At 43.9% G+C, this 57671-nt stretch carries 43 protein-coding genes and 1 pseudogene (1 of these 44 running past the window's edge); 26 read left to right on the forward strand and 18 right to left on the reverse strand.

The window, feature by feature from the left end:
- The 4 genes from AC04NP_RS21855 to AC04NP_RS21870 all read right to left on the reverse strand — a co-directional run.
- Nucleotides 1-2118, reverse strand: a 2118-nt coding sequence (locus AC04NP_RS21855; RefSeq protein WP_482862079.1) for a HEAT repeat domain-containing protein, incomplete at its 3' end; no start/stop codon positions are given.
- A complete protein-coding gene (locus AC04NP_RS21860; RefSeq protein ID WP_482862080.1) occupies nucleotides 2054-3568 on the reverse strand; it encodes a DUF6850 family outer membrane beta-barrel protein in 1515 nt (504 codons plus the stop codon). The genes AC04NP_RS21855 and AC04NP_RS21860, both read right to left, overlap by 65 nt.
- 162 nt (nucleotides 3569-3730) lie before the next feature.
- The gene (locus AC04NP_RS21865; protein ID WP_482862081.1) at nucleotides 3731-4942 is read right to left on the reverse strand and encodes a DUF4876 domain-containing protein; all 1212 of its coding nucleotides are present in this window, start codon (nucleotides 4940-4942) and stop codon (nucleotides 3731-3733) included.
- 19 nt (nucleotides 4943-4961) lie between these two features.
- On the reverse strand, nucleotides 4962-7880 hold the full coding sequence (locus AC04NP_RS21870; protein ID WP_482862082.1) for a TonB-dependent receptor: 2919 nt from the start codon (nucleotides 7878-7880) through the stop codon (nucleotides 4962-4964).
- A 1119-nt stretch (nucleotides 7881-8999) separates the two neighbouring features.
- Between AC04NP_RS21870 and AC04NP_RS21875 the strand changes: the two genes are divergently transcribed.
- The 11 genes and pseudogenes from AC04NP_RS21875 to AC04NP_RS21925 all read left to right on the forward strand — a co-directional run bounded on the left by AC04NP_RS21875 (nucleotide 9000) and on the right by AC04NP_RS21925 (nucleotide 18858).
- Nucleotides 9000-9695, forward strand: coding sequence for an ABC transporter ATP-binding protein (locus AC04NP_RS21875; RefSeq protein WP_482862083.1), 696 nt, complete (start codon nucleotides 9000-9002; stop codon nucleotides 9693-9695).
- A 4-nt stretch (nucleotides 9696-9699) separates the two neighbouring features.
- Entirely contained in the window at nucleotides 9700-10269 is a 570-nt protein-coding gene (locus AC04NP_RS21880; protein WP_482862084.1) for a carboxypeptidase regulatory-like domain-containing protein, read from the forward strand.
- Nucleotides 10269-10331 (forward strand): annotated as a pseudogene (locus AC04NP_RS21885) (hypothetical protein); the annotation flags it as partial. The gene AC04NP_RS21880 and the pseudogene AC04NP_RS21885, both read left to right, overlap by 1 nt.
- A 6-nt stretch (nucleotides 10332-10337) precedes the next feature.
- Nucleotides 10338-11828, forward strand: a complete 1491-nt coding sequence (locus tag AC04NP_RS21890; protein WP_482862085.1) for a TonB-dependent siderophore receptor — start codon at nucleotides 10338-10340, stop codon at nucleotides 11826-11828.
- Complete coding sequence (locus tag AC04NP_RS21895) at nucleotides 11753-12181, forward strand: TonB-dependent receptor domain-containing protein (RefSeq protein ID WP_482862086.1); 429 nt, start codon at nucleotides 11753-11755, stop codon at nucleotides 12179-12181. The genes AC04NP_RS21890 and AC04NP_RS21895 overlap by 76 nt, the downstream gene beginning before the upstream one ends.
- Entirely contained in the window at nucleotides 12182-13636 is a 1455-nt protein-coding gene (locus AC04NP_RS21900; protein WP_482862087.1) for an ABC transporter permease, read from the forward strand.
- Nucleotides 13633-14976 (forward strand): DUF3526 domain-containing protein, encoded by a 1344-nt coding sequence (locus AC04NP_RS21905; RefSeq protein WP_482862088.1) that lies wholly within the window; start codon nucleotides 13633-13635, stop codon nucleotides 14974-14976. Before AC04NP_RS21900 ends, AC04NP_RS21905 begins: the two co-directional genes overlap by 4 nt.
- Before the next feature lie 63 nt (nucleotides 14977-15039).
- Complete coding sequence (locus AC04NP_RS21910) at nucleotides 15040-15402, forward strand: hypothetical protein (RefSeq protein WP_482862089.1); 363 nt, start codon at nucleotides 15040-15042, stop codon at nucleotides 15400-15402.
- A gap of 162 nt (nucleotides 15403-15564) precedes the next feature.
- Entirely contained in the window at nucleotides 15565-16161 is a 597-nt protein-coding gene (locus AC04NP_RS21915; protein ID WP_482862090.1) for a DUF6624 domain-containing protein, read from the forward strand.
- Nucleotides 16134-16805, forward strand: a complete 672-nt coding sequence (locus tag AC04NP_RS21920) for a DJ-1/PfpI family protein (RefSeq protein ID WP_482862091.1) — start codon at nucleotides 16134-16136, stop codon at nucleotides 16803-16805. Before AC04NP_RS21915 ends, AC04NP_RS21920 begins: the two co-directional genes overlap by 28 nt.
- A 133-nt stretch (nucleotides 16806-16938) precedes the next feature.
- Nucleotides 16939-18858, forward strand: coding sequence for a T9SS type A sorting domain-containing protein (locus AC04NP_RS21925; RefSeq protein ID WP_482862092.1), 1920 nt, complete (start codon nucleotides 16939-16941; stop codon nucleotides 18856-18858).
- A 123-nt stretch (nucleotides 18859-18981) separates the two neighbouring features.
- Here AC04NP_RS21925 and AC04NP_RS21930 read toward each other — a convergent pair whose 3' ends face one another.
- The 9 genes from AC04NP_RS21930 to AC04NP_RS21970 all read right to left on the reverse strand — a co-directional run bounded on the left by AC04NP_RS21930 (nucleotide 18982) and on the right by AC04NP_RS21970 (nucleotide 38408).
- Nucleotides 18982-19809, reverse strand: a complete 828-nt coding sequence (locus tag AC04NP_RS21930) for a hypothetical protein (protein WP_482862093.1) — start codon at nucleotides 19807-19809, stop codon at nucleotides 18982-18984.
- Between the two features lie 515 nt (nucleotides 19810-20324).
- Nucleotides 20325-24302 (reverse strand): PKD domain-containing protein, encoded by a 3978-nt coding sequence (locus AC04NP_RS21935; RefSeq protein WP_482862094.1) that lies wholly within the window; start codon nucleotides 24300-24302, stop codon nucleotides 20325-20327.
- Nucleotides 24303-24367: 65 nt separating this feature from the next.
- Complete coding sequence (locus AC04NP_RS21940; protein WP_482862095.1) at nucleotides 24368-25450, reverse strand: hypothetical protein; 1083 nt, start codon at nucleotides 25448-25450, stop codon at nucleotides 24368-24370.
- Between the two features lie 10 nt (nucleotides 25451-25460).
- Nucleotides 25461-27437, reverse strand: coding sequence for a hypothetical protein (locus AC04NP_RS21945; RefSeq protein WP_482862096.1), 1977 nt, complete (start codon nucleotides 27435-27437; stop codon nucleotides 25461-25463).
- A gap of 135 nt (nucleotides 27438-27572) precedes the next feature.
- The gene (locus AC04NP_RS21950) at nucleotides 27573-33467 is read right to left on the reverse strand and encodes a hypothetical protein (RefSeq protein WP_482862097.1); all 5895 of its coding nucleotides are present in this window, start codon (nucleotides 33465-33467) and stop codon (nucleotides 27573-27575) included.
- Nucleotides 33468-33474: 7 nt separating this feature from the next.
- Nucleotides 33475-35229, reverse strand: coding sequence for a hypothetical protein (locus AC04NP_RS21955; RefSeq protein ID WP_482862098.1), 1755 nt, complete (start codon nucleotides 35227-35229; stop codon nucleotides 33475-33477).
- Between the two features lie 847 nt (nucleotides 35230-36076).
- On the reverse strand, nucleotides 36077-36760 hold the full coding sequence (locus AC04NP_RS21960) for a DUF4276 family protein (RefSeq protein WP_482862099.1): 684 nt from the start codon (nucleotides 36758-36760) through the stop codon (nucleotides 36077-36079).
- Between the two features lie 6 nt (nucleotides 36761-36766).
- On the reverse strand, nucleotides 36767-37831 hold the full coding sequence (locus AC04NP_RS21965; protein ID WP_482862100.1) for an AAA family ATPase: 1065 nt from the start codon (nucleotides 37829-37831) through the stop codon (nucleotides 36767-36769).
- Nucleotides 37832-38204: 373 nt separating this feature from the next.
- Nucleotides 38205-38408, reverse strand: a complete 204-nt coding sequence (locus tag AC04NP_RS21970) for a hypothetical protein (protein WP_482862101.1) — start codon at nucleotides 38406-38408, stop codon at nucleotides 38205-38207.
- 140 nt (nucleotides 38409-38548) lie between these two features.
- On the opposite strand from AC04NP_RS21970, the gene AC04NP_RS21975 reads away from it, so the two are divergent.
- Nucleotides 38549-38746: a hypothetical protein gene (locus AC04NP_RS21975; protein WP_482862102.1), complete on the forward strand. Its 198-nt coding sequence runs from the start codon at nucleotides 38549-38551 to the stop codon at nucleotides 38744-38746.
- Between the two features lie 56 nt (nucleotides 38747-38802).
- On the opposite strand, the gene AC04NP_RS21980 is transcribed toward AC04NP_RS21975, so the two are convergent.
- Nucleotides 38803-39171, reverse strand: coding sequence for an ATP-binding protein (locus AC04NP_RS21980; RefSeq protein WP_482862103.1), 369 nt, complete (start codon nucleotides 39169-39171; stop codon nucleotides 38803-38805).
- Nucleotides 39172-39327: 156 nt separating this feature from the next.
- On the opposite strand from AC04NP_RS21980, the gene AC04NP_RS21985 reads away from it, so the two are divergent.
- The 13 genes from AC04NP_RS21985 to cas2 all read left to right on the forward strand — a co-directional run bounded on the left by AC04NP_RS21985 (nucleotide 39328) and on the right by cas2 (nucleotide 50419).
- Nucleotides 39328-40089 carry a response regulator gene (locus AC04NP_RS21985; protein ID WP_482862104.1) on the forward strand — a complete coding sequence of 254 codons (762 nt, stop codon included), beginning with the start codon at nucleotides 39328-39330 and terminating at the stop codon, nucleotides 40087-40089.
- 216 nt (nucleotides 40090-40305) lie between these two features.
- Complete coding sequence (locus AC04NP_RS21990; RefSeq protein ID WP_482862105.1) at nucleotides 40306-40797, forward strand: hypothetical protein; 492 nt, start codon at nucleotides 40306-40308, stop codon at nucleotides 40795-40797.
- 31 nt (nucleotides 40798-40828) lie between these two features.
- Nucleotides 40829-41254 (forward strand): hypothetical protein, encoded by a 426-nt coding sequence (locus AC04NP_RS21995; protein ID WP_482862106.1) that lies wholly within the window; start codon nucleotides 40829-40831, stop codon nucleotides 41252-41254.
- Between the two features lie 52 nt (nucleotides 41255-41306).
- Nucleotides 41307-42068, forward strand: coding sequence for a CRISPR-associated endoribonuclease Cas6 (gene cas6, locus AC04NP_RS22000; RefSeq protein WP_482862107.1), 762 nt, complete (start codon nucleotides 41307-41309; stop codon nucleotides 42066-42068).
- Nucleotides 42069-42206: 138 nt separating this feature from the next.
- A complete protein-coding gene (locus tag AC04NP_RS22005) occupies nucleotides 42207-44948 on the forward strand; it encodes a hypothetical protein (protein WP_482862108.1) in 2742 nt (913 codons plus the stop codon).
- 90 nt (nucleotides 44949-45038) lie between these two features.
- A complete protein-coding gene (cas7d, locus tag AC04NP_RS22010) occupies nucleotides 45039-45974 on the forward strand; it encodes a type I-D CRISPR-associated protein Cas7/Csc2 (RefSeq protein WP_482862109.1) in 936 nt (311 codons plus the stop codon).
- Entirely contained in the window at nucleotides 45971-46375 is a 405-nt protein-coding gene (locus AC04NP_RS22015) for a hypothetical protein (protein WP_482862110.1), read from the forward strand. Before cas7d ends, AC04NP_RS22015 begins: the two co-directional genes overlap by 4 nt.
- A gap of 7 nt (nucleotides 46376-46382) precedes the next feature.
- Nucleotides 46383-46649, forward strand: a complete 267-nt coding sequence (locus AC04NP_RS22020) for a hypothetical protein (protein WP_482862111.1) — start codon at nucleotides 46383-46385, stop codon at nucleotides 46647-46649.
- Complete coding sequence (cas3, locus tag AC04NP_RS22025; protein ID WP_482862112.1) at nucleotides 46642-48690, forward strand: type I-D CRISPR-associated helicase Cas3'; 2049 nt, start codon at nucleotides 46642-46644, stop codon at nucleotides 48688-48690. Before AC04NP_RS22020 ends, cas3 begins: the two co-directional genes overlap by 8 nt.
- Nucleotides 48691-48702: 12 nt before the next feature.
- Nucleotides 48703-49212 carry a CRISPR-associated protein Cas4 gene (gene cas4, locus AC04NP_RS22030; RefSeq protein ID WP_482862113.1) on the forward strand — a complete coding sequence of 170 codons (510 nt, stop codon included), beginning with the start codon at nucleotides 48703-48705 and terminating at the stop codon, nucleotides 49210-49212.
- 110 nt (nucleotides 49213-49322) lie between these two features.
- Complete coding sequence (gene cas1, locus AC04NP_RS22035) at nucleotides 49323-49874, forward strand: CRISPR-associated endonuclease Cas1 (protein ID WP_482862114.1); 552 nt, start codon at nucleotides 49323-49325, stop codon at nucleotides 49872-49874.
- Complete coding sequence (cas1, locus tag AC04NP_RS22040; RefSeq protein ID WP_482862115.1) at nucleotides 49867-50157, forward strand: CRISPR-associated endonuclease Cas1; 291 nt, start codon at nucleotides 49867-49869, stop codon at nucleotides 50155-50157. The genes cas1 (AC04NP_RS22035) and cas1 (AC04NP_RS22040) overlap by 8 nt, the downstream gene beginning before the upstream one ends.
- 1 nt (nucleotide 50158) lies before the next feature.
- Nucleotides 50159-50419 carry a CRISPR-associated endonuclease Cas2 gene (gene cas2 / locus AC04NP_RS22045; protein WP_482862116.1) on the forward strand — a complete coding sequence of 87 codons (261 nt, stop codon included), beginning with the start codon at nucleotides 50159-50161 and terminating at the stop codon, nucleotides 50417-50419.
- Nucleotides 50420-50817: 398 nt separating this feature from the next.
- Here the strand turns inward: cas2 and AC04NP_RS22050 are convergent, their stop codons facing one another.
- Genes AC04NP_RS22050 through AC04NP_RS22065 form a run of 4 tightly spaced genes read right to left on the reverse strand, consistent with a single transcriptional unit; the run spans nucleotide 50818 to nucleotide 56746 of the window.
- Nucleotides 50818-51123, reverse strand: a complete 306-nt coding sequence (locus AC04NP_RS22050; RefSeq protein WP_482862117.1) for a hypothetical protein — start codon at nucleotides 51121-51123, stop codon at nucleotides 50818-50820.
- Between the two features lies 1 nt (nucleotide 51124).
- Nucleotides 51125-54331, reverse strand: a complete 3207-nt coding sequence (locus AC04NP_RS22055) for an efflux RND transporter permease subunit (RefSeq protein WP_482862118.1) — start codon at nucleotides 54329-54331, stop codon at nucleotides 51125-51127.
- A 16-nt stretch (nucleotides 54332-54347) separates the two neighbouring features.
- The gene (locus AC04NP_RS22060) at nucleotides 54348-55430 is read right to left on the reverse strand and encodes an efflux RND transporter periplasmic adaptor subunit (protein WP_482862119.1); all 1083 of its coding nucleotides are present in this window, start codon (nucleotides 55428-55430) and stop codon (nucleotides 54348-54350) included.
- Nucleotides 55431-55432: 2 nt separating this feature from the next.
- Entirely contained in the window at nucleotides 55433-56746 is a 1314-nt protein-coding gene (locus AC04NP_RS22065) for a TolC family protein (RefSeq protein ID WP_482862120.1), read from the reverse strand.
- A 280-nt stretch (nucleotides 56747-57026) separates the two neighbouring features.
- Here AC04NP_RS22065 and AC04NP_RS22070 point away from each other — a divergent pair, with 280 nt between their 5' ends.
- A protein-coding gene (locus tag AC04NP_RS22070) for an alkaline phosphatase D family protein (protein ID WP_482862121.1) crosses the window boundary here: on the forward strand, nucleotides 57027-57671 show its 5' portion. 990 nt of this gene lie beyond the right edge of the window; the window shows 645 of its 1635 coding nt (coding positions 1-645); the start codon lies at nucleotides 57027-57029; its stop codon lies beyond the right edge, outside the window.

The raw sequence follows: 57671 nt of genomic DNA on the forward strand, positions 1-57671 counted from the left end.
AGCCTCCACCATGGCTATTTGCAAATCCTCCTTATCACATTCCTTGGCAAACTTACAAAATGCTTCTACGTCAGGATGATAATTGTAATTCCTCAACAAGCGAACCCTGAACATTTTTTTTTTGGCAGTCAAAGTAGTATCTGCCAGTTCGGCTGCATTCTTTTCCCATCTCCCGGTATTGTATTCAAGTGAATGCCTGATGGCATCTTTAACCATGTCAGGTTTGGTAAAATGATTCAAGGAGTCAAACATAGAATCAAAAGTCGCCAGTACTTCATCCTTGGCAAACACACTCAAGGCCTGTTTAACATTGAATTCCAGCCTGGTAGCAGTATTGTTCCTCATGGCTATGGCCAACAGCTTTGGTAAAAGCCTGACCGATCCAACCTGACCGATCAGGTAAATCGCTTGTCTTTGTATAAATTCATTGGAATCAGTACATGCCAATTTCAGGCATTCAATAAAATTCTCATCATTGAAGGTGGACAGAAGCTTTAAGCACTGCATTCGTACTGTTGCATATCGACTATTTTTAAAGGTGAACAGAAGTAGTTCCGAAAGTCCGTCATATTCTAATTCGAAAAGCTTGAAAAGCGCTAAGGACTGAACTTCAGGTAATGGGGATCGAAGTTGATCGATCCAATACGCTGCTTCTCCGGCTTTTTGATGAATGGCCATGTTTAAATCATTTCCGGATTCACTGGCATGAAACCTGAATGTAGGATCGCCGATAATATGCGATTCAAGATAAGAAACATGCTTTGACCAGTTACCTACGCTCATGCCAAGGGCAAGCAATCCGGTCAATTCGTTGGCCCACTTATCCTGCAATACATTTACCGTATTAGCGTGTAAGGCAATGGTATTTCCTTTATGGAAAAGATAAGCGCTTGCAATGCAACTATCCAGATGGAACGAGCCATTGAAGCAGGCATCCAGCATGATAAAACGTGTTTGGGGATTAAAACTTCCGATTTCCTGAATGGCAATATCTAGGTCAGCATTATAAAGCGAGTCTTGTGTTATCTTTTCCTGATCAAAACTGTCTTCAAACCATCCGGCAGGAACCCCGAGCTTATCCATATAATACTTTCTCGCCTCGGATTCTGTTTTCCCACGCCTTTTGGCAGATCGCATTTTTGACCTCAGGTAGTATTTTACGCCATCTATCTGTTTGTTTACGTTATCTACTTTTGGCATGCCGTTGAGATATTGAGTATCATCAGCCCCATGATGGTGCAGGATGGCCATATCGAGATCATCCCGTTGAAGCTCAGATACCAGTCTGTCTTTTACATGTTCATCCATGCTATGATCGATGTACCCGATTGCATTTTGCTGACCCCTTGAATTTGGAAACTGTTCATGAAGCATGACTTTTTCATCCATGCGAGCCAGGAGAGATTCTGAGATATATCCATGACCGCCAAAAAACAGAAGTTTATCAAGAGGGTTTGACCCGGACTTGGCTTTTACTACCTTTTTAAGATATTTTTTGAGATGCAGGTATTTATCTGAATTCTCAAATGGTTTAATTCGACCGGTATATATCTCGGGTTGCAGCCTCTGTGGGGAATCTGCTCTCAGGGAATAATAAAAATAGTTATTATGAATCGAATCCTGCTTTATAAAGTCGAACCGAAGGTCAAAATCATCATAAAAACGATCTGAGGGTACCGAAGAATCTTCCCATGCATATCTCATCTGGTCCATTTTAAAGGCGCTGGTCAGATGCTGTGCATCGCGGATCATCGGTATGGGAATATCACCAATAAAAACAGCCCCTTCTATTGGATGATCACTATCCGCGTACAATTTCATCAGTGTTGCCCTTATCGAATCGGGCTGACCCCATTTATCAATAATAACTACTGTCTTAAGACCATCTGCTTCTATTGCTGCAGCATACCCTTCAACCTCTGCCTGAGCTTCTTTATAACTTTCCTGATCAATAATGATAGCAAATCCCGGTTCAATGGAAGGGCTCGTACAACTGGCAATAAATAGGAAAGCCAAACTGTACACCGCTATGTAGCAGAAAATATGATTCATATTAAAAGTTAAATCCGGCCCGGATCTGTCCAATCGTTCTTTTATCTCCATTTTTATAATTTTCATTGTTGTTTAATACACTTTGATATTCGTAGCCAAGGGATATGAAAGGCAATGCTTTACCACCCCATAAACTGGGAAATCCCACTTTTAAGTCCGTATCAACCGCGATCAGATTTGTTGTAGGATAGTTGTATTCCGGCTGTGCGATGAAGTATTTCAATTCTCCTTCTGAGTAAAAGTCCCCGGAAAGGTTATGTCTGTAAGATGAAACCAATCTCAGCGACAGATTACACCAACCGGCATACCAGTTTTTTTGCCCATCAACTGATACCCGGAGGTTGTCGATGTCTTCATAGTATAGTTCCGGATAGTATCTTGTCCTGGAGCGCTGATATTCGGCCCTGGCGCTTACCCTGATACCGGGTAGGTTATCTTCAATCGTTGTCAGAGCGTATTCGACAGCCGATGTTAAATGCTCTCTGGTGTACTTTATCGAACTGTTGTATGTCACCCAATACCTGGTACCGTCTTCTGCAGTCTCTTCGCGCTGGTCATGCCAAATGCCATCTACTTTTGACAATTGGACTGTAATATTCAGCTCATGGGTCTTATTGTATCTGTTAATCCTGATATAATCATTCAATGCTAAGATCAGGTCTTCATAATCACCTGCCAGGTACCTCGAGTTCGTTGCGCCTTCCTGCGCCCGTTCATAAATGCTGCTGACGCTTAAATCGAGGAGGTTTACAAATGAAGCGGTCCGGTAGGCAGTCTGGAGACTTCCGCCCAGCCGGCGTCCCTGGTAATTGCGGGAGAAGAAGTCATCTGTTGCTCCCTGAAACTGTCCCAGCCCTTTAAATCTGAAATAACGATGGTTGACAAACTGATTGATTACAGTGAAGTCTGTTTCCTCTTTAAAGTATTCTGCCGTCAGGTTAGCGCCAATTTCCCAATTATTCAGCATAGCCGCCACCCCTGGCACAATCGCACTTCTCATTGACTGAATAAGTGGTCGTGGATCGGATTGATTGGTTTTATGTCCAACCTCATACCTTGCTCCGACTCCACATTTCATCCCACTTTCAGTGGTTTTTGAAGAAAGTACCCCTTCCAGTGAATAAATTTCATTTTCATAGTTTCCACCCGAAGAGTCAGCAATGGCAAAAGGATTATTTTCAGAAATAAAGGACACATTGTTCCACTTCAGAGCCAGCTCCTTTCCATACCGGTAGCCCATATTTCCATAAAAAAACAATTTATCGGTTTTGGCATATCCTTCGGTACGGACATTGAAGTAATTGAGATTTTCAGGTTTCGTTGGCCTTCTGTAATTACCTTTTTCTTCTGAATACGTGAAATTTAATTCACCGTAAGGCACAAAAGGTGTCATAGATATGCTTACAGGATTAGAAGTGAACCACCAGACATCATTGGCCACCGGCACTACGGACACATTGTCGAATACAACAGTTGTATCAGCAGGATGGCCGGCCAGACAATCCGGCACAGGCATCCAAAAAAGAAAAATAATACAAAAGTTTGCCCGTAGAAATGCCATGTAGTAATAGAGAAATGATTATTCAATCAATTCAAGAAAGCCGTCACAAACCTTCCGGGCCTGTGAGGATTTTCTTTTTGAGATTGACGGGTAAGCGTACAACTTATTAGCTAATAATTAATTATCTACTACTGTTGGATGTACACCTGGAGTGGGTGTTTGGTCACCCAGGAAATCCTCAGAAGAGTTATTGGTATCTTTATAAATCACTTTTCCATCAATGATTTGCTTTACCTTCCTTCTTACACCTTTACTGATGTAAGTATCAGAAGACCATACTTTGCCGGCATCCAATTCATCATGCAACCTTTTAAACTGCCTTTCTGCTTCAACCCGTACAACCTCAACGGCATCGATCACATAGTCTTTTGGCACCATCAGATATTCCCTGGAAGATGTACTTCCCGGTCTGGTTAATGAATTATCAGGATCGCTTGCCCATGCAACAGGATCGATACCTTCTGGCAAACGAAAGATGATTACCGCTGCGCCAAAAACAGGGTGAAGCCAGTCAACCAAGGTTGTCGAGTTCGCAAACATCAGCGACAGGTTGGGCACGCCGGCTGCATCGGCATCTCTGCCGTCATTTATATCTCCGCAATAGGTTTCCCAGTCAGCATTACCGAGGTTTACCGGTGAGTCGGGGTTGCCGTCGGGATCAGTTTTATGATCGATACCATCCTGGGCGATAATGATACTGGTACGTGGCTCCAACGGATAATCTGTGCCATTTCCGGGTATATACCATACATAGCCATTAAGCGGCAACTCCGGCAAAAAGTTACCCTCGCCATCCACCCATACATTCTCGGAAGAGCTCGATTGCTGCAACACACCGATACCGAGCCCATCGAGATAGATGACCTCATCGGAATTATTATATATTTCATGGAACTGATCGGCAAAGTACCTGCCATCCTCAGGGGTTGTTGAGCCCGTATAGTAAATCTCTTTGAAGACAAGTCCCCCGCCGAGTGTGACAGCCGTGAAGGTGATAGACAGGTTTGTATCTTCAGCTATGCTTTGTCCATCCAATACGCCATTGAAGGCAAATTCTTCGGTTTCGTGAACTACACTAAAATTATATTCCCCGGCTTCGAGATTAAATGTGGCCACACCGGCGTTATCCGTCATGGCTGAGAGCGGATCACCACCGGCTAGCTGCCGGGCTTTTACCTCTACTCCTGCTGCAAGCGTTTCTACATATCCTTCCGGATATTCGACCGTTACATTCACTTCATATTTTACCGCGACTTCCGTATCATCATCATCGCATCCTGCGAACAATACAACAGACAGGACAATGAGAGATTGTATTACCTTTTTCATATGTTTATTATATAGTTTATCAAATTTTCATTCTTAGTTCTGCGCCAAAGTAGAGTGAGAAATTTCGACGGATATATCCACTTGAGCGCCTTGATTTGTGAAATGGCCTCATATTCAAAAAGTTATTGGCCGTAAAAGCTACCTGGAGATTATCGGTAAAATCCTTGGAAAGCCTCATGTTAAACTGAACAGTGGGCGGCAAACTTTCTGTTACAAAATAATGGTCGGGAAAGGTTTGAACCATGCTGTAGTAAGGCTGTGTCAGATACAATTCGGGGTTCCACTCATGGTAATTTCCCGCTCTATCGATGTAACCTATCGGCGCTACGTTTTTAGCCACGCCATCACCCCGGTAGTTGTGTACATCATCTACCTCGATCTTTTCTTTGTCTTTGGTGGCATACACGAGGGTATTACCCTCTTCATCTTCATACAGATATTGTCTCTTTTCCATCCATATGATCTGGCCGGTCAGGGAAAGGACCATCCTGATGGCCGGTATATGTGTGATGGATCGCACACTTGTGGTGAGTCGTTGTCTGATGGTAGTTTCGTCCGGCATCACCATAACGTAAGGAAACGGTCTGCCCTGATATCCGGAATTTACCCGCGAATACTGGTTAGTTGTACTATATGATTTGGTGTACATCCAGGCGCCATCGACAACGAAGCTCGTTTTGATGGCCTTTACCTTGCCCAGGTCAATAATATATTCAATTCCTTGTTTGATCAATACATTTTCATTGATCGGCATCCTGTAAAACTGAAACGATGTATCCATGTTATAGGTGGCCTGGACAGGCTGTCCGTTCTGGTAATAGTAAACACCCTCTCCTTCGACCAGGTAAGGCTGTCTTCCGGTGCCGGTTACTGTGTACGCTCTGTGTTCAAAGAGCACGAGCTCGTTGCTGATGCCAAATCCTCCGGTTTGCCTTTCATAGTAACCCGTTATGTTAGCGGTGATATTGCCGAATGAGAAGTCCAATCCGGCTTCATATTTTCTGTTGATGGCCGGTTTCAGATCAGGGTTTGAAGTGTCATCGACAATTTTTGTGGTCAATACCGCCAGTGATCCGTCTAGGTTTTCCTCGTCTTTGTAGTTGAGGCTGGTTTCGTCAAAGTATGCTTTATCAGGATACAGGTGTATCAGGGTTGGCATTTTGGCGGCGATACCATAGCCAAACCTGATGGCAAAATGTTTTAAGAATTTGTTGCGGGGATTGTCATACAACTGATACAAAAGATTAATGCGGGGTTCCCAGGCGGTTGTGGCATTTGTCGAACTGATGCCCTTTGCCCGGATGCCTGTGAGCCGCAAACCGGCCTGACCTGATAATTGCGTATTTCCAAGTGGAATTATGAACCTGTCCTCGGCAAAAACGGCCATTGTATGAAGTGTGGGAATATCTTTGTAAGACCTTTGCCGGATAGTACTTATCGCATTAATTACCGGCGGATAATTCAGGTCAAAAATTCTACCATCGCCATTATTACCATTGGCACGCCATTCAACCCCATACACAATGTTATTGGTGATCTGTGGTCTGCTGAATGACAGGTTGCCCATGACCTGGGCAAACAGGTTAAACGGTTTCCCGTCGACTGTCAGCTCTGAGTAGTACTCTGCGGGCAGGAACTGTGCTTCGTGTTCCCCTTCAGTGAACGAAGTTGCCAAAGGCATTGTACCGGCGGTAACTGTCTTTAATTTCCTGAGGTAGTCGTGCTGATGGGCATAACTGGCAGAAAAGTTATACGAAAGGTTGGTAATCCATTTGGTATTGAGCAACCACTTACCATTAATAGCAGCTCTGAGGCCATCATTGTTTGCAGTGATCACTTCATTTCTTCTCAACTGAGGATCTGACTTTTCATCATCCACTGTTGTGTGCAATGCAAGTCTCATGTTGAATAACAGGGGCTTTCTTTTCTGAAAAAATGTATTGGAATATCCGAGGTTAGCAGTCACTCGCTGGTAGCCTTCATATTTCTGACGGACATCCGGATAGGCAGAGGTGTAGTCAAAATTGATATTCATAACGCCCTGGTTTTTTACGGCAAACCCTTTGCCAACCGAAAGCAGCTTGGTTTCAGGATCAATGGCCAACCGTACCTCATAGGGTGTTTTACCCGCTTTTGTTTTCACGATAATTGCGCCGGATGTGAGATCTCCGTATTCTACCGAGGGAATCCCCCTGATTACTTCGATAGACTCGATATTGTTGGTGCTAAGTGCTCGCATATCTATGCCGCGGCCAGCTACATTGGGTACTTCAAAAGAAGATCCGAATGACGTGGTTGCACCTGTCGGATCTTGCAGAGACGATCCGGCTCTGGCAGTAGAAAGCACCTGCATGTTTGAATTATTGGATAATGGAGCGCCATCGATGATGACTGCTGCCCCAAGGGCGCTCGTTGGATTTTGAGTGATAACCTGATCATTGAAAATAGACCCGACCTCCCTGATTTTCAACTGTTTTGGTCTTGCCAGATCAGGTTCTTCCGAAAGATGGCCTGGAAGTAGTTGCATTATATCATACATGCTTTTTGGTTGCAGGTGGTTCATCGCCGATTGCTCGATGACAGATACCGAGCCCAATTCCTGTTCTTTGGCGGTAACTATTACCTCCTCAAGACTCAGTGATGTGACCTCTAGTTGGATGACTTGATCCGTAGAATTGCCTGTAATATTTATCGTTTTCTCGAGAGGGGCATACCCCAGACAGCTCACAAGTAAGGTGTATTGCCCTGGTTTTACATGCTCAAATAAAAAATCACCCTGCTCATTGGTTATCTGCCAAATATTCAGCTCTTTGACGGATAGCACGACATTCCCAATACCTTGTCCGTCATTTTTTCCGATTACTTTACCACCAAAAACACCCCTTGTTGCAGCAAATGACATTGGAAAACTTATACCACAGACAAATGCTATAAGCATAAAAAATGTGATTTGTAGTTTCATTCAATTTGAAAGAATCGGGCAGGTGTCTGCCATCCAATTTTAAGACCCTAAATTAGAAGTATCGAATATCTTGATCAATCCTAAAATGTTATGATTCGGGCCGTTGACTAAAAGCCTTATTTGCAGTGTGTTGAGCGATTTTTAGTCTGCAAATTGTCCTCAACCATCATAAATAATAGGTAGAGGGTATTGCTTATTCAGGAGGGTAAAAATGTCTGATACTACATGATTGTCATATCTAAAAGAATTGTAGATGCCTAAAACCTGATTAGTTAAAGGAGCGTGAATCTATTTTAAATATTTTGGAGCATTTGAAATGCCACAGATAAAAGAGGCCGTCTCAAAAGTAATTTGAACGGCCTCAGTTTTTTATATGGGGGGTTTTCTCAGGTAGGTACCCGAATATGGTATCGGGAAAGCCCCGGTATTATTTGATTTTCTTTTGCGAGTTTCAATATTTACAGTGTTACAACTGACGGTATAGCAATGAGGTAGGTAAAGCTTGAAGAATAGTTTTTAGTTTAGTTTGAGCAGTCTGGTTAAATAAAAGCCCCAATTCCAAATTTGGGAGTTAGACTTTCATTATACTGGGTAACTTGAAACCCGAATATTCCTAAATCAATTTAGGATATAGGGTGAAAACAATAATTTAGCAAGCGTGAAAAACAAAATCCAAATAGCAGCAGGCATGTTGGCAGTGTATATACTGTGCTTGCCTTTGGTTTTGGCTTTTCACGCTCAAACGCACGTTCACCATACTGCGATAATTGACATTGGCAACCCTGCTAATATTACTGTTGAAGGCAACTCGGATTGTCAAATCTGTAATTTTTACTTTGATCAGCAACTGTACATTCAAAGTGTCTTTATCCTTCCTTTAGATAGTTTTTCCTATTGTTCCGATCAAAACATAACGGAAATACTTTTTGCTATTTCTAGGGAACAGCTTCACCTGCGAGGCCCACCCCAAGTCTGATTACTCCTTTTTTACATAGACGGCCATTGGCAACTCTTATACTGCCTAAGGGCCTGAATAGGGAATCATTTCCTATATCGCAATACATTAATTAGTAAATAACAATTACATTTCAAAATATGCTGGAAGCTATCGATCTTACCAAAAAATATGGTAAGCATGAGGCGCTTTGTCAACTGAATCTATCGGTTGAAAAGGGCGAAATTTTTTATTTACTCGGTCAAAATGGCGCTGGTAAAACAACAACCATAAACTTATTTCTTGGGCTGATTCAACCTACTAGTGGTGAAGCATTACTGAATGGTATTGCAGTAAAACCAAACGGCAATACCACAACCAAAATGATTGCCTATATTCCTGAGGTCGTTCAATTGTACGGGAACCTCTCAGGTATTGAGAACCTCAATTTTTTTAGCCGGCTGGCGGGTTTTAAATATTCGAATACTGAGTTGTCCGATTTCCTCCTCAAGGCAGGACTTCAAGAAGCTGCTCATCAAGACAAACTCGCTTCCTACTCCAAAGGAATGCGGCAAAAAGTGGGTATTTCCATTGCGCTTTCCAAAAACGCCGATTACATTTTTATGGATGAACCTATCTCTGGTTTAGATCCCAAAGCAACCCTTGAATTCACTAAGATTTGCAAGGAATTAAGCCGAGATGGTAAAACCATTTTTATGGCCACTCACGACATTTTCAATGCTGTGAATGTGGGCACGAAAATCGGTATTATGAAAGAAGGCAGGTTGGTTTATACATCAAATACAAACACCATTGGTGCAAGTGAATTGCAGGATTTATATCTAAAGACCATTTAACACAATGAATATATTTAGATTACTATCCGGCACATTTATAACAATCATCAGTTGGAGTTCGTTTGCCCAGGTAAAGGTTACGGGTACTGTCGTCGACGAACAGAATATCCCGATTGTAGGGGCTACGGTTTCCTTAAAAAATACCGATAATATGTTCGGCCAACTGACCGATGCAGATGGAAGGTTCGAAATCAATGTGCCATCCGGGAGTTATGCGCTCGAGGTTCGATATTTGGGATTCCAACCCTATAAGAACAACTATGAGATCAATGAGGGTTCTTCTTTTGATATTGGTACGCTCCGACTGAAAGAGGGAACAGAACAACTACAAAGTGTAGAAGTGATTGGTCGCGCACGAACAGATTATAACAGTGATTATTCTTTTTCATCGACCAAGGTCGCGATCAAGAACAAAGCGTTACCTCAGGCGGTATCGACAATCACCAAGGAACTGATCAATGACCGACAGGCCTTTCAGTTGGCGGATGCGGTCAAGGCCGCCAGTAGTGTCACCTCTACAGCATTTTATAATCATTTTAAAGGGGTACCACCCAGGCAGAAGAAGGACAAGTAATCAATGGATTACGCACGCGACAATATTACTTTCTCCAGCCCATCACCTCACATATTGAAAGAATAGAAGTGATCAAGGGACCTTCTTCGGTCAGTTTTTCGAGTGTCGACCCGGGGGGTACCATTAACATGGTCACCAAAAAGCCTTTAAAAGAGAAAAGAAATGAAGTGAGTGCCACAGTGGGAAGTTTTGAAACCCTGAGGTCTACCATGGATTTTACCGGACCGTTGAATGACTCCGAAACCTTATTGTATCGGTTTAATGCAGCGGTACAGGAAGCGAAGTCTTTCAGGGATTTGGTACAAAACAATGCTTTGCTGATTACACCCTCCATTACATTTTCGCCCAATAGCACCACGGCATTGAATGTAGAAATGATCTTTAGCAACGGGGTAGGAAACATAGACCGGGGACAACCCATTTTCGGTGCGATCAATGGGGAGTTTGACTTAAATAGCACACCAATTTCATTAAACGTAGGCGCCAACAACGACTTTTTTAAGTCAAGGGAGTTTATGGTAATGGGTAACTTCACAAAACAGATCAAAGAAAATATTGGCTTCAATGCTTCCTATATGAAGCAAACATGGGAGGAAGATCTTGCGGAACATCGGACCGTGAATGATGCCGCTGTTGATATTGAAGGAAATCCAATCAATACCTTAGCGGCCATGCGCTACGTGGAGCGTCAACAGTTTTGGATCACCGACAACTTTAATGCTTTTTTTAATTTCGATTTCCAAGGTGACAAAGTCACCAACAAGTTATTGGTAGGATATGACGGTAGCTGGTGGGAACGTACCATAGGCGGTGGGCAAAATTCGGCCCGTCGCTATCTGAGAAATGATGGTAGTGTAAGTAATTTTGATCCTGCTGAAGCGGCCGATTTTCAAACCATTGAAATCAATGGGCTCACCGCACCAAAACCCAATGTAATGCATTACGACCTTACCGATCCGCAAAACACCATACGCGTGGTAAAGGACTATGTGATCTCGGAATTTGCCATTCCTGCAAATCTTACCACCTCAAATGGTATTTATGTACAGAACCAATTTAAAATAGGAAGATTTTTGGCTTTGGTAAATCTCCGTTATGAGTGGTTCGAGGATATTTTTGACAATGAATCGAACGACGAAGAAAGGTTTACGAATGAAGCTTTCATTCCAAGAATCGGGCTTACCTATGAAGCCACGGACGACATCAGTGTGTACGGAACGTATATTGAGGGGTTTCAACCACAGTCCAATACGGTCACTTTATCGCCGGCAACCGAAAATTTCTTTTGGGCGAGCTCTCCTGCTGAGTTTGATCCGTTGGAGAGTGATTTGGTTGAATTTGGAGCGAAAGGGGAATTCTTTGGTGGAAAATTGGCTATGAATCTGGCCGTATATGAAATCAACCAGAAAAACCTATTGTTACAAGACCCCAACTATGAGGATTTATTGGTGGAACGCGGGGCCCAACAAAGCCGTGGCTTTGAATGGGATCTTTCGGGATATGTATTTCCCAATCTACAGGTAAACGCTTCGTATGCCTATATCGATCCGAAATTGTAGAAGATGACGACCCGAGCCTGGTTGGTGAGCGCGTAGGGGGTGCCCCTGAACACAGCGCCAATTTATGGGCGCGATATGATTTTATGAACGGGGCTTTGAAAGATATTGGGGCCGGGCTGGGCGTTGAGTATCGCGGCGACCGATTCTCATGGTATCATGACCGTTTATTGCTACCTGAATATACCGTTTTTGATGCAGCACTCTATTATCGACCGTCCGGTAGCAACATCCAAATAGCCTTCAAGGTGAACAATCTGTTCGATGAAACCTATTGGACCGGGGCATTGAACGCCTTTAGGTTGTTCCCGGGAGCACCGAGAAATGTACTATTTACCACAACCTATAAATTTTAAATGATGAAATGGGCGAACTTGCGTTTGTTTGCATGGCATTTTTGGCGCAATGCGACTACGCCGAAAACCTTTTATTTTCTTTATGTCGTTTTTATACTGCTAACGGCCTATGCTGCCGTTAGCGGTATTCAAAGCCATATTACCCAAAAGGATATTCGAAAGTCCCATCAGGTAAAAGCACGACAGAGCTGGGAAGCTAACCCGGATAAGCATCCGCACCGCATGGCGCATTTCGGCACCTTTGCTTTTCGGGTGAATCCGCCTTTGGGTATGTTCGATTACGGATTGGAAAGTTTTACGGGAAATACGGTTTTTTTAGAAGCCCATAGGCAGAATAGCGTCAACTTTTCCGACGCCACTTTCTCTACCGGGACCTTGCGTTTCGGGGAGTTAAGCCTGGCCTTGCTCTTGCAACTGGTACTTCCATTGATCTTATTTTTTATAGGATTTTCCGGCATCGCGGGAGATAAGGAGAACGGCACCTTAAAGATAGTCTTATCCCAGGGTGCCAACTGGTTGGAAATCCTGTTTGGTAAATCCCTCGGGCTTTTTGGAATTGCCGTTTTATTTTTAGCTCCGGTAGTATTGATGGTAGTTGCAGCCCTCATCAGCTATGGTGGTGTGGTGGAAAGCGATCATCTTTGGTTGCGGCTGCTGGCGATAGGAGTGGGGTACATGGTTTTCCTGTTTATTGTATCAGCCACTACCATAGTAGTTTCAGCAGGAAGCAATACTACAAAGAATGCGCTCTTACGTTTATTGGGAATTTGGTTGCTGTTGGTCATTCTTTTGCCTAAATCAGCCCAGGCCCTGGGAAACTATTGGCATCCGACTCTTTCAAAATTGGCGTTTCAGTCGGCTATCGAGCAAGAAGAAATTCAAAAGGGCGATAGCCACAATCCCGATGATCCATTTTATAATCAATTGCGAGACTCTGTATTATCTGCGCATAACGTTAGCAAAGTGACTGATTTGCCTTTCAACTATTCCGGTTTTGTAATGCGTGAAGGAGAAAAAATCAGCTCAACACTTTATAAAAAGCACCACGCCAATCTATTGAACATTTATCAAAACCAAAATAACATTACTCGATTTATGGCCCTGGTCAACCCGTATATGGCCATCAAACAACTTTCGATGACCTTTTCGGGAACGGACTTTTCAAGTTATGTTGATTTTCAAGAGCAGGCTGATACGTATCGCTACCAGTTATCCCAAAAAATGAACGAGCTGCAAATGGCGTATATCAGTCCAAAAAAGGAAAGTGGTTCCGAAGGAAAAACCCATGTGGTCGGTCATGAGCACTGGGAGGAATTTCCCGATTTTCATCACAAGCCAATGGCTTTTGGCAACGCATTTAAAGCGGCTCTGCCATCTGTGATTTCCATGATTTTATGGTTGTTGTTCGCTTTTTGGCTTATAGTATTCACCACAAAAAAAGCAAAAGCACTATGAAGTATCGCTTGTTTTTATACCAGTGCATACGATCAAAAGAAGTACGTATCAGTTTGGTATTGATCACGGTTTTAGGTTTGGTCGGAATTCTTATCGGAAATCGGCACCTCATTCGACAACAAGAAGCAATTGCCGAGGTAAAAGCCTATCAGGAACAACATTTTGAACGGCATGTTACGTTGCACAACGATGATTTGGGGCTACTGCTTTATTATGTAAAGTTTGCCTTTATCAATTCTTCAAACCCGCTGGCAGGATTATCCATAGGCCAGGCAGATATGAATCCTGTGGTAAAACGCATCACTATTAAGACGTTTGAAGCACAAAAATATGATACTGATTTGGTCAATCCTATGAATTTGCAGTCGGGAAACCTCGACCTTTCCTTTGTGTTGATCTATCTGCTTCCATTATTGGTCATTGTATTTACGTTCAATGCCATATCAGAGGAAACTGAGACTGGCACCTGGCGTTTGGTCGCCATTCAAGCCCAATCAAAATTACGGTTTGTACTTGCCAAACTATTTATACGGCTATTGCTGTTGTTCGGTGTTTTGGTACTACTGTTTTTAATAGCAAAGGTTGTACTTGACATTCCGTTTAATACACATTTTCTATTGATGTTTATACTGGCATTGCTGTATGTCACTTTTTGGTTTGCACTCTCCTTTTTTGTCATCGGTTTCAAAAAATCTTCCGGATTCAATGCACTGCTGCTCCTTTCGATTTGGTTGGTGATGCTTATTTTGTTGCCCGCAGGAATCAACGCTTATGTGTCGTCAAAACACCCTGTACCGGAAGCATTGAGTGCTGCCATTGCTCAGCGCGATGGCTATCACACCAAATGGGATACGGATAAGCTGCTCACCATTCAAAAGTTTTATGCTCATTACCCGCAGTTCGAAGAGTATGGATATCCGACAGACGGGTTCAATTGGCTATGGTACTACGCCATGCAACAAATGGGTGATGACGATTCAAAAAACGAACGCGAGGCCTTGGTCAACAAGATCGAATTACGGGAACAAAAAAGTAGGAAAATGGCATCGATGGTACCGAACATGCATTTGCAGTTGGCATTTAATCAATTGGCAGGTACAAGCTTAGAGCAACACATGGATTTTCTAAGGGCAACAGAAGCCTTTCATGAAAAACTGCGGCTGTTTTTCTACCCAAAGATATTTGAGCAACACAAAGCCGAATCCATTGATTGGAAACAATTTACACCAACGTATTATCAAACAAATACCGATGCCAACCCATTATGGACCATATTACCATTATTATTGGCAACAGCACTGATGGTATTGCTTTCCATGCCGAAAGCACGGCGTTTATAAGGTTGTTGGAAAGGTGACAAAAGCACTTACGCTTTGGTCAATGGATGAGGGAAGAATTCCAACATGCATAATGGGTTCCAGTTTAGAAGAAGCTATCCACAGTATTTTGTGGCCTTTTGGATTAAAATCATTTTTCGGAAATACGCCTATAACTTCTTTGAAATTCTTATTTTAATATTGTTCGTGTTCGGAATGGTCATGTTGATATCCTCCCTTTTCGGCGTTATAGAAGCATTGACCGACTTAGGATTATTGTTTATCGGTGGTTTGATTGGTTTCATTTATGTATCGTGGGCAATAGGACAATTTTTTGATGGAAGAAAAATAGCCAACTACTTTAAAGGACTTTTATCCTACACCTTAGGTTTGCTTTCTGCCATTATCACAACGGTTTTGCTTGGAATACTTATTGACTTCATTACCTGAATATTAAAGCAGCTAACAATCAATAAGCTCAATGAGCCAACTTGCTTATTTGTCAGTTACTTCCGGAAGAAAGAGAAAATGACAAAGAAATGGCATTATTCCACTAGAAAATTCGTACTTTGATAAGCGTTAGCCAGTATTTAAAACAACACAAATAATAGCATGGATTACAAAGGCTTTGCTGAAAGAATAATTGGATTGAAAAATGCGGACCTGGAACTTCGGGACAGACTTGTTAAAAACGGAGAGCTTGGAAAAGGGTATAACGAAGAAATGGAGAAATTGCACAACAGCCATGCGGAGCTATTAAATGAAATCATCGACACAATCGGTTATCCGACAATTGACAAAGTGGGACAGGAAGCCAATGAAGCAGCCTGGTTGGTGATACAACATTCAATCGGAAAGCCTGCCTTTATGAAGAAGTGTTTGAAATTATTAGAAAATGCAGTTAGCGAAGATAAAGCAACCTTGAGAAATTTCGCTTATCTGACTGACCGGATAGCTGTGTTTGAGGATAAGCCGCAACTTTATGGTACGCAATTTGACTGGGATGAAAACGGGGAATTAAGCCCAAATTTTTTTGATGACTTAACCCAGGTAGATCAAAGGAGAAAATCTATCGGGCTTAACACACTTGAAGAACAGACAGCAATTATGAGAAGACGAGCGAAAGATGAAAATCACTCACCACCGGCAGATTTTGAAAAAAGGAAACAGGAAATTGAGAAATGGAAAAAAAGGGTTGGTTGGCAGTAAGTAATGTAAATGCCCGGAATAAAGACAACCATACCAGAAAAGAAAATACTATGGAGATCGCCATTATTATGTTCAATGATTATGAAACGCTGGATGTTTTCGGACCGGCAGAAATTTTTGGTCGACTGGTAAATCTTTACAACCTCAGGTTTTATTCGCTGGAAGGTGGAATCATAACGAACAGACACAGCGTTCCTATTATGACGGAAAAACTGGAAACTATCGGTAATCATCCCGAAATAATTTTAATACCCGGTGGCTTGGGTACAAGAAAGGAAGTAAATAATTTGTTGCTTATAGACAAAATAAAGGAACTGTCTCAAACAAGTAATTATGTACTTACTGTTTGTACGGGTAGTGCACTTCTTGCCAAATCCGGACTTTTGGACGGCAAAAAAGCTACTTCCAATAAGAGGGCCTTTTCCTGGGTTTCATCTCAAAGTACTAACGTGGAGTGGGACAAAAAAGCGAGATGGAAAATTGACGGAAAATATTATACCTCATCAGGTGTGAGTGCAGGAATGGATATGGCATTGGGGTTCCTGGCGGATAGGCACGGCATAGGTTTCGCCAGAAAAGTTGCTCAAGAAATTGAATATAACTGGACTGAGAATAAAGATAACGACAATTTTGTAGCCGAATAGCACAACATGATGTTTTACGACCCACCTAAAAAGAAAATTTGAACATTTTTGCTGGCTATTATTAGGAAGATATCTTAAATTTTGGCTTTTTACCATTTTTATCAGCTTTACAACCGAAAATCTCCCAATTAAAATGAAAAAAACCTACTTTGTCCCTGTAATTTGCCTTCTATTTTTCAGTTTAACATTCACTGTCCATAGCCAAAACTCCAATGCTGAATTGGTTCACAATACACCCATTTCCATAGACCTGGGCAGGGTCGGTGGATACCTGGAGCATCTACCACCCGGATATGATAACGATACCACAAGAAAATATCCCCTGTTAGTATATCTCCATGGACGGAGACAAAGGGGCAATGGATCTTCAGATCTGTACAAGATCTCCAATCAAGCCAGAACCAGCCCCACACGCCATGCAGAGGTTCAGGGTAGTTTATGCTTTACCGTGAATGGGGCAGAAGAATGCTTCATACTTCTTTCCCCACAGTTATCTTCCGGAAATTGGACAGCATTTAGCCAGGAACCCTTCTGGAATTATATTTTAAATGACTCAAACTATAGAATAGATACAAACCGGGTTTATTTAACAGGGTATTCTTTGGGTGGAAATGGGGCCTGGGAAGCGGCATATGACAGGAACACCCCTAACAAGTTTGCCGCTATTGCACCTGTAGCCGCATGGGGCAATCTATCGAAGGCTTGTACAATAGCCGATAAAAAAATACCCGTGTGGGCCTTTCATGGCACCAATGACGAAGTAACAAGGTATAGCTCAGGGCTGAATATGTTCAATGCCGTTGGAGCATGCCCCCGTGACGCATCAGTGGAACTTAAATTTACGCCTCTTGAAGGAGCAGGGCATAATATTGTTACCCCGGTTTACCAAATAGACAACTCGAATTATAGTCCTAACTTATATGAGTGGTTACTATCCAAGTCTAAAGCCGGTGTCATAGCCGATACCATTCCGAATGCCCCTGGTCAATTATCGAGCATCTCTGAAAGCGCTTCCACAATCCAACTTGAATGGCGTGATAATGCTGTCAATGAAATCGGTTTTACGATAGAGCGATCTCTCGTGGCAGGTAGTGGCTACGATTCGATCGCGTCTGTGGCCGCTAATGTTACCTCGTTTACTGACCTTGGTCTTTCAGCTTCCACTACTTATTTCTATCGTGTCAGGGCTTACAATACAATAGGAAATTCAGCCTATTCTAACGAATTAATGGTTAGTACAACTGCACTTGTAGTAGGGACGCCAATCACTTGGACCAATATTAACGGCGCAGTGCAAGTAGGTGATGACCTGGTCAAAACAGCAAGATATGGATGGGGAAACAGTGGTGCCGAGTCTGTCGATAGTATTCCATCTAACACAGACGGATGGGTTGAAATGGTGCTATTGGACTCCATGAAAACAGATCTGGTATTTGGCTTGTCTGTCGACAATATAAATGATAGTTTAGAAACTATTAATTATGGTTTCCAACTTTCCAGGGGCAATGGGAACCTGTGGAAAAGAGAAAATACGACAAGAACATATCTTGGTAAATTTAACGAAGGAGATACCTTAAGGATCGAAAGAGTAGCGAATACGATCAACTATAAGGTAAATGGAAATGTTATAGCCGATACCCATTCGGCATCTACCTCCGTCCTGGTCGCCGATGCCTCCCTCTTACGCACCGGTGCTACAGTCTTTCAAGCAAGGATATACGCTGGGAACAGCGGGGGTTCATCCTTGCGAATAAGCACTTTAAAAAACTATTTTGAAACTGGCCACAAGGAGGAAAAAGCGCTTTTAAAGATGTATCCTAATCCATTACGGTTACAGAACGAATTGATCGTCTTCCTGGACGAGATAGACTTTACCAACAAAGTAGAACTTGTTGCCTATGACAATCTCGGAAGGTTAGTTTATCAAAAGGGTTTGGATCAGACTGTTTCGGAAATAGACATAAGCCACCTTGGAGGCGCTGTTTATTTCATTAAAATTTTATCGAATGGGTCGAGGATAGCCAGCGGAAGGTTATTGAAAATCGATGAATGATCGAGAATGTAGGCTAGGAACGATAGGAAGGACCTCAGGCCGGGGGGAGCGTTGCAATTTGAATCATCCGGGCAGATTTAAACTGTCAGTTCAAATAACAGCGTGTTACGTCTCTTGCCGGTTTTAACTTATATAATTCCCGAAATATTCGTTAACAGTTTTTAAATCGTATTTATCCTCACCTCTCCAGTATGCAACAAAAGTCCAATCCGTTTTTCCCTTGATAGGTCTGTCATAACTTTTAGGTTTTAATATCCCGATTGCGGCTAAGATTTCAATCAGTACTTGTCGTTCGGATTTGCTTGATTTCAAAACATCTTTCAGTCGGGCTTCCAGCTTACTTGGATAATCATTAGCATTGGATGTTTCAATAACTCTTAGCATATTTTTAAATAAATCAATATCTTCTTCTGTTGGTTCTTGAATCTGTTCTCTCATAAATTGTTGTAAATCGAAAAGAATATATAATAATTCGCCATGTCTAACTCCTCCCCATTTTAATCTTTCGAAGTTTAGTATGTTCAAATCTGAATTTTCGTAATTTTCATCTCCGATAACCCCATACAGAACTTCTTTGCATATTTTGCAGGTATAAGTATGAGAGACAGGTTCCTCATTTAAGTAGGATGTGCCCGAAATAATCGGAGTATATGTATGTTTTATAAATTGGTTAGCCAGAAAATAACTTGACAACGAAGAACGTAAATCGATTCTTTTTGTAGATAAGCTTGTCAAAAAAGCTTTTGATACATTTTCGGAACTAATATTATTGCTAATCAATAAAATTTCTTCGATACATTTATCGTGGTGTATTGTTAAAGGGTCGAACATTAAACCTTTGGATTTAGCATATTCAAAATCCTCTTTTGATATTTCTCTGTCCTTGGCGTCTATCCAACCGTTCTTCCAGAAGTATTTGAATAAAATCCTTTTTGCTTTTTTATCCGGCATCGGTTTTTTAATTTTCTACAACAATGCAGATAAGCTTAGGGAGCATATCTGGTTTTACTAGTAACCAAAGATAGCTTTTTTTAATAAAGCCGGTAGTGGCCTTCCCTTTGTTTTCAAAAGAGCTGATTAGCCTTTGTACCGACTCATTTGAAAAATAGCTTGCTAATCTGGTACATAGTTTGATGGTAGCCCTCCCGAATCGTGGCTTTGGTTTGTGTGGTGGTGATCTTTTACAAAGTGTTAGATCATTTAGTTTTTAATAAACCTCGTTCTGCGTAATAAATTTCCATGTTGATCATAGATAGCTAAAAGATATATTCCATCAGATTCAGACGTCAAATTTTTACTGAAACAAGAGTCTTTCCAGCCAGGTCTATCGATGATTTGAGGATACCTTCAAAGAGATAGAAACGACACACCAGACCAAGGGGTTGATGTCGACAAGCTATATGTGTAGGTGTAAGGCATGAAATATGTATTAATCGAAGTATGAGGGGCGGTCTGTTCATTGCCAATTAAACCTTTATGATTTTCAAGACGCTTGTTTTGTCTCTTGTCACTAATCTCAATATATAAGTCCCGGAAGCCTGGAGGCTTAAGTCAAAAAATTCCGAAAAGCTCGTATCAGGTTCCGGTTGACGTTGATCCAATACCTGGTAGTCAGTTCCGGAGATCAATTCCAACAAAATGGATTCAGCCTTTTTCAGCTCGATCAGGGCCTGGAACTTGCCCCTGGTAGGGTTAGGTTTTATCATAAAACTTAAAATATTATTGGCTATGACGCGTCCTATCGGTGATTGGATAGCGCCATCCGACATAGGCAGGATATTAATGGGAGAGGTGTGTCCTGCTACACATCCGTTCGGAAATTGACCGGTTAACGCCACCTGATAAGTACCGGTATCGGTGTAAATGTGTACCGGAAATTTTTCGTCGCTGCTATTACCGTCGCCAAAATTCCAGCGGTACCAATTTGGCTCACTGGTCGGTAAGCCGACAAAATGGATGGTGTCACCAACAAATGCTTCGGTAACTGCCAGGAAAAAAACAGAATCAGCAGGAGGGTTTAACTGTACATGTACCTCCTGTAAATCAACACAGCCAAATTCTGAGATGACCTCCACGGTATAAACCCCGGAGCTATCCACAAATAAGCTTTGATCTGTACTTCCATCAGACCATGTGTAGGAAATCCCCTGGTCGCCGGCATCCAATGTGATCCCTTCACAATCGATGGTGATGCTTTCCGGTAAATCTGTTAAATCGGTTCCCCTGAATACGACTTCCGTATCAAATGTCTGTACACATCCCTCCGGTGTTTCGATTTGTACGGAATAGATTCCCGAGGTATCTGCGGTAAGTACATCGCCGGCATTTTCCGCTCCCCATGTGATGATGGCATTTGGGTTCAGGGCCCGCAGGTCACCGCCCAGTACCAGCGCTTTGTCACAGGTTGAGATAAAGGGGCTCAGATTGGAAACCGGCGGGTCGTATGAATTAATTTCAAAGGTACGGATTACCGTACATGCGTCTGTACCCGCCGAAACCGTATATCTGCCGGGCTCAATAAACTCCTGGTGGTTGCCCTGACCCATGAGGTTGTAATCGCTATCGAACCACGCCACAGGCTGATAAGCAGATCCGACCGTTAAAGAATATATTTCTCCGGGACATTTTATGTAGTCTTCCCGTACAGGGAAATTCGCGGGAGGTGGACAAACGGACACTGTATCGTTGTAGGCACAGCCAATCGTCTCATCGGGAATGAACCGGATGGTATGGGCACTGCTACAGCCGGGGGCATTAAAAACCTTAAGCTCGAACAGGCCGTGAATTTCGGTAGTCAATGCATGGGTTGTACTGGCAACAAAAAGATTACGGCTGTTTACCCAGGTATATTGAGCAAAACCTTCTGCTACGGAAAGCGTGGTTTCACCACAAAAAGCGACTGTATCCGGTACATCAAGCACCGGCCTTGACACTTCAGATACTTTTACCTGCCGGGTAGTTGCACAGCCACCGGCATTAAACGGAGACTCGGCCGATACTGCGTAAGTACCTTCCTCATCCACGATCAGGAGGTTGCCATTTTGCAGGAAGTGGCCGGAGCCGTCGTACCACGCATAGGTATAGCCCGGTATAGGATTGGCTACCTCCAGGGTTGCTTCGTCGCCTGAGCAAAAGGTAACCGGTTCACTCACCAATTCCAGCCTCGGGGGTTCAAAAAACGAAATGACCATTCTATCCGTGTTGATACAACCGGAGGCATTGGTTACGGTCAGTTGGTATTCTCCGGCGGCAAACGCATAGAAAGACGATGTGGTGGCCACCGTCTGTTCCTCCAGTGTCCATAAAAAATCAAAGTTTTCATCACTCAGCCCCGTACTTAATAAAACACTGTCACCTTCACAGATCCTGACATCTTCCAGTTCGAATAGTGGCCTGCTGTGTTCGAAAACGGAGACCGTGTCTGTCCGTTCACACCCCTCGGCATTAGTCACTGTAAGGATATAGAACCCAGCCTTATCTGCCGAAACTTCAGCGCTTACACCCAGGTCTTCTGTCTCGGGTATGAAATCAAATGAGCTGTACGACCAAGCGTAAGAAGCCCAGGCGCCTCCGTATAGTGAGCTTGCCGCTCCCGGGCAATAGCTGGTTTCCCTGTTGGCAAGTGCCAGGGTATCGCTTCCAATGATCTGAAACAGTTTCAAATCAGGCTCGGCAAAAAATGTGATCTCGCTGAACGCTTCATTGTCGCAGTTGAATTCATCCCGGACCTTGACGCTGACCACGGTCGAGTCGCTTTCCGGAGCGAATCGATAGAAGGGCTCGGTCCCCGATTTTACCATTTCATCACCGATATACCATTCATATTGCCGGTAATTTGTTTCAGCCACTTCCAGCAAGATTGTTGCCCCCTGGCAAATGGAATAATCAGGCAGGGTAATCACCGGAGGTGTACAAAAGCTGGCCGTCCAGGTGCCGATAACATCCCCATCGCCGGAGGTGGCGATGCGGGGATCTTCTCTTCCGGTTCGATACCCGCCATGGCGATTTATAAAGGTATCGCTGCCTTGATTTTTTTGCCATGCGGTAAGCATGGAATTAGGAACGGCAATCGTATCTGTGACCCAATTATTTTGAAGGTCACCCAAAATCGTGCCGTCCAGGCCAGACGCCCTGTCTTCCAGGACGTTCTCATTTCCTTCAAAATTATAATAGGCATACAGACCCGGTTCGTCACCCTGCAAAAATGCTTCGGCATTGGTGCGGATGGCATGATCAGGCAGCGCCCTTTTCCAGAATCGCACCTCAGACATGCTCCCGTGAAACCCCCTTCCAAGGAGGAACGGTTCATCAGGCTGGTTTTTAGCCGGTAAAACTTCGGTTTTTTGCTGCACCAATGCTCCGTCTGCAAAAAATGACAACGTCTGCAGCCCGGCATCGTAACGGGCTGTTAACAGATGGGAAAAACCATCCTGCAAATCGATGGAAGCAGCTTCTAAAAAGTGCTGTTCATTTTCATCGGTATGTACAAGCTCCGGGGTATGCTTATCTTTCGATATGCCTATTTGAAATACCTGGTTTTTCAGTATTAGAAAGGATCGTTGGCCTTTAAGCTCTGTCGCTTTTAATCGCACTTCAATTGTGTAGCTTTCTGCCAGCATACTGGAAGCCGCTACAGGGAGTTGGACATGTTGCCCTTCATTGCCTTCGAAAGCCATGGATCTTTTGGGATAAAAACTGGATTCTACCTTGTCTACATAACGGACGGCCACTTCATAAGCGCCTGATGATGAAGCGTTGTGGTGCAGCTGATAAGACCTGGAAACACTGGAATTGTCAAGAGCGAAAGGCTCGTGCAAGCGCAGCACGGAATTCAGGGGGGTGTCTGCCGTCAGCGTTATCCCGAGGTTACCGGGATCCAGGTTATTAAGCTCACTGTTTGTCAGTGAATGGATAAAGAGAATGCTATCACCTTGTAAGGGGATGATCCGGTTTCCTTCCCGTTCATCAATGATTTTGCCGGTGATGTTCCCGGTTGGGATCATTTCGGAGTCGATGACCAGCCTGCCGGCGTCTAACAGCAGATGGCCGTCTTCCAGCACCAGGGAGTCGAAGATATGAAGCTTGCCGCCTTTGACATACACTGAATCCATGGCATTCCGGACGATTAACTTTCTAAACCGGATGGGATTACCGGCCGGTCTGATGGTTTGAGGGTTGGGACCGATCAGTGCAAGGCTTACAAAGCCACCATCGGTAATATCCCCTGATGAACGGTTCACCAGGTCTTCCCGGAGTTCGATAATTCCCTCCCCATCCAATATCCCCTGTTGTACTTCAAGATTGCCCTGAATACTGAAGTACCCTTCCTTCACGCCAATGGCTCCCCGGCCGTTGGCGTCTCCTATCACCACATAGCCCGATTCCTGGGCCATAGCATGACAAAAGCACAGTGTTAATAGTATATTCAGTACATTTTTTTTCATTGCTATGTGTTTAGATCCTTGTGTGTTCAGTAAATCCAGGAAATAATTGTTCGTTTAAAGTATGGTTATTGAGTCAACCGCATGATATAAGCCAACGCGTAATAGGGTGGCCTGTTTTCATGGGGCTGGTCGCCTCCGTTGGAGGAAATAGCGTAAGACAACTCCGTACGGCTCGCATTAAGAGGAGCAAGGTTTTGAGCGGCCGCAACTTGCTCATTTCTGTTATTTGAGATCAAAACGCCTTCCCTGTTCCCATTTGTACCATAGACTACGCCAGTATGCGTCAAGCTGTGACCATGACTGCGTGGGGCCGTCCATCCAACGGAACGAGGGTCATCACCTCCATAGGGGGAACGATTATGATTATGAGCCGGCATTTCTTCCCGGGTCAGTGTATGCGCTTCTTCCCCGCCTGCATCACCCATTTGATAGGTGGTGTTACCTGTGTAAGCGGGGTCTCCATTCCTGCCAACCCCTACAATGAACCTGCCACGAAGATCCGGCGTGCCGTTTTGGCCGTTGCATATTGCCCATCCTTCATAAGCTGTGCCGGCGACCCCTATGCCACTTCCATCAAAATTACCCGAAGTCTCGCCGTGAAACATGATCACTCCGCCCGGAGGTGTCATACCGATGCCCTGTATCTCTCCTTCAACCCTCAACCCGTTGTCAGGCGCGATGATATTGTTGACGCTATGATTCTGGCCTATCACCACCCTTCCGGCAATTTCCAGGGTGTTTTCAGGAGAAGTGGTTCCTATCCCCACTTTCGGATCATTGGTTTGGTGGAAATAGGTAACTTCTCCTGTGGCCACGCCAGACTGGTCGAGCCAACTTGTGATCCATGGATTCAAAATGCGGTACCTGCGGGCATTTTGGTCCCAAAAATTAAAGTAAGATGCGCCTGTGTTGTACAATAGCAATCCGCCCAGGTTAGGCGAGGTTATATTGGTGAGATTGTGCGAATCCCTGAGACTCAGGATCCAGGCCTCATCACCCCCCGATGGAACGAAACCGCGAAGTACGGAGCTTCTTTCCAACTGAAGTGAGGCCCAATCTTCCGGCGTACCGGGCGTAGAGCCGATGAATACCTGGCCATGCACCTGCCAGGAAGATAAGATAAATATAAATAGAATGATTTTTTTCATGACTTCCACTTTAAAATGTGATATTATTTTCGATTGATTTGATCGTTTTTCCCGATAGCGTATAGCCCCTGAGCTGGTAGGAATAGCTGTCGCCGGTCTTTGGACGGTCTGTAAAGCTGTTCCCTGAAATAATGTTTGAAATTCTTTGATAAGCCCCCTCCGACGATTTCCTGTAGACAGCATGGCCCCTTAATGCAGGGTCGTTGGTGGTGGACCATTGTAACTTTATACCCTGCTCGCCGGCTGCGAGTTCAAACTTTTTATAAGCCGGTTCAACGACAGGTATGTCCTTTTTGTAAATTATCTCCCGGGAAGGGGGCGACTCGTTGCCGTTTATGTCACTGGCTGTTATGCGCCACCTTCCAGACCCAGTTGTTTCTTTTATGCGAAAACGGTTGCTTGTGCTGGTGCCTGCCACCTGCCAGTCTTCTGATTCCTTACCGTTGAAGTACAACGTATAATGGCTGAGATCTTTTTCCCGACGTTCTTTCCAGGAGAGCATATCACTGCCCGCTTCTTTTTTGATGCCGGTAACAGTCGGTGTGCCCGGCGCCTGATAGTCTTGTAAGGCCAGCGTGGCGTAAGCCCCCTGGCTTGCATTCATGGAGGTATCTAATGCCACTACTTTATAGGTAAATTCACTTTTTACATGGACGGGTAACGTATCTGCATAGGTGCCGCCTGTGATAATGCCATCGGTGATAAGGGAAAAGTGATCTTCATCAACACCGAAAGCAGAGCGATAAACGCGATATCCCCAAACATCTTTCGAGGGGGAAGCGTCCCAGCTCATGGCTGCAAAGACTGAATCCAGCGTTACGGTAAAATTGGAAGCCGCCACAGGAGGAATTTTATCTTTCAGTTGTACCATCCGGATACCGGATTCACTTTTGTTGCCTGCCTGGTCTTCTGCTACCACCTGGTACCTGTAGATCCCTGACCGGGTCAGCCGGTCTTCGAAGGAGGGAATAATAACAGGTGCAGGTGTCAATTGTTTTCGCACCGTATCTTCAACGCCTTTAAACCGGTAAATTGTGAAACCTTTGAGATCGGGCTCATTACCGGTCGTCCAGGAAATTTCCACCCTTCCATCTGAGTGAGGTGCCAGCCTTTCTATTTTTGGTGCCTGTGGCGGTTTTTTATCTGTTAAGGTCACTTCAAATGTCTGGCTCCTTGCCGATTCCGTGCCGAAAAAGTCAATACCTACTAAATGATAGACATAAGTGACACCCAACGTCAAAGAAGAATCAGCATACATTACGTCGGGATAATCGTAAAAACCTTCTTCGTTCATCGACTCCACTGGTATAATGACATCCTGGTTAACTTTAAGGGCATTTTCACCTTTAACAGCCCGGAACAGGTTGACCCCGAAGTACCTGTCGGGCTCCGGCATCCAGTAGAATTCCACTTTATTGTCCAATGGTTCAAATACGATGGAGCGGGGCGGTTCCGGCAGTGGTGGCACCCTGGAAGTGTAATCCCGGACCTCCAACAGGTCCACATCTTTTCTTTTGCCTGATTTTTTAGTCACTATTTCCGTGATCTTGTAGTCATACGTGGCGCCTGCGGCCGCGGTGCTGTCATTAAAGGCAATGCCCAGGTACCTGGCGAACGCATTCGCTTCCAGCACTTTTACGATCAGGCCGAACTGTACAATGTTGGGTATCGGACCGTCCACACCTTCCAGTAAGCTCAGATAATCCTGGACCTTTCCGTCATCTGCCAGGGAAGGAGCGAGCGGAACGCTTTTGTATTTTACAGGGGCTGACGTCAGCAGTACCCATTTCTTTTTACCCGATGGCCTCCGAAAAACGTGGTATTCTTTCGCAAGGTCCAAGTCATTGGTGAGCCATTTTAATTGCGTCACCAATTGATCCTTCGCCGGGTGCTTTGCAGACTTTATCAATAACTGCTGGCTATTTTGTGCCAATCCGCAATAAGCTATCCCCAGCAGGACCGCCATTATCCAATGACTTCTTTTCATCCGTTTTAAATTTATTTTCATCGGCCTCATGAGATCTTTGATTAAAAATTCATCCCCCTTTGATGAAAAATCCTAGCCCGAATTTTCATTTTAATTCTCATTTTAATTTTAATTTTTCACTTTCTATTTCTTCCACTATCCTAATCGCTTATTATAATTCAGCTTGACCTCATGGCTCATTCCCACAACATTAAACCGAACCAGTACGTCGGCTTCTATTTCCATAGGTTTATCCTTTGGCCAGGTTCCCATGATCCTGGCCAGAGCATAGAATTCCGCTATAGTAAGTGTGCCATATTGTCTAAGCATTGGCACCTCGTAGTCTATGTATGCACCGATCTGGCCTTCCAGGAAACCTCCTACTTTGGTAACCCGGAAATTAGGGTTGATCTCCGCGCCAACGATGATCCCCAGGTCAATAAATGCTTTCGCCCTGCCTCTTACACGCGCGACAAATAAATTGATCATCGGGGTTTTGAATTCCGCTCCCATGCCCTTGGCGAGGTGTAACTCAATTTCACTTCCCGTGCGTACCCTTGCATATTTAAAGTACGTTGACATCCTCATACCAAAACACGCGGGCAGCAGGTATACCCTTTTATCGGGTTTGCCTACTTCCAGGATGACATTATGAAAGTCAGTTCCGCTATTACCCTGAGGTTCCCGGTAGTAGAGAAATGCCAGGTCCCCTTCGCCGCATAAAAGGTTAGATCCCGTAGTAAAATCGGCGGTTAATGCGCCCGTTTTCAGCCCTTGCTTATCCCATGCAAAAAATGCAGTGGCCCGTGCCTGGAAGATGGAATAGTCTACTATATCCATCAAAGCGCTCATATTGAAAACGTCCATACTGGCATCCAGCCTTAAAAAACCGGACTGACCTATCCCTACATCAAGGGTAGCTGTACCGCTGAATGCGGCGCCAAAAGTCGGGCTGTCGATGATCGAAGTGGCAATAGTGATCCCTCCAAGCACATTCCGGTCGGGCCGGAATGTAACGGTGTTATCAGCCGATGTGCCCAAAGAGCTACCATCCATGACTTTCTTCAGTGTACTTTGCTGGAGCAGGTCGGTCAAAGCCGCAGGATCATTGTTTTCGCCCGTTTCGCCTTCTCCGTTGTAATTATTGATCAGTTGTTGTAAATCATCATCCATGCCATAGTTCATGTGGCTGAATACCCGGATCATTGCACCGGTCATGGTGATAGGCCCCATTTTGATCCCGTCTACAAGCGCTTTTCGTACCCCTTTTAGTGGCTTGCGAACGACCCTATTTGGAAATAATGACGAATTAGGTCTTTTCTGGAAGTTATCTTTTCTGCCGCTTAGTTGGTCGGCAAGTGCATTTTTGGGGCCACCTGCCATTCTTTTAATTAAATTTTTTGTGCTAGTCAGCTTCTCACCGTCACTACCGTATCTTGAGGTATTCCTGTCATCCAGAAAAGTTGTTATCCGGGACAATTCCTTCTTTTTTTCTTCAAGATGAGCGCTTTTTAATGGCTTTCTACTGCGCCATTCCTCAGTCCTTCTTGTTGTAATCTTAGCTATTTCTTCCCTGGCGCCTTCAGTTTCGTTTCTTAGTCTATCACGTTCATTAGAGGTGGCTTGGTTCTTCTTCCTGTGCTCATCCAGCAAGCCATTCGCCTCTTTCATTTTTTGGGTTAACGCGTTTTGCTCTACCAGCAAATCGTATCCTTTTTCAGTGATCCTCGTGATATCCTTCCCCTCAATTTTCTTGTCATCCTTAATTCTTTCCCACTCTCTTTCGTTACTTTCTATATTGGCCTCTACTCTTTCTATAGCTGCTTTTATCCGCTTAATCTCCCGCTCTAATTCCATTTCTTTTGCCACAAAACGTTTGTTGGTTTCCAGGAAATCGTTGTACTCCTTTTGTTTTTTTTCAAGTCCGGCTTCCTTTGATTTCAGCTTTTTCAGATCCCCCAGATCTCCCGGCGATAAACGGTTCTTCTCTGTTTTTATGTCATCTTTAAGCTTTGCGATTCTTTCTTCCAGGGCATCAATCGTGGTATTCTTTTTTAATTGCCTTCTGAGATTTCGCTTGTTAACAGCAGCATTATAATCCTGTCTCTTTTTTGCCCTGTTCTTTTTTAAATTGTCGATTTCCCGTTTGTGTGGGGCACGGCTTCTTTTGATGTCCTTTTTTAACTTTTCTTTTTTATCGGCCAGTATGGGGCCTTTTCTAGTTTCGAAGTCTTCATAAGCTGCTTTGGTGTCATTGTAGTCATTCATGGTCTTGCTATCTCTCAGCCCCTCCACAATTGCATTATTTTCTTTGACCAGGTCCTCAAATTCCCTGGTGTTTTCTTTCCCTTCTTTTTGAAGTCTTTTTATGTCTTGCTGCAGTTTTTTATAAACCGGGTTTTTCGCAATTAGCTTATCTTGTTCAACCTTCTTTTTATGGGCGTCTTCAGCCGCTTGTTTCTTGGCATCCCGCTCCTTTTCCAGGTCATCAATTTCCTTCCTGAGGTCTTCGTGCGGGGCTTCTGTTGCGCTTATTTTCTCCTCTAATTCCCGGCGCGCATTTTCATAGGCCTCCTTGGCTTCCTGGTATTTCCGTTCGGTTGACTTGTCCTTCAGCAAAGCCAGCTCTTCTTCTGCTTTTGACATTTCATCTTCCTTTTCCCTTAAGTCTGCCATCCCTACATCTCTGTCCCTGTCTTCCAACAGTCCGTCTACTTCTTCTTCTTTTTCATTTTTTAAATCTTCTGCAACATCTTCCCTGTCCTCGATGCCATATCCAAACTTATCTGATGGGTTTTCTTTGTTGTTTTTATTTATTTTATCATAAACCATGGCATCCAGAGGATTGGTCACATTTGAAAATTCTCCCATTCCATAAGAAACATCAAACATCCAGTAGTTGAAAGGGTCGTTGCCTGTGGTTCTGCCGAGGGTAATTTTTGCACTGGCGCTGTATTCAAAGGGGAAGCGGATCATGGCACTCCCGAATCCTGTTGTACAATCGCCCCATTCAGGGTCACCTTTCACCCTGAAGCCACTGAATTCTGCAATAATTACTAACAGGTTCATCTTAAAATAAAAGGATGAATAAGGTTCGACCGTGAAGTTTTTCATGGCACCTTCTCCGGCGTTGTGATGATTATAGAAGCTATCGTTCCCTTCAGTGAAATTACCCCAGTGTGACGTTTGGGTTTCCAGTATTTTTTGCCTTTCGCTAAAAGGTGTTTTATCACCAATTAAGGTCGGCTTTTCGGTGTCATCTTCATGCTCAAAAGCCGGATTATATCCCCTTGTATGATATTTTGGCCTGTCATACCCACGAGCTGTTATCAGCTCCGACACTACCGGTTTACCATCCCTGCCAGTGATATCGTCTCCGAAGGATATCTGGTATCCGGTGGAAACCGCGTAAATGGATTTGTACCGCTCAATGCCTAGGTCAAATAAGGTGATCTCATATTGATCCAGGCGCGCTTTCACATATTCATCCAGCTTGTATCTGCCCCCGGGACTGCCAAAACCAACCATCCCGTTCCCCCATATCCCGAGGTCGGTAACATCGTTCAGCACGATACCGAAATGGTCCCACCTGAAATCCAGGTCGGCCTTTAAAGCGTTGAAACCATCAAAATAGGGCGTTTCAATAAGCGTGGCATAGGCGTGGAACCTATCGTCTGTGGTCTTCTGCCCAAAGGCGATCTCATGGGAAGCCAGGTCCTCCTGCAGCTTGTTATTTTCAAACCCTTCGTCCGTCAATGTGATCTCGCAACCGATCAATTCGTCGCGAACGAAGGGAACATTAATGGAGGCTTCGAAAAGGCCTTTTTCAATCGAATTATCTACGATCGAGAATGCTATCTTCCGCAAGTGACCGCCGAAGGTATTGAAAGCCACCCTGTTTGACGAGTCATAGGATTGCGTCATTTCCAGTTGTAACCCATTGGTGGAAACCTCGGCAGCATAGCCGGTGGATTGACCCTGCACAACACTGTGGTTTATTGTGTTGGGGAAAACAAGGTGGTTATCGTCAAATTTATCTTTCAGCACCATTTCATACTCCTCAAAATAGGCGCCTTTCCACAATTGATCGGAAGACTTTGTGCCGGGTGACTGACTATCTTCAAGGTCAATGACGGTGATCCCGGGGATGAGATGAAAATTGGCGTTGGCTGAAAGTGAAACGCCGTTGTTGGCATTCTCTTCGATCCGGTTATAAAATAACTGATCGAAGTTCCGGAATGAGAAGCTCACGCTGTCCACCTTATTGCCATCTACGGCTTCGGGCAATATGAAGAACCCGAAAAACCGCTGTTGAAAGGTGTTGTTACTGATCAGTAGATCAGATTCATCTTCCCGCAACAATATCCTGAAATCGTAAGGGTCCTGGAGGCGGAAATAGTTGCCTGCGTTCAGCGGGATTTTTCCGTTGAGGCGCAATGCGTCATAATTGACCCATGTTTTAGCTGTAATCACCTCCTGCCTGGACTCCTCGGTTAGCAGGAATGGTATTTGCCATCGCGCCTGGCCATAGATCTGCAAAGCATATTTATCCAGTTGAATTTTTTCCGGATAAAAAGTGGCTTCCCCGTTTCTTGTCTCTTTTGGCGATAGCGGAATATCTTTAAATTCATCGGGAAGTTCATAGGTAATGGTACCATCTTCCAGGATCATTCTGCCCGAATAAAGTTTTACCCCGAGGTTGGCAAAAGCCACCTCATACCGGTTACTGTCAGCATCCAGCACCAGTGTCCCTTCACCGGTAAGGTTGGCGAAAGTAGCCCCATCCTGTAGGGTGGTGACGGCAATGATGTGTTTTCCCGCATGTATTTCTGAGATCAGCGGGGATGTTTCAAATGTCTGTACATTACTGGCGGCAATCTCCACGCCATGCGTATACGCTTTTACCTGCCAGGCATAATTTTTTTCCGGCGCTAAAGACTCACGCAACCGCATACTCCATCCCGAACCGCTGTGGGTAATCCTTGTACTGTCCTGGAATACCGCGGCGTTGTTGGCTATGGCATCTTCAGGTTGCTCACCTTCATCTAACTCCACCACCCGCATATGATAACTGAGTGGCTGTTGCGCACTGAGGTTGTCGGGGCTTCCCCAGGCAAATATGGTAGAGGATACGGGTGGAATGATTTCCCGGTTGGAAGGTGCTGATAATGCTAAAGAACCGCCTGTGCTATACCCGTACTGAAAGGTACAAATCGTGCTAAATCCATCATTGAAAAGATTGGTTTGTTCCATTGGGTCCACTGCCTGTACCCTGTAAACATACGTTTGGCCCTGGTTCCACCTTAAAAAAGCATCCTGAGGAATTTGAAAAAAATTACCTGTAACCTCAAAGACCTGCATATTGGGATTGTTGATCTCCAAAGCGTCGAGGGGGGTGCGCCCTTCGAGCACCTCCGCAATGGTCAAACGGTATTGGCTAATGCCTGGAACCGAGCTCCAGCTAAATGAAAAATTTTGCTGCTGGGAAAAGCTGATGATGTTCCCGCAAGCAGGCTGGTTGAGCAGCGGGGGTTGTCTGACAATAACGTTCACATTGGCACAGGAGGCATTACTTAAAGGGGTTAATGTACGATTATCCAAAGCCTCCAAACAGAAACGGTAAGTTCCCGCCGGCAATCCACCGCCACTATTTTCCAGATCTTCTGCCGATATGCCACTGAAAACATTATTTGAGTAATCGAAATAAGGCGTCAGGTCGGCGATACTCAGGCTGGTTAACTCAAACTGATTGAGCCTTATGGGTTCTATGAATACGTTAGGATTGGTTTGGATCCTGACGTTGTTCGAAATGCCTTCAATCGTTAAGCGCAACCTTACATCCCATTCACTGGCATTGCCGTTGAATTGCAGCGAGGCATTGATCCGTTCTTCGACAGCCACATACTCGATCAGACCTTGCCGGTGGGGTTGGGGTACGTTAAAGGTAACACCAACCGGAAACCTCACACGCTGGGCCCAAAGTGTGGATCCAAAGAATAAATTCAGGCATGCAAAACAAAAAATCGTATTTATTATGAATAATCGTTTCATTTGTCTGTCAAAGTCTAAAATTGTACTTCAGTGATGTAATCACCTCTGTAAAAGTGTCTCCTCTTATGGTCTCGGAGAGGTGGTTCCTGATCACCATTGTCGAATTGATCCCGAAGCTATGTCTTTTGTCTGGCCTGTAATTTGCCGCTATCTGTGCATTTTGAATGCTGTTGATCGTGCTCCCTTCCTGTTGGTTATTAAAGAAAGCGTGACTTACCTGGATTTTAAGTCGCTTTTTCAAAAGCAACTTACTGACCCGGACAGAGGGTCCGGTTCTACGGGTACGAATATCCCCGAAGTCAGCATCATTAAAATTGTAAGCCAGCACAATCGATAAATTGGCCGGTCGATATTTTAATTGATAGGATGCCGTAAGGTTTTGGATAAAACTTTTTTCATCCTGCTTACCTGACGCCTCCGGTTCTGTGATATCTGTCTGATAATTGCCGTTCAAAGAAATGTTGTGGCGCCATGCACCCACGGGGTAACCATAGGCGATCGAAGCCTGGTAACTGTTATTTATCTGAACAAAATCCAAGGTGTCTAATTCGGGGTTGATAAGAAATTCCTGCAAAGTGGTGTAGTTGCTATAACCGGAGGTGATATTCAATGAGTTAATGGGATTCAAGGTGATGTTGCCAGAAATGGCTCCACGTTCTATTTTATCTGCGTTGTTCCCTTCGATGTTGTTATTTTGCTGGCCGATATTTCCTGAAAAACTGATCTTTCCCCGCCACAATGAACCACTAAAATCAATGGTGTAGCGCTCCAGGTCATTATTGATGAAAAAAGTACCCAGCGATCGATAGCCGGGATCAACCCGTTCATAGGTAGCGCCGATGTTGTAGTTCCCCAGCGAATAGCTTAGGGAAGTATTCATAGCATTATTAATTTCAGCGGAACCGGTTGGTTGAAATACAAAGCCCAGGCGGTTGTAGAACCTGTAGTGGTCGAGGTCGATCTCCGGAGCCTGTGTATTGCTGTTAAGGATGCTGTTAGCCAGCTCACCACGCACCATCAACCTTTTAAAAATAGTGCCCCCTGCCTGCAGGCTGATCACGAGGTTGTCCTGCGGGAGCAATGATCCGTCTTCGGGAATGACAATGGAGTGTTCTTCATCCATGACTTTTAAAAAGATCAGGTTGGCATATTTCTCGCCATCGTCATACCCTGTTTTAAATCCGTAACCATTCCGCCTGAAAGATGGCAAGAAAAATGCCTCCCCGGCAGAAGTTACATCCCCGGATACTTCCTTTCTCAGCCTTCCGTAAAATGATGAAAAGTGAAATTTTCCGGGCGTCAGCGCTACACCACCCCCGAGAAATGTTATCCCCGAAAATGTATAATGGGAAAAATCCATCATGCGATATCCCCCATGCAGCCGTATCCAGCGATAATAAGGACTGGCGCCAAAACGGTTGAATTGCTGGCCCAGGCGGCTTACTAAATTGCTGAATGAAAAAGTCGCAGGGATATGGATACCATACACAAAGAGATCGATATTTCCTCCATATGTATAGGTGAATGGCTCAAATCTTGGCGCAATACCATTGACTGTATAATGCTGGCCTGACAGGTTTACGGATCCTTTGATCTCTAGTGGCCTGGCTTTCTTTATACCTTCCCAAAAGTCCTTAACCTGTTCTTTGGAGTCCCCTACGATAGTTTCTACGTTTTGACTGAAAATAACCGCACTGCTTGGCATCAATAGGATGACAAGGATGAGTTTTCGGGTGGCTGGCTTAAATTTATTTGTCAACAAAATTCAATAGCTTTCTTAAAAAGTTTTACCAGGATTCAATTGCCTCAAACCGGGACAAACTACTATACAATTCAGCAATAGTGGATTTATTTTATTTTTTTATATGAAAAAATCGATTGACATTTTTAAAAAGGTTTTCAACACTTCGTAATCAGCTTACAAGGCGAATTAAACTTTATAGCTTTGGTAATAATGAATTCACGGCTATATTTACCTACAGGGTAGTTTTATTAGCGTAGCTAAACCTTACCGGGATTCGATGCAGCTAGCGAAAAAATTATAGGATCGTAAAGTTCAAAAAGCGATGCAATTTTAAATAGTTCTTTGTGAAAAAACTATTTTCCCCAATGGACAAATCAATGGACAATCAACTGAAACCCGGACAAAACCCAGCTAATTAGGGTCAATAATACATTTTTGAAAATAAATCTATGCTTTACGATAGTCCATATTTTGATGAATTTTCAATGAATTTTTCACCTTCTGCTCCTAAAAAACAGTCTATACGTTGATTTTTTCCTTCGCTAATCTCCCTTTACTCCCATGGTTTTAAAAAAAAATGCTGTATGGTCACGCATATGTTGCACATGTTTAGGAGTGCCATTTTTCAATGATCACCTTTACATCGTTCCGAACGGCAAAAAAGCCGGACGGGATGCATCCTTTAGATGGGTTTTCCGCGGTAAACACACCCATTCTCCGGCGGCAGTTACGATTCAAACACTATGTTAAGTATCAAAAACCGCAGGACAAAAAAAAGATTGGAGTTAAATGTACCAGGCGAAGTTGATATTGATTATGGGGCATCGTTTTCTCCTGAGGTACTAAAATAAGACTCCAAAGATATTTATACAATTTGTTCTTTGCCAGCTTTTTGTGTTTGATCTATTTTATTTAACCAATCATTGAAACGAGGACTTTTTTGACGTATTTTATTTAATCCGATTGCTTCGGCCAATATATTTCCATACACTATTTTGTTATAGCCTCGAATTATCCTGGCCAGTCTCGATGATGGCGATGTTTCTCTATCATCATTTATCATTTCGGGATTGTCGTACTGATGGAATGTTGCTTGTAATTCTTCAACACCTATCAAATCATCCGGAGGTACCTGTTGATGAAAAACATCAATTTCGTTAAATAGCAAACCCTCAAACTCGTGAAGCTGCATATAAGGGATATACCGATATCTTAAATGATCTTCTACTTCCCCCGCCATTCCATTTTCCAGCATTTCCATTCTTTTACTTTTATCCGGTTGCCTGGCGGCTTCATCCCATTTTGGAAAATTATGTTTACTGTACAGCCCGTAATAATCTATCAAAGTGGTTACAAATGCTCTCGGATCATTTTTTAAATGTAGCAGAATTTGTTTTTTTAGCTCAGGCCATTTGACAATTCCCCCCATTGACTTTTTTATTAAAGGTGATTGTATGTAGATGCCTTTGTTAGCAAAATAAGGGCTCAAAATCTTTGTACAGAATTCTTTTTCCGTTTCTCCCTCGGCAATTATAATAACTCTACTCATGTATATTTAAAAGTTTGGCTGTCCCGTGGTTATTATATTGCGTTTCCATAAATCATCTATAGTATAATCATCCAACCAATGATGAAGCTCATCACCACTTAATCGCTTAAACTTGGAACTACCGTCGATTTGGTCAACAGTTATAATCTCTTCAGGTGAAAAGTGGCTTATTAGGTCAGTCGATTGGGTAGCAATGATAACCTGACAGTCTTTAGCGGGTACTGATTTTATCATTCCTGCAAGCTTAGCGATCGCACTTGGGTGTAACCCTAGCTCAGGCTCATCGATTATTATGGTATCAGGAAGTTTTGGCTGCATAAACAACACTGTTAATGCAATGAATCGGATGGTGCCATCAGACAGGTCGGTTGGGCCGAATACTATCTCGCTGTATTTATCTGTCCATTGTAAACGAATATAGTTTTCACTATTTGGCTCGAAGTAAAAGTCGGAAAAATATGGAGCAATGGATTGGATAATTTTAATAATTTTGTTGTAAACGATCTTATGATTCTCTCTGATATTATAAAGAAATGCCGGCAAATTCGATCCATTGTTGTATAAGAAATAAATGTCATTTTCTACATGGCTTAGTTTTGTAAACGGGGATTTACTGCTTGTATCGTGGAAATGATATTTTCTAAAACCATTCAAATATCTGATTACATATGGCGCTCTAAAATTGTCGGTTATTTTCAACCTGGATTCTCTGTCCGAGCGGCTTATTTCTTTACCTTCATCACTTCCGTAGATCAATCGTTCGGAAGTAAATACAAATCCGTTGCTACCGGATACCAGGGTGGCAGCATATCCATTGTTGCCTTTATCAAATTCAACCCGGAAAGAAATTCGGTCAGTTGTTTTTTGACCTTTGTGCAGGATCTTATTGTCACCGCCGGAAAGAGCAATGTAGTCGTTTAATTTTCTGTTGTATAGTCTGTTCAGAAAGTCGAAAAAAGAAATAAAATTGCTCTTGCCGCTCCCATTAGCGCCAATTAATATATTGATAGGATTTAAGTCAATCCTTTCAGAGTTAATAGACTTATATCCTGATATTTCTATATAGTCCATCTTGCTATTTAAATTTAATATTCTCCAAATTTAATGATTATATTCTTTGTTGATCCGGCTTGAAGAAAACTTTAATGTTTTACACCCTGGCAGGCCATAGGTCTTTCAATAATTTACACCGGATTAACAATGGATCTATGAAATTTCAATATAATAATAATTTGTGATTGGGAGGGAGCAACAATGGCTCATAGATTAATGAGGTTTTCTCCTGCTTTTTGAAAGAATTCTATTCAAAACCGGAATGAATTATCTGGTAAACAATAAAATATTTCACTTTTAATATACTAAAAATCAGTTTTTTATAAAAAAATGCTGCATGGCCGCGCATATGTTGCACATGTTTAGGAGTGCCATTTTTCAATGATCACCTTTACATCGTTCCGAACGGCAAACAAGCCGGACGGGATGCATCCTTAAGATGGGTTTTCCGCGGTAAATAAACCCATTTTCCGGCAGCAGTTGCTAATAAGGTATGATCATTCTTGCCCAGGTGCAGGAATTTATACCCTGGAAAAATCAGCACTGCACGGGTACCTGCAAAGATAGGCTGTAAGTACAGGAAGGCTTCAGCCATCAGCTCAGGTACTTCTTCCTTCTGCCTTGAGGAACATGGTCATCATGTTTCACCGCTTCCGAAAGGCTGGGTTTACACTTGTTTTAAGACAAGCCCCAACCTGAAACCAGCCTCCGGAAGCACAAGAAAAGGAGGATAATATGAAAAATCCACTTAAAATTTATGCATTCGTAATGGTCATGTTCACAGCGCTGAGTGCCTGTGAGGTAGATGAGGGAACTCCCACCCCGCTTAACGATAAAGGGGTGATCACCAACGGTAATTCAAATAGCGGGGGAGGGGGTGATGACGAAGAGCCGATCATCCATCTGGAAGATAGTACTTCTACATATCCATGATCAGGGATTTAATCACACCTGATTAAATCTGGTAATAAGGCAGATCGGTATCTGCCTTATTTTTTAAAGCAGACAGTAAAATTCCCACCATTATCACCGGCATAACTGTATTCCCCTTTTAATTGCCTCACCAAAAGATCAATTAAATTCATTCCGTGGGTTTCCGTTTTCACTAAGTCCTGTGTTTTAAAACCAGGGCCATAATCTTTGATGCATAGCTCCACCAAGTCATCTTTTTCATGCAGGTCGATTTTGACTGTCCAGGTGCCGTCTTTGTTTTGTCCATATTTTATAATATTGGTAAGGACTTCATTGGCTACCAGTCCTAAGGGATTCGATTGTTCTGCCGTCAGCAAGACCGGATCAAGATTACTGACAATTTTGTTAGATAATTCCTGCTTTCTTATGCAACTCCGGTAACGCATATTTATCAGCTCTGTCGATGACTGCTGATAAACTGTCTATGGTATTTTGACCGAGGGTGGAATATGAACCGGGAAAAAAAAGAAAACAGTAAAAAATAATATGCCGGGAAAATTTCATATTTCCGGTTGTTTAACTTTAACTTTAGTTTACAGCTTATGCAAAATAATAATTTTATCAGGATTTTATTGGTTGAAGACGATGCATTGGTGAGTTTCGACCTTTCTGACCGGCTTAAAAGATTGGGATTTTCCAATATTATCATTTACGAAAAAGGGGAAGAGGCTATTGAAAATTTTTCCAGGGATCGACCCGACGTGGTAGTCATGGATATTGCTTTGGCTGGTGCACTCGATGGTATAGAGACGGCACGGAGGTTGAAAAATGAAAAGAAAATACCGGTTATTTTTTTGACAGATTATGTGGATGAAAAGACCTTTCAACGGTCATTGACGGTATACCCGGCAGATTTTTTACCTAAGCCTTTTGTCGATGTGCAGGTAGCACGGAGCATTAAAATAGCACTTCAGCAGAAAAATGAAGCTGAGATGAAAGAGAAAGTAGCCAATAAAAAGCCTTCGGTATTGGTAAGTGACGGTCTGTTTGCCTTTAAAGGTGAGGGGCGCTTTGAAAAGATTTCTTTATCATCCATTCGTTATTTGGAGGCAGGAGGGGCCTATTGCCACATATTTATTTCCGGTAATGAGCCTGTTTTGGTTTCCCATAGTATGAAAACGGTTTTTGAAATACTCAAACAGTTGGATCTTGCCCATAGTTTTGTTCAAATTCATCGTTCTTATATTGTCAATACTTCCTTTATTACCGGCTTTCAGGGCAGGACTTTGTATTTAGATGATACGGAATTGCCTGTTGGCGAACATTTTATTTCGGATCTGCGCAAACGGTTTTTTACCATTTAACAAACACAAATAGCTGATTTGGAAGACAGATATCCAGGTTCGGAAAAGGTATTCGCATAAAATTCTATTATTTAACATCTTGGCCATATCTTAACTGAAGTCAAAAGATCATGGCAAAAGAAAAGTATCCCGTTGGGGTGGTATTAAAACTCTTGACGGAGGTAGCACAAAGATTATAACGAGGAGGGATTTACCAGGAAAATTAGCGAGCGTTTAATGAAAAAGTATAATCTGGAGGTGGGAGCAGATTACTTCTACAACGATTATACAGTATTGAAATACAAGAATTTGGAGATAACCATTGAACGTCCCAAAGAAAACCTCGATGTACTGGCCAAAGAAGTTGATTGTGAAAACTTTGATCAATATTTATCAAAAATTGGTTATCGGGTTCCGGAAAAAGATAAGACCAGGAAGCGTATATTCCTTACAACAGAAGCATTACCTTCCGAATTCCTGCTTAAAAGAAATCCACCCCATACCCGCGAATGGCTCGGTAAATATACAATCGGTGCGCAGATCATGCCGGCCTTTCTGGGGGTTTTTCCATTGCTGATAACGCTGGCACTTATCATGCCCGAGTATAAACCCGAAGCCGACACCTACTTTATTTTTGGGATAATTATTGGCTTTGGCCTTGTTATCGCACTTTCCGGCTGGCTGGCTATCGTGGGAAAACGATGGGAAAACAGGATTTTCTTTTTCTAATAGAAACAAAGGCTTTCCAACCACTTATCTGATGTTATTCAGCACGAAAAGCAAATATTCCGAAGCACAAAAACAGGAGTACAGGGATAAAGTAGCAACCTGTTTCGGAATTCTTTTTCCGTCTCAAGAGGAAGAAATAACCGACGAGACAACGGCCATCCAAAAACTTTATCAGGCAGGGATGAAAGTAAAGAATGTGATCGAGTCAGCACGCATTAGGTCTGCACAGATTAAATATGGGTTTCATAGAAATTTGATTCCGGCTTCGGTTTTGGGCATGGTGATGGCTATACCAGGTACCGCTTACGGGGTGTGGAAAGGTAACCTGCCGCTGATTGGCTGCATGGCATGGTGCTTTGCAGCCGGACTTTACTATCATCTGTTTCACAACAAATGGGTAAAAATGGCATCTGAAGCTTACGCCAGATATCTGATTGATGAGTTTCTAAGCCGTTAACAGCGCATGGTTGTGACCTGAGCGTATGTCTTATAAGTATAATTATATATGTATGGAGTTTTCAATAAAAATGGTACGGCTCGAGGGCCGTACCTTACCACTCAATTATCAATACGCGCTTTCTTCCTGGATATACAAGGTGATCGCTAACGCAGACCGACAGTACGCGACCTGGCTGCATCAGGAAGGGCATATGTTGGGAAGTAAAAAATTTAAGCTGTTCACTTTTTCGCGCTTAATGATTCATCCCTACAAAATTGAAGGGGACCGCATCCTGATCATGGGTGAAGAAATAACATTAAACGTACGGTTTTTGGTACACAAAAGTATGGAAAAATTTATCCGGGGACTTTTCATGCCACAACGTTTTACCCTGGGAGACTGGAAAAGCCAGGTAAGGCTTCAGGTAGCAGAAATGACTTTACAACCGGGTCCTTTATTCATGCCCACCATGCGTTACCGATGTGTTTCTCCTGTTTGTATGGCAGTCAATGGGGATAAGTATGCCGCCTATCTGAGCCCTTATACAGTAGGTTATGGTGAGTACCTGTTCAGGAACCTGTGTAAAAAACAAATGGTCGAGGGCATGGCAGGTGCGAGGGATAATTTTGACAGCTTTAGCTTTAAGCTGCTAAGCAAGCCGCTATCCAGGCTCATTACCATGAAGCCAGGTACCTCCGACGCCGTGAAAATCCGTGGCTATTCCTTCAACTTTGAGATGACGTTGCCAACCGTCCTTCATAAAATCGGATACTATGCAGGATTTGGGGAAAAAAACAGTACCGGTTTCGGATGTGTAAAAGCCCTGTCATAAAACCTGACTGTATGGAATGTTTACAAGGCAAGGCCTCGCTAACCAGGGATGAATGCGGCCATCTAACGTGTAGAAGGAAGGCATTCCTGAAACCATATTGACATTCCGGATTACCGATTGACATCAATATAATACAATATGAAATACCAGTTGATTGAAAACTATTTTGAGACAGCACTCTTTCAAGGGGTTGTACGGGACTATTTTGATACGGTGCTAGGGAATATTATTGCTAAAAATGCCATAGTTTCTGCCAAAGGTCTGTTCATGGTAGACGGGGAACAAAAGAGGGATTATTATGATATGCCCTACCATGTACATATCCTCAATGGCCTGATCCCGGCTTTGTTGGTCTATGAACATTATATGCTGGAGCATGGATATGTCAATGACCGGGAAGCGGCGTTATACCTTAAGGTATTTATGCTGGGTTTTACTTTTCATGATGCCAATAAGTTGCTGAATACACAAGCGGAAAGTAACAAATCCGACCTCGAAGTGGCAGTGGCGGCTTTAGACAGCTATGTAGACCAGTGGCACGTCGATGCTTTCTTTTCTGAATTTGAGCACTACAAAAGTAACATTTATTACCTCGCCCTGGCTACTGAAAATGGCGCCTGGGCTACGGCAGAAGATTACCCCATTACGCTTGGCAACAGGGATGAGATACGCATGACACAGCGCGAATTATGCCACCTGGCCGATGGCCTTGCCTCTATTCAGAATGAAAGCCTGGAGTCCATTGAAGCCTTGCACGATGCCGTAAGCCACCGTATTGGCCGTATCGCCAAAATTGCTCCGCTCCGTGTTTCCTATGTAAAAATACGGCCTAATCCTTACACGCTTTTAAGTCAGAATTTACTGCAGGTAGCCAGGCAAGTGTTGGCAACCAGTGGAAAGAAGGTCGTTTACGCTACGCGCGAGGGCTTTGTGTTTTGGGGAGAGGAGGTATCACAAAATGAATATGAAGCCATTAGAAAGGCTTATCTGAAAGGTAGTGCCGAAGACATTAAATTCAGGGAGTTGACCAAGATCGATGCCCAAAAATGCAAGTTTGGATTTATTGGCTCTACCCCGTTTACGAAGCATATATTGTCTGAGATTACTGACAAGCTGGGCGATAAGTTTCTGTCTTTGTCTCCGAATGGCAGTGAAGGGATCAGTGATTTTGACGGTTTTGTATCATTGACAGAACAGTTTATAGAGGTTTATGACTTACCTGTCGAATGTGACCTCAAAAATGGTCGGCTTGTCCTTCGGTATTATGAGCATATTGTCGAAGAATATGATGAATATTTCAAAACCCTATTCAATTTACACAAAATTCAATGGCTCAACAGTAAAGAGAATGAATCCTGGCGCCTGGATTTTGACGATTGGCAAAAAGGTGAACGCCCATTGCCGGCGCCCATTCAGTTTGACTGTGCGTCTGGCCATGTAGATCGACAAACCGCTCAGGACCTGTTGACCTTTATCAGGGAAAGGGTCAAGATGACCAATGCCTTGTACAAAACTTACCTGAATTTTGTTAAAACCTGCCATGTGCTGCAAGAGGAAGAAGATATCGAGGGCTACATAGCGATGCTTCAGGAGCATATTATTGATCATTTTGAGCCTGAAGAAACCGGTGGAAATGTGAAAGACATGCTCTTTGATCGCTATTTTGAATGTCCGGGGCAGGTGAATTTGCAATTTTTAAAACAATATGCCCCTTCTGTTCCTCCAAAAAAGGCTATGTGTGCCTTTACAGGGGGTGTCGGTGAGGTAGCCTACAAGGCTGAAGTAGCGTTTGCCATGAAAGCCAGGGGTTTCAGCAACAGAACTGTCACTAACTTAAACAATCATACCAGCTATATTTCCTCCTTGTTTTCAGAGGAAAATAAATTGAGAGCTTCCCTGTTTAGGGTTTCTGAAGCCAATCTCGTTTTATATTATGATTTTTTTGAAGCCAACCTCGATATAGAAAAAGACATCATAAAAGGTTGCATAAAAGCCAAAGACGAAATGAAGTTGCTGGAGGATGGAAACGTGGCATTGGATAAAAATTCAAAATTTGATTATAATCTTTATAACCTGGAATTTATCAAACTGGACCCGAAGGTAGCACCGACATTTTTCCTGGTAAGAAAGTGTCTGAGGATAGCCAGGGAACTGGGAGTCCGCACCTACATTTCGGGCATAATGACTCCCTACACGCCTCACAAGGCGGTTTTTCACTTCGAAAATGCCCCACAATTTTTAAAGCTCCTGGGTTGGGACAGCGTACGGTTGATTCATGCAAATGAGGTATTGGATGAAATACGGCTGGTGCTGACTTTTGGAAAAGGAGGCATAGAGAGCAATTTATTGAAAATAGCCCGAAGCCGCCGTGCCTATTTTACCCTTTATTATTTGTTGGGTGCGGATGACCAAAAAAAGGTATACAATTCATTCATCAACTTTTATACAAAATATAAACAAAAATTTGGAAGCATGACAGTAACAGAAAAACTGGCGGAACTGGCAGTCAAAATCGACATCGGTTACAAGACTGCCGCCGAAGAAACCTGGCTGATCCGTACAGCCATGGATTTTTTGAGGAAATACCATAAACAAGGCAGCAGCCGGGAAGACATTATCCAAAAGACCAATGGTGAGATATACCGTAAGCTGCGCATGGATAAACCTGATACAGAGGCGATAGAAGCATTTTCCACGGCCGTTTATGATCAGCTATTTATGCAGGACTGGCAGGGGAAAATTCCTGCGGTCAATGTTGAAAAAGATTGGATATACCAATTTGCATTTCTTTTTCGCGAACAGTCCCTGATAAAAATCAGAACCCTAAAGGCCAAAAAAGATCCTGAAAGCGTTGAAAGCGGAAGCGAAGGAAATCAGTGAAGAAAACATAGCGCTAAGCTTGCCTGAACAGCAAAAGAGAAATGCTGCTCAATATTTTGAAATCATTAAAAATCTAAAGAAAAATCAATAATGAACGCACTATTTGACATTATTCCGCAAACCTGTTTTGTCGAAGATCTGAAGCAAAACATTTTAGGAACCATAAAAATTGCGGTACTGCGCGAAACCATCGGCAATGCCATTATACGCAGCAATTATCCCGATGAAACCATCAACTTCAAGCTTTCACCCACCAAAGATGTTGTGGAAGTGCCGGCCCGAAAACTGAAAAGCCGTGAAAAATTGCTGGGGTTACGGACATGCCGCCGGTTTGGGGTGGTTGACCCGGCGCTCAGGTACAATGTTATCAAGAAGAGGGAACAACTGGCCAACCCTAATTCGATTTTGTTCGGCGATAGTATTACAGAAAGCAATGATACGGTAGCGCTGAGAAGCAGGGTCATTTACGACTGGGCTTATTCCCTCAGGGATATCGATGAGATCACAGCCACCATGCAGCACAATGCGCTAAGTGAGGGGGGTACTATGTGGGACGAGGAAAAGGGAGATCATCGGCAATTCCTGTTTCAGGTGCAATATGTAAAGCCCGGCGTTTTCCTGCCCCATTTTATTATGGTGGAAAATGTAACCCCTGAATTGTTCATACACCTGCTGGCCTGTATCATGTACGAGTCCCGGTATTTTGCCCAAAGTACTACCAATAGTTCTGCTAATGTAAAAAACCATATTCTGGGAATCGGGTATTCCAGCTTTGAGCAGCCTGTTAATAGCTATACTATCGCCAAAAACTGGGATGAGAATACGCCTGTCGACTTTGAAACGGTGAGTAGCACGATGAATGATACCATGAAAGCAGCCTATGGAGAGGAAGGGTATATACCAGGAAAGATGCTCACAGATTTTATAGAGAGCTTATGGCAGGATGAAAAAGCATTGCAGACCATCTATCAAAAAGCGAAGGAAGACTGTGCCCGGTTTTTGAAAGATATTAATGTTACCAAATGATGGAGGCAAAAGTAATCCGTCTGAGTTTACTGAACCACTTATTTTATTTCACCGAGGTTTCAGGGGGCAAAACATCTGCTACAGTCACTGGAAATTTTATCGGTGACCTGGCGCTGACTTATTCATTTGAAAAAGTTTTGAAAGCCTCAGGTGGCTACTACAGGCACCTGGAAACACCGGTGTATGAAGAAATACGTGATTTTGGATTCTATTGTACGGTAGCCAGGCCTTTGGAACGAAGTAATAAAACTGAGGCTTACATTCAAAATACACTATTTGATGTGGACGGTTTTGTGGATGTTAAAGCCATTGAAAAATCCGGTAAATCACCTTTCAAAAACTTCAGGCAAGTGCAGGGTTTGCGTATCGGCACCAGCTTTCAGGCCCCTTTTTTTATCTGAAAAAAAGATGCCGTTGCCTCCGGTCATCAGGGTAGGAAGAGCGCTGGAAACGCTGGTACTGGTAGAAGAAATGGTTTTACCGCCTACCGATGAGTTTTGGCTCAATGCTTTTTCTTTAAAAACAGTATTTAATAACCTCGATACTGCTACGGAGATTATGGTAAAAAGTCAAAAAATCAACTTTTCCTTCCTGCTTGAAAACTATAACCTCATCAAGCAATTATCATTGGAGGAAGTCAAAACTATTTTTAAACCTGTATTCAAAGATGGATAACTTTTCCATATACATTAAGCCTCAATATGTCAGGCAGACAAATGAAAAGGAGGTCATTAATGGCTGGGCATGCCTGTTGCATGAAGTGCAAAAGCGTATCAAACTGGATTTTGACCGGTTACCGGAGTTTACTTTGATCACAGCGCCGACAGGCACCGGAAAGAGTTATGCTTTTCCTTTCCCGGCCATTAATGCCAAAAAACAACGGAAAGGGATAGGTAGCAGCAGAAACGTGCGAGGCCTTATCGTATTGCCTACCAATGCTTTGATCAATGAGTTGACCGGAAGTTTCCGGGAGACCTACAGGCAGCTAGTCATCAACCAACTCACAGGCCCTGAATTGAACCGGTATGAGGTGACCGGTTACAGGCGTTGGCAGAAAGCCATTGACCTAGCCGAAAGCAGTGATCTTGTCATTACCAATCCTGATATTATCAATTTTGCCATGCATGGAGGTTATCATCGATATGCCTGGGACAACAAAACCGGTGATACCACCTTTAGCAGGTTTTTGAGCACTTTCAATTATGTGATTTTTGATGAATACCATTTGTATGATGAAGCACAGATCGCCAACATCCTGACTTTGATAAAGTTGCGTGAGTTTTTTTTGAAGCATCATGGGGCGGAGAAAGGGAGTGTACACGGCGTACGTTTCCTTTTCGTATCGGCTACTCCTGAGGAAGGTTTAAAAAAGATTTTTGAAGAGGAAAATATGGCGTATGAAGAAATCATCGAAGCGATTGTCGATGACAGCTCCCATGCCCGCCCGATCCATGGCCGGATAGCAGTGGAATTTGTGGATAGTAAAGACATGTCATCGCTGGTCATGGAAAAAATACCGGAACTCAGGGAAGTATTGGCTGTGCATAAGGCCTTGCTGATCCTGGATCAGTTACGCGATGTACAGATACTGGCTGAAAAACTTCGGGAAGTTTTTCCGGAATACACCATTTACCAAAGTACAGGTTATGTGTCATCCAATGAACCGCAGGAAGCCAAAATAAAGGCAGCTCATCTGATTATTGCCACCAACAAGGCAGAGGTAGGTGTTAATTATGATGTGGAATATTGCATCATGCAGCCTGGCAAGTATTTTCAAAATTTCGTACAGCGTTTTGGCAGGGTGTCAAGGGGTGATTTGGATGGGAAGGTGGTGATATGTGTGGATAAAAGATACCGTAGGTTCAAAAATGTTTTCAAATCTGTTAACCTCATCAGTTATTATGATTTTCTGGAAGTGATGCGTGCCGAACTACAGGGCAGAAAGTTTTACACAGAACGCGTACCTATGTATTTGGGTGAGTACATGTGGTGTATTGAAAACAATATCAGAAGGTACCAGGCGTATGACGTGCACCGGTATTTGAAGCGCCGCATGGAGGAAGAAGCGTTTCATATGGGTAAATATTATCAACGTTACAGATTAATGAAGGATATTAATAATAAAATAAGGGAAATCATCAAAAAGTCTTTACGATTAGCGCAACTGCCGTATAGTGAAAAAAAACTGAAAAAGCAGGGAGTTTACACAACGCTGGAGAAAATGGCGCCTCGTTCCTGGCAATGGGCCATGTGGTGGAACAACTACATTGACACTTTTCTTACCTTTCGCGATGGTGGTAAGGTGGTGAAAATCTATGACCAAAAGCAGGGTATTGAATTAGCCTATTCACTGGATTGGATATTGCAGCATAAGGTGGTGGTGGACATACAAACTGAGCAAACCGAACCTTACGAAATTGTAAAATATGTGGTCGGTGACCTCAAAGATCGCGATAAAGACCTGCAATATACCGTCAGTACTATTCCGAATGCCGGTATGCAGGGTAACAATTACCTGTCATACCGTGAAATATATCAGTTAGGTGAAGTATTTGAAAAAGCCATAGAAAGGATTTATGATAAAGTAAGAAAAGGGGTGGAGGAGCAGGACCGGCTACAAATGGAGCTCTGTAAGCTGGTGTCATCATTGTCAAAATCCTTTGACAGGAAACGGCTGAAAATCGAAGCAATAGAAAACAATGATACTTTTCTTTGAAGCCATTCTGCCATGCACATTATTACCGCAACACATATCAGCTATTACCACATATGCAGCAGGAAACTTTGGCTTTTCAGTAATGGCATACAAATGGAACACACCGCTGACCATGTGGCTGAGGGCAAGCTGATCGGTGAAACCAGCTATGGCGACAGGGCCGCCAAATACACAGAAATCGAAGCAGACGGGGTGAAGATCGATTACTACGATCCCCGCAACAAAGTGGTACATGAGATTAAAAAATCCAATAAAATGCAAGAATCCCACATTGCTCAGGTGAAGTACTATATTTGGAAATTGGCTCAAAAAGGGATAGCAGGCGTTACAGGAATCATTGAATATCCCAGACAAAAGCAACGGCTTCAGGTGATCCTGGGGCAGGAAGAGGCGGAATTAATTGAGCAATGGGAAAAGGAAGTAGCCCAAATCATGACTTTGGAATCTTGTCCGCCGGTGATCCATGCCAAAATATGTCAAACATGCAGTTATTACGATTTGTGTTATGCGGGTGAAGCATGATGGAGGGAGAATGTTTCAAAAGGTTCTTTGACATACTGATTTATAGCATAAAAAAAACACTATCTGTTCAATCCGAATCGAGGTATCCCAATTAGTATTTTTTAGGAGTCATGAAGAAAACCTACTATCTGTTCAACCCCGGGCGTATGAGCCGGAAAGATAATACCCTGAAGTTCACCCCGGTGGATGAAAATGGTAAAGAAGGGCAGCCAAAGTACATACCTGTCCAAAGTGTTTCGGGGCTATTTATCTTTGGCAGCCTGGATGCCAACAGTGCTTTGTACAATTACCTGGGCAAACAACAAATCGCAGTACACTTTTTCGATTACTATGGGCACTACACCGGTTCATTTCACCCCAAAGAATACCTGCTGGCCGGTAAAGTGCTCATACAACAGGCCAGCCATTATCAGGACCCGGTAAAACGAATGCCCATCGCCAGAAAATTTGTAGAAGGGGCTGGTTTCAACCTGCTTAAAAACCTGAAATACTATGTCCGGCGTGACAAACCGTTGGATGATATTATTACCAGTATAGAGGAATTACAGGAACAAGTGCCGGCTACTGTCACCATTAGCGAACTGATGGGCATAGAAGGTAATATTCAGCTACCTCCACGAGCCTGGCACCAGAAGGTATTCCCTGGCGTTGGATTTGGCTGAGATATTCAAACCGGTATTGGTAGACAGGATCATATTCCGTACCCTTAACAAAAGAGAAATTAAGGCTTCGCATTTTTCACAAACGGTGAACCGGTGTGTATTGAAAGAAAGCGGCAGGAAAAAGTTTGCCAGGGTCTGGGAAGAACGCCTGGCAGAAACTATCAAACACCGTGCCCTGAAAAAAAATGTGAGCTACAGGCACCTTGTAAGACTTGAGTGTTATAAGCTAAGTAAGCATATTTTAGGTATGGAAGCATACAAACCTTTTAAAGCGTGGTGGTGACATGTATGTAATACTGGTCTATGATATTGGGCACAAACGGGTAGGCAAAATGCTGAAGCTTTGCCGCATGTACCTGCACTGGATACAAAACTCCGTATTTGAAGGCGACATAACCCAGGTAAAGCTTAAAAGTCTGATTTCCGAAGCCAATAGCCTTATGAAAGAGAATGATAGTTTGATCATCTTTAAAAGCCGCGAAAGCCATTGGTTAGAAAAAGAGGTACATGGCACTGAAAAAAACAGCCTTGACAGCTTTATTTAAAGGGGTGAGTCGTTGATGCCAATATCTATAATCGTTTCAATCATATGCAAAGTCATAAAAACCTCCAAAAACCACGTTTTCAGCCGGCAACCCCGGTTGTCGCTGCCCCCATAAAATCCGGTTATTACGGATCGATGACTTTCGGCCGATTTATAAGAAAAGAAAATGCCCTAAATGGCGAGTATTTAGACGTTTTAACGGTTAAGGGAACGGGGCTTTAATCGAACCATGATGGAATTGAAATACAACTTCGGGAGAATATTTTCATAGCCCGCCTGAAGCTTTAATCGAACCATGATGGAATTGAAATAATGACCGGACTCTTACGGTTGTGTTTAAAAATACAGTTGAGATCAGAATTATTGCCCCTGTGATGGTTTAAGTTGGGTTAATTTATCCTAGATATATTCTTCCAACCGGGTCACAGCCATTCTGACTGGGTTATCGGTTTCCAGTTCATGGTTGAAGTCGGTAATCAATCGGAGCAGTTCATCTGTTTTTCCCCGGTTAGTAAGGGCAAAAAACAGGTACGACCCCACACCGTCGCCTTCACTGGAAAACCAACCGGAGGTTATTAACTGTGCCTGAGAGCTTTTGTAACCATCGATGCCCAGGCCGCTGAAGCTTTCGATGCTGGCTTTTTTGCATAGTTCTGACACCTGTTCGCGGAACTGGGTGGCGGTTGTGACAATAAGGAGTTTCATGTTAATTGTGATTTTTACGTTCTATTAGGTAATAAACAAGCGGTACCACCAGCAGGGTCAGTACGGTAGAGGCTATGGTTCCTCCCATTAAAGAGATGGCCAATCCCTGGAAAATCGGGTCGAAAAGGATGACGAATGCGCCTATTACCACGGTGCCGGCTGTCAGTAAGATGGGTGTGGTACGCACAGCACCGGCCTCGATGACAGCTTGTTTCAGGGCCACGCCTTCAGACACCCTTAGGTTGACAAAGTCTATGAGCAGGACGGCGTTTCTCACCATAATACCTGCCAGGGCGATCATGCCTATAAAAGAGGTCGCGGTAAAGAAGGCGTCCAGCAGCCAATGCCCCAGGACAATCCCTACCATAGACAAAGGAATGGCTACCATCATGACCACCGGCGCTTTAAAGTTCCGGAACCAGCCCACAATAAGCATGTAAATGATGATAATTACCCCGAGAAACGCCATTCCCAAATCTCTGAATACTTCCAGGGTGATCTGCCATTCGCCATCCCATTTTACCGTAAAATCTTCTTCCAGGGCAGGTTGTTCGATGTACAGCTCATCTATGTGGTAACCTGCAGGCAGGTTGATGGCTTCCAGCTTATCAGTCATGCCCAGGATCGCATATACCGGGCTTTCCAACTTGCCTGCCATGTCCGACATCACATAGACCACCCGTTTTTGGTTTTTGCGATAAATGTTTTTGGCCCTGGTATGCACCCGGATATCCACCAGATCACCAATCGAAACCATCGCCCCTGTCTGAGACCTTACCTGAAGGAGAGCGATGTCGTGAAGGCCGGACTTTTCTTTTTCATCCAATGCGAGGATCAGCCCCACCTGCCGGGCGGCATCTTCCTGATAGAGTGTGGTGATGGCACTTTCTGACAAAGCCATGTGCATAGTATGGACGATTTGCTGAGGGGATACGCCGTATAACATGGCTTTTTCCTTGTCGATGATCAATTCATATTCGGTTTGGTCATCTTCCACCATCCAGTCTATATCTACCACATCCCGTGTGTTGGCCAGGATGGTTTTTACCTCATCGGCTACTTTCATTTGCTGTTCATAGTCAGGGCCGTAGATCTCGGCCACGATGGTAGACAATACCGGCGGACCGGGAGGCACCTCTACCAGCTTTACGTTCGCATTGTACGGGCGGGCTACGGCCTGAATGCCGGGACGTAGCAGCTTTACGATGTCATGGCTTTGCTCATCTCTGTCATGTTTATCGGCCAGATTCACCTGGATGTCAGCCATGTTGCTGCCCCCACGCAGGTCGTAGTGACGAACAAGCCCGTTGAAGGTGATGGGAGCAGAAGTGCCTGTATAACTTTGGTAGTGGACCACTTCAGGGCGGGAGGAGAGGTATTGAGTAATCTCCCGGGCTACTGCAGCAGTGCGTTCGAGGGTGGTTCCTTCGGGCATATCAATGACTACCTGGAACTCATTTTTATTGTCGAAAGGCAGCATTTTTACGGCTACTGATTGGGTGAAAAACATGGCCAGGGAACCAAGCAACAGCACAATGGTCCCACCCAAAAAAATCCAACGTTTGACCTTGTTTTCAATCAGAGGGCGTTGAAGTTTTTCATACCAGCGATAGATGCGTGTGTCCTCCGGCTTTTTACCTTCCGGTTCTTTGCCCTCCGCCCCATTTTTCTTTTTATCCTTTTCACGCAGAAACAGATACCCAAGGAAAGGGGTAATGGTGAGCGCCACAAACAAGGACAAAATCATGGCTATAGAGGCGCCGATAGGCATCGGAGACATGTAGGGCCCCATAAGACCGGAGACAAAAGCCATAGGCAATACCGAAGCGATGACCGTGAACGTGGCGAGTATGGTAGGGTTTCCCACCTCATTGATGGCATATAACGCCGCATCCCGGAAGGGCAACCGCTTCATTTTAAAATGCCTGTGCATGTTCTCTGCAATAATGATGGAATCATCTACCACAATCCCGGTCACAAATACCAGGGCAAACAGTGTGATGCGGTTCAATGTATAATCCAGCATGTAGTAACTCAGCAAGGTAAGGGCAAAAGTGATGGGTACGGAAAGAAATACCACCAGACCGCCCCTCCAACCCATGGCGAGCATCACCACAAACGTCACGGCCACAATGGCCCCGATCAGATGCATCAACAATTCCGATACCTTTTGAGAGGCTGTTTCGCCATAATTCCTGGTCACTTCGACATGGACATCGCCGGGAATTAAGCTGGCTTTCAAGCGTTCGACCTTCGCTAAAATCACATCGGCGATTTGCATGGCATCGGCGCCTTTCCGCTTGGCAATGGAAATGGTTACCGCAGGATATTCAGAGCGGTAAACCGAAGCTTTTTCACTTCCCTTGCCAAAGCCAAAGGACACATAATTTTTAGGAAGCTCCGGGCCATCTGTAATGGCAGCAATTTGTCTCAGGTAGACGGGTTGGCTTTCCTGTACACCTACCACCAGGTTTTCCACATCTCCTGCAGTTTCAAGAAATTTGCCTGTTTTGACCAAAAACTCATTGTCATTCTTGTTAAAACTTCCTGCATTCAGTTGCTGGTTGTTGACCCTGATCATTGCTGATACGGACAGGAAATCCAGACCACTGGCGGCCAGCTTATCCTTGTCCAACACCACGCGGACCTGACGCTTTTTGCCACCGATTTCTTTGGTGATGGACACATCATTGACTTTTTCTATCTCGCTGGTGAGTTCTTCTGCTATTTGACGCAAGCGATAGTCGTCGTAGTTTTCGCTCCAAAGTGTGAGGCCCAGGACCGGCACATCGTCTATAGCGCGCGTTTTTATCAGGGGCATGGTCACACCCTGGGGCATGATATCCATGTGTTTATTGATTTCGTTATACATTTTGACAAACGAACGTTCTATATCTTCCCCTACATAAAACTGCACAATGACCATACCCTGCTCCTTCATAGAAGTGGAATAGACATACTCCACACCGGGGATGTTTGAAATCAGTTTTTCCAAAGGCTCGATGACCCTGGACTCCACCTCAGTGGGGCTGGCGCCGGGATAGCCCACAAATATATCGGCCATGGGCACATCTATTTGTGGCTCTTCTTCTCTGGGGATCAAAAATGAGCTGTAGACCCCAATGACCATGAATACGATCATTAAAAGTACCGTGAGTTTTGAGTCGATAAACCCACGGGCGATTTTTCCTGCTAATCCTTCCTTCATCGCTTAAGATCTTTGATTATCGAATGCTTATTTTTACTCCGTTGTACAGTTTTTCCTGTGCTGAAACCACATACGTTTCTCCCGGTGACAGTCCCGATAATACCTCGACTTTGTCGCCATAAGTTCTGCCCAACCGAAGCCAGCGTAACAGGGCCGTGTTGCTTTGGCTGACAGTATAAACCCCTCTTAGTTGACCGCGGTCGATAAGTGCTTCTTTTGGAAGAAGAGTTAGGCCGGGAGCAGTTTCGTCCGGTACGGGAAAGTCCACTGTGGCGAACATACCGGAGCGGATTTCATCCCCGGCATTCGCCAATGCTACTTTTACCAGGTATTGCCCTCCGGAGCCAGCGGATGATGCGCTTACCTCGACCACTGCTCCATTCACTTCCTTATTAACAGATTTGATTGTGACGAGCACGTCATCGTTGGCTTTGATATGTACAATCTCATTTTCCGGAACTTTTACATGGGCTTCAAAAATGTCCGGTGACTCCAGTGCGACCAGCGTCATGCCCGGGTTGGCCATGTCCCCTGGTTCGACGAGTTTCTGCGTTACCACTCCGTCAAAGGGCGCGCGAATGTTAGTGTAGGAAAATTGGGCTTGGACCTCGTTTTTCATCTGTCGGGCAATTTCTAATCTGGCTTTGGTCATTTCGAAATGGGTGGTCATGTCATCCATTTCCTTTTGCGAAGCGCTGTTAGCCGCCATCAGGTTCTTCAAACGTTTATAGTCCCTTTCGGCATTGGCAAAACCAGCTTTGGCCTCCAGCACACCGGCATCGGCCCGGGCTAGTTTGGCCTGCAGGTCAGTACTGTTGATGACTACCAATACCTGCCCTTTTTTGACCTTGTCTCCCAGTCTGGCATAAATTTTATCTACGAAGCCCATCATCCGGGTACCCACTTTGGCGCTTTGTACCGCGGTCACTTTTCCACTTGCTGTGATAAAAGGCTGCCTGCCTGTTGCTTCAACTACCTCTACTTTTACTTTGATGGATTTCACATCATCTTGCAACGCCTGTTTTTTGCCATCGCCGCAGCCTGCAAGTAATGCTGCGATCATGAATGGGATGGTCTTTAGGTTATATTTTTTCATCATGGTTATTCCTTGATTAAAAATTCGATATAAGCCTGGGTATAGTTCAGTTCGAAAATGGCCTGGTAGTATTCCAGTTGCTTGCGGGCATATTGGGTTTCGGCTGTAAGCAGGTCGGCAGTTTTTTCGAGTCCTTCTTTGAACCGGTTTGTCCGGATGCGCAATGATTCACGGGACTGATCCAGGGCAGATTTTGAAAGCCGGAGTTTGTTTCGGGCATCGGATAGCTTGCGTACCGCCTGATTCATTTCCAGGTTGCTTTGTGACAGATACTGATCGTAAGAGAGTTTCGAGCGTTCCAAAGCCGCTTTACTCTTTTGTGTTTTTCCTATCCGCTTTGTACCTTCCAGGATATTCCAGCTAAGTTGGGCGCCGATCATGTAGCCATTGGCATCTCCCTGAAACAAGTCGTCATCATATAATTGATAACTTCCAAAAGCATTTATACGAGGTAAAAAAGACATTTTATTGGCCCGGTAAGCTGCCGCATGAGCTTCTGTGGCCAATCGTGCCGCCTGAATGTCTGCCCTGCCCTGAGGTATCTCATTGACTGCAGCAGGGCCGGTACCGGAGACCATGAGGCTATCGGCTGGCTTCAAAAGCACCTGATCTTCCTTTCCCATCAGGAAAGCCAGGTAATCGGAAGCGTTCATTACGTGGCTTTCAGCGAGCTGCAATTGATTTTTCACTTCTATCAGCCTGACCTCCACTGCCAGCAGATCTGCCTTTTGCAGATAACCTTGCTCATACCTGTCATTGGCCATTTTCCAGTTTGCCCGGGCTGCCTCCAGGGCCGTTTGAAGCACCTCCACCGATTGGTAGGCCAACTGCAGTTGCATATAGGATTTTTCGGCATCGAATGCCAGTTGATCTTTGGTACGGGTGGTTTGGAGCTCAGCGGCCCTCATTTTGATGGCAGCCGCCTTGCGTTGATGGTATCCGTCCGGATTGAGCAATGGTTGGCGGATTTCCAGTACGGTGGCATAGTTGGTGGTACGGGAAGGGTCATTGAGAAAGAGGGGGTTGAAATCTTCTGTTGTCAATACCTCCTGGTTCAGTTTTGAACCAAAAGCTGCCAGAGGATTGGTCGTGGTAAAGCCTGTGTAAGATAAGGCAATATGAGGCATCAATACGGAGTTAGTCTGCCGGTAATCTGCCCGGGCTTCTTTGCGTTGCTGTTCACTGATCCTGATAGACAGGTTTTGCCCGGCTACTGTTTCCAGCACTTTTGACTTGGTAACGGGTACCACCTCCTGCGCCCGGAGTGCTGACCATAAAAATGAAAAGCAAAGTGTCAATAGGTAAAATGCCTTTTTCATATTATTTTCTATTTGGTAAAAGCAAAACTAAGGATGTGTTAGCGGGTAGTCGGTAACTTATGTTACCAAGCCACAAAAACGGCCTTAACCGCTTATTCCATAGTATTTTTTATTTTTGGATCGGGACGGTTGTGACTGAAAACATCTTCTTTTTACATGCTGATTAGTAAATGCAGGTTTAATCTTTAATTTGACTCTTTTTTACCATTAAATTCCATTTAAATGGAATAACTCATTAAATTGTACAGCGACTGGGAAATTTATACTAAACCAACTACTGATGAAAAACAATTTTACAGCTTTAAGCCTGCTCATATTAACCCTGGCCGCCTGCCAGCCAAAGCCCGAAGGTGGCATTGAGACCACAAAGGAATATACCGTTGCCCCTTTTACCGGTCTGGATTCTATCACAATCAATGACTGGTGGAACAGAAAACCCAACCACATCATCGATGTGAAGATAGCCCGGGATTCCGTCATTGCCTTTGGTGCTTACACGGTTGCCAACAACACCCTCAAACTTACTGCGCAGCTTTTTCCGCTATATCCCGATGAACCCAAATTCGTTTTGCTGGACATTAAAGAAGGCGGGGAGTGGAAAGAGATACAACGGCAGCCGGTGCATGAATTAGGTTGGTCGGCCCATTTCCGGGTAGAAAACTGGAATAAAACGGAGAACATGGCCTATCGCCTGAGGCATGGCGAAGCTGCAACTTTTGAAGGAACCATACGGAAACTGCCGGTAGACAAACAGGAGATTGTCATCGCTGCCCTATCCTGCAATTCCAATAAAGGCCCCAAAGACCGGGATACTTATGTAAAAAATATCAATGCACTGGATCCCGATGTGGTCTTTTTTGCCGGCGACCAGTCTTATCACCACAGGGAACACACGGCCGCCTGGTTGCTTTTTGGCAGGCAATTC

This window comes from Agaribacillus sp. DX54 (assembly GCF_056858335.1).

Excerpts from the sequence above, each read along its gene's own strand:
- AC04NP_RS21860 (WP_482862080.1), bottom strand. The coding sequence starts at position 3,568 with ATGCCTGTGCCGGATTGTCTGGCCGGCCATCCTGCTGATACAACTGTT.
- AC04NP_RS21865 (WP_482862081.1), bottom strand. The coding sequence starts at position 4,942 with ATGAAAAAGGTAATACAATCTCTCATTGTCCTGTCTGTTGTATTGTTC.
- AC04NP_RS21870 (WP_482862082.1), bottom strand. The coding sequence starts at position 7,880 with ATGCTTATAGCATTTGTCTGTGGTATAAGTTTTCCAATGTCATTTGCT.
- AC04NP_RS21875 (WP_482862083.1), top strand. The coding sequence starts at position 9,000 with ATGCTGGAAGCTATCGATCTTACCAAAAAATATGGTAAGCATGAGGCG.
- AC04NP_RS21880 (WP_482862084.1), top strand. The coding sequence starts at position 9,700 with ATGAATATATTTAGATTACTATCCGGCACATTTATAACAATCATCAGT.
- AC04NP_RS21895 (WP_482862086.1), top strand. The coding sequence starts at position 11,753 with ATGGGATCTTTCGGGATATGTATTTCCCAATCTACAGGTAAACGCTTC.
- AC04NP_RS21900 (WP_482862087.1), top strand. The coding sequence starts at position 12,182 with ATGATGAAATGGGCGAACTTGCGTTTGTTTGCATGGCATTTTTGGCGC.
- AC04NP_RS21905 (WP_482862088.1), top strand. The coding sequence starts at position 13,633 with ATGAAGTATCGCTTGTTTTTATACCAGTGCATACGATCAAAAGAAGTA.
- AC04NP_RS21910 (WP_482862089.1), top strand. The coding sequence starts at position 15,040 with ATGCATAATGGGTTCCAGTTTAGAAGAAGCTATCCACAGTATTTTGTG.
- AC04NP_RS21915 (WP_482862090.1), top strand. The coding sequence starts at position 15,565 with ATGGATTACAAAGGCTTTGCTGAAAGAATAATTGGATTGAAAAATGCG.
- AC04NP_RS21920 (WP_482862091.1), top strand. The coding sequence starts at position 16,134 with ATGGAAAAAAAGGGTTGGTTGGCAGTAAGTAATGTAAATGCCCGGAAT.
- AC04NP_RS21925 (WP_482862092.1), top strand. The coding sequence starts at position 16,939 with ATGAAAAAAACCTACTTTGTCCCTGTAATTTGCCTTCTATTTTTCAGT.
- AC04NP_RS21930 (WP_482862093.1), bottom strand. The coding sequence starts at position 19,809 with ATGCCGGATAAAAAAGCAAAAAGGATTTTATTCAAATACTTCTGGAAG.
- AC04NP_RS21935 (WP_482862094.1), bottom strand. The coding sequence starts at position 24,302 with ATGAAAAAAAATGTACTGAATATACTATTAACACTGTGCTTTTGTCAT.
- AC04NP_RS21940 (WP_482862095.1), bottom strand. The coding sequence starts at position 25,450 with ATGAAAAAAATCATTCTATTTATATTTATCTTATCTTCCTGGCAGGTG.
- AC04NP_RS21945 (WP_482862096.1), bottom strand. The coding sequence starts at position 27,437 with ATGAAAAGAAGTCATTGGATAATGGCGGTCCTGCTGGGGATAGCTTAT.
- AC04NP_RS21950 (WP_482862097.1), bottom strand. The coding sequence starts at position 33,467 with ATGAAACGATTATTCATAATAAATACGATTTTTTGTTTTGCATGCCTG.
- AC04NP_RS21960 (WP_482862099.1), bottom strand. The coding sequence starts at position 36,760 with ATGAGTAGAGTTATTATAATTGCCGAGGGAGAAACGGAAAAAGAATTC.
- AC04NP_RS21965 (WP_482862100.1), bottom strand. The coding sequence starts at position 37,831 with ATGGACTATATAGAAATATCAGGATATAAGTCTATTAACTCTGAAAGG.
- AC04NP_RS21970 (WP_482862101.1), bottom strand. The coding sequence starts at position 38,408 with ATGGCTGAAGCCTTCCTGTACTTACAGCCTATCTTTGCAGGTACCCGT.
- AC04NP_RS21975 (WP_482862102.1), top strand. The coding sequence starts at position 38,549 with ATGAAAAATCCACTTAAAATTTATGCATTCGTAATGGTCATGTTCACA.
- AC04NP_RS21980 (WP_482862103.1), bottom strand. The coding sequence starts at position 39,171 with ATGCGTTACCGGAGTTGCATAAGAAAGCAGGAATTATCTAACAAAATT.
- AC04NP_RS21985 (WP_482862104.1), top strand. The coding sequence starts at position 39,328 with ATGCAAAATAATAATTTTATCAGGATTTTATTGGTTGAAGACGATGCA.
- AC04NP_RS21990 (WP_482862105.1), top strand. The coding sequence starts at position 40,306 with ATGAAAAAGTATAATCTGGAGGTGGGAGCAGATTACTTCTACAACGAT.
- AC04NP_RS21995 (WP_482862106.1), top strand. The coding sequence starts at position 40,829 with ATGTTATTCAGCACGAAAAGCAAATATTCCGAAGCACAAAAACAGGAG.
- cas6 (WP_482862107.1), top strand. The coding sequence starts at position 41,307 with ATGGAGTTTTCAATAAAAATGGTACGGCTCGAGGGCCGTACCTTACCA.
- AC04NP_RS22005 (WP_482862108.1), top strand. The coding sequence starts at position 42,207 with ATGAAATACCAGTTGATTGAAAACTATTTTGAGACAGCACTCTTTCAA.
- cas7d (WP_482862109.1), top strand. The coding sequence starts at position 45,039 with ATGAACGCACTATTTGACATTATTCCGCAAACCTGTTTTGTCGAAGAT.
- AC04NP_RS22015 (WP_482862110.1), top strand. The coding sequence starts at position 45,971 with ATGATGGAGGCAAAAGTAATCCGTCTGAGTTTACTGAACCACTTATTT.
- AC04NP_RS22020 (WP_482862111.1), top strand. The coding sequence starts at position 46,383 with ATGCCGTTGCCTCCGGTCATCAGGGTAGGAAGAGCGCTGGAAACGCTG.
- cas3 (WP_482862112.1), top strand. The coding sequence starts at position 46,642 with ATGGATAACTTTTCCATATACATTAAGCCTCAATATGTCAGGCAGACA.
- cas4 (WP_482862113.1), top strand. The coding sequence starts at position 48,703 with ATGCACATTATTACCGCAACACATATCAGCTATTACCACATATGCAGC.
- cas1 (WP_482862114.1), top strand. The coding sequence starts at position 49,323 with ATGAAGAAAACCTACTATCTGTTCAACCCCGGGCGTATGAGCCGGAAA.
- cas2 (WP_482862116.1), top strand. The coding sequence starts at position 50,159 with ATGTATGTAATACTGGTCTATGATATTGGGCACAAACGGGTAGGCAAA.
- AC04NP_RS22050 (WP_482862117.1), bottom strand. The coding sequence starts at position 51,123 with ATGAAACTCCTTATTGTCACAACCGCCACCCAGTTCCGCGAACAGGTG.
- AC04NP_RS22055 (WP_482862118.1), bottom strand. The coding sequence starts at position 54,331 with ATGAAGGAAGGATTAGCAGGAAAAATCGCCCGTGGGTTTATCGACTCA.
- AC04NP_RS22060 (WP_482862119.1), bottom strand. The coding sequence starts at position 55,430 with ATGATGAAAAAATATAACCTAAAGACCATCCCATTCATGATCGCAGCA.
- AC04NP_RS22065 (WP_482862120.1), bottom strand. The coding sequence starts at position 56,746 with ATGAAAAAGGCATTTTACCTATTGACACTTTGCTTTTCATTTTTATGG.